Source organism: Rothia koreensis (assembly GCF_004136575.1).
GTDB classification, from domain to species: Bacteria; Actinomycetota; Actinomycetes; order Actinomycetales; family Micrococcaceae; genus Rothia; species Rothia koreensis.
On sequence record NZ_NOIQ01000004.1, the window covers coordinates 57,672 to 115,342 of the forward strand.

General features: G+C 64.5%; 50 protein-coding genes and 1 tRNA gene (2 of these 51 cut by a window edge). 25 read left to right on the forward strand and 26 right to left on the reverse strand.

Features of this window, described 5'->3' with window-relative positions; all coding sequences use genetic code 11:
• A protein-coding gene (locus EWU68_RS05710; RefSeq protein ID WP_129315158.1) for an FUSC family protein crosses the window boundary here: on the reverse strand, positions 1-916 show its 5' portion. The gene continues 155 nt to the left of window position 1, outside the view; only the first 916 of its 1,071 coding nucleotides appear in the window; the start codon lies at positions 914-916; its stop codon lies off the left edge, out of view.
• Positions 917-1,143: 227 nt separating this feature from the next.
• Between EWU68_RS05710 and EWU68_RS05715 the strand changes: the two genes are divergently transcribed.
• From EWU68_RS05715 to cls, 3 genes are all read left to right on the forward strand, one after another.
• Positions 1,144-3,630, forward strand: coding sequence for a hypothetical protein (locus tag EWU68_RS05715; protein WP_129315159.1), 2,487 nt, complete (start codon positions 1,144-1,146; stop codon positions 3,628-3,630).
• Positions 3,631-3,655: 25 nt separating this feature from the next.
• A complete protein-coding gene (locus tag EWU68_RS05720; RefSeq protein ID WP_129315160.1) occupies positions 3,656-4,639 on the forward strand; it encodes a hypothetical protein in 984 nt (327 codons plus the stop codon).
• A 65-nt stretch (positions 4,640-4,704) separates the two neighbouring features.
• Positions 4,705-6,111 (forward strand): cardiolipin synthase, encoded by a 1,407-nt coding sequence (cls, locus tag EWU68_RS05725; RefSeq protein ID WP_129315207.1) that lies wholly within the window; start codon positions 4,705-4,707, stop codon positions 6,109-6,111.
• Positions 6,112-6,147: 36 nt separating this feature from the next.
• Here cls and EWU68_RS05730 read toward each other — a convergent pair whose 3' ends face one another.
• Positions 6,148-6,849 carry a hypothetical protein gene (locus EWU68_RS05730; RefSeq protein WP_129315161.1) on the reverse strand — a complete coding sequence of 234 codons (702 nt, stop codon included), beginning with the start codon at positions 6,847-6,849 and terminating at the stop codon, positions 6,148-6,150.
• A gap of 218 nt (positions 6,850-7,067) precedes the next feature.
• On the opposite strand from EWU68_RS05730, the gene EWU68_RS05735 reads away from it, so the two are divergent.
• Positions 7,068-7,140 (forward strand) — tRNA-Lys (locus EWU68_RS05735).
• 411 nt (positions 7,141-7,551) lie between these two features.
• Here EWU68_RS05735 and EWU68_RS05740 read toward each other — a convergent pair.
• On the reverse strand, positions 7,552-8,127 hold the full coding sequence (locus EWU68_RS05740; RefSeq protein ID WP_129315162.1) for a TetR/AcrR family transcriptional regulator: 576 nt from the start codon (positions 8,125-8,127) through the stop codon (positions 7,552-7,554).
• A gap of 27 nt (positions 8,128-8,154) precedes the next feature.
• On the opposite strand from EWU68_RS05740, the gene EWU68_RS05745 reads away from it, so the two are divergent.
• Genes EWU68_RS05745 through EWU68_RS05760 form a run of 4 tightly spaced genes read left to right on the forward strand, consistent with a single transcriptional unit; the run spans position 8,155 to position 12,257 of the window.
• Positions 8,155-9,486, forward strand: coding sequence for an NAD(P)-binding domain-containing protein (locus tag EWU68_RS05745; RefSeq protein ID WP_129315163.1), 1,332 nt, complete (start codon positions 8,155-8,157; stop codon positions 9,484-9,486).
• A gap of 29 nt (positions 9,487-9,515) precedes the next feature.
• Entirely contained in the window at positions 9,516-10,466 is a 951-nt protein-coding gene (locus tag EWU68_RS05750) for an alpha/beta hydrolase (RefSeq protein WP_129315164.1), read from the forward strand.
• Between the two features lie 37 nt (positions 10,467-10,503).
• Positions 10,504-11,430: an alpha/beta hydrolase gene (locus EWU68_RS05755; protein WP_129315165.1), complete on the forward strand. Its 927-nt coding sequence runs from the start codon at positions 10,504-10,506 to the stop codon at positions 11,428-11,430.
• Positions 11,431-11,489: 59 nt separating this feature from the next.
• On the forward strand, positions 11,490-12,257 hold the full coding sequence (locus EWU68_RS05760; protein ID WP_129315166.1) for an SDR family NAD(P)-dependent oxidoreductase: 768 nt from the start codon (positions 11,490-11,492) through the stop codon (positions 12,255-12,257).
• 1,412 nt (positions 12,258-13,669) lie between these two features.
• Here the strand turns inward: EWU68_RS05760 and EWU68_RS05765 are convergent.
• A complete protein-coding gene (locus EWU68_RS05765) occupies positions 13,670-14,674 on the reverse strand; it encodes a CPBP family intramembrane glutamic endopeptidase (protein WP_162421374.1) in 1,005 nt (334 codons plus the stop codon).
• Positions 14,675-14,806: 132 nt separating this feature from the next.
• Here EWU68_RS05765 and EWU68_RS05770 point away from each other — a divergent pair, with 132 nt between their 5' ends.
• Both EWU68_RS05770 and EWU68_RS05775 read left to right on the forward strand, forming a co-directional pair.
• The gene (locus EWU68_RS05770) at positions 14,807-16,258 is read left to right on the forward strand and encodes a sensor histidine kinase (protein ID WP_129315168.1); all 1,452 of its coding nucleotides are present in this window, start codon (positions 14,807-14,809) and stop codon (positions 16,256-16,258) included.
• Positions 16,255-16,977: a response regulator gene (locus EWU68_RS05775; RefSeq protein ID WP_162421372.1), complete on the forward strand. Its 723-nt coding sequence runs from the start codon at positions 16,255-16,257 to the stop codon at positions 16,975-16,977. Before EWU68_RS05770 ends, EWU68_RS05775 begins: the two co-directional genes overlap by 4 nt.
• Before the next feature lie 26 nt (positions 16,978-17,003).
• Here EWU68_RS05775 and asnB read toward each other — a convergent pair whose 3' ends face one another.
• Positions 17,004-18,638, reverse strand: coding sequence for an asparagine synthase (glutamine-hydrolyzing) (gene asnB, locus EWU68_RS05780; protein ID WP_338049675.1), 1,635 nt, complete (start codon positions 18,636-18,638; stop codon positions 17,004-17,006).
• Here asnB and EWU68_RS05785 point away from each other — a divergent pair.
• The gene (locus EWU68_RS05785) at positions 18,637-19,413 is read left to right on the forward strand and encodes an IclR family transcriptional regulator (protein WP_129315170.1); all 777 of its coding nucleotides are present in this window, start codon (positions 18,637-18,639) and stop codon (positions 19,411-19,413) included. The genes asnB and EWU68_RS05785 overlap by 2 nt on opposite strands.
• A gap of 35 nt (positions 19,414-19,448) precedes the next feature.
• Here EWU68_RS05785 and EWU68_RS05790 read toward each other — a convergent pair whose 3' ends face one another.
• Together EWU68_RS05790 and EWU68_RS05795 are read right to left on the reverse strand one after the other, a co-directional pair.
• The gene (locus EWU68_RS05790) at positions 19,449-20,462 is read right to left on the reverse strand and encodes a zinc-dependent alcohol dehydrogenase (RefSeq protein ID WP_129315171.1); all 1,014 of its coding nucleotides are present in this window, start codon (positions 20,460-20,462) and stop codon (positions 19,449-19,451) included.
• Between the two features lie 71 nt (positions 20,463-20,533).
• Positions 20,534-21,550: a 2-keto-3-deoxygluconate permease gene (locus EWU68_RS05795; RefSeq protein ID WP_129315172.1), complete on the reverse strand. Its 1,017-nt coding sequence runs from the start codon at positions 21,548-21,550 to the stop codon at positions 20,534-20,536.
• A gap of 330 nt (positions 21,551-21,880) precedes the next feature.
• Between EWU68_RS05795 and otnK the strand changes: the two genes are divergently transcribed.
• The 5 genes from otnK to mgtE all read left to right on the forward strand — a co-directional run bounded on the left by otnK (position 21,881) and on the right by mgtE (position 27,013).
• Positions 21,881-23,203 carry a 3-oxo-tetronate kinase gene (otnK, locus tag EWU68_RS05800; protein ID WP_129315173.1) on the forward strand — a complete coding sequence of 441 codons (1,323 nt, stop codon included), beginning with the start codon at positions 21,881-21,883 and terminating at the stop codon, positions 23,201-23,203.
• Complete coding sequence (locus EWU68_RS05805; protein WP_129315174.1) at positions 23,190-23,987, forward strand: DeoR/GlpR family DNA-binding transcription regulator; 798 nt, start codon at positions 23,190-23,192, stop codon at positions 23,985-23,987. The genes otnK and EWU68_RS05805 overlap by 14 nt, the downstream gene beginning before the upstream one ends.
• Positions 23,988-24,051: 64 nt before the next feature.
• Complete coding sequence (otnC, locus tag EWU68_RS05810; RefSeq protein WP_129315175.1) at positions 24,052-24,672, forward strand: 3-oxo-tetronate 4-phosphate decarboxylase; 621 nt, start codon at positions 24,052-24,054, stop codon at positions 24,670-24,672.
• 85 nt (positions 24,673-24,757) lie between these two features.
• On the forward strand, positions 24,758-25,345 hold the full coding sequence (locus EWU68_RS05815; protein ID WP_129315176.1) for a PepSY domain-containing protein: 588 nt from the start codon (positions 24,758-24,760) through the stop codon (positions 25,343-25,345).
• 309 nt (positions 25,346-25,654) lie between these two features.
• Entirely contained in the window at positions 25,655-27,013 is a 1,359-nt protein-coding gene (gene mgtE / locus EWU68_RS05820) for a magnesium transporter (protein WP_129315177.1), read from the forward strand.
• A 245-nt stretch (positions 27,014-27,258) separates the two neighbouring features.
• On the opposite strand, the gene EWU68_RS05825 is transcribed toward mgtE, so the two are convergent.
• From EWU68_RS05825 to EWU68_RS13410, 3 genes are all read right to left on the reverse strand, one after another.
• The gene (locus EWU68_RS05825) at positions 27,259-28,800 is read right to left on the reverse strand and encodes a sulfatase-like hydrolase/transferase (RefSeq protein WP_129315178.1); all 1,542 of its coding nucleotides are present in this window, start codon (positions 28,798-28,800) and stop codon (positions 27,259-27,261) included.
• 235 nt (positions 28,801-29,035) lie between these two features.
• Positions 29,036-29,857, reverse strand: coding sequence for a Rossmann-fold NAD(P)-binding domain-containing protein (locus tag EWU68_RS05830; RefSeq protein WP_129315179.1), 822 nt, complete (start codon positions 29,855-29,857; stop codon positions 29,036-29,038).
• Positions 29,854-30,303 carry a MarR family winged helix-turn-helix transcriptional regulator gene (locus EWU68_RS13410; protein ID WP_274542738.1) on the reverse strand — a complete coding sequence of 150 codons (450 nt, stop codon included), beginning with the start codon at positions 30,301-30,303 and terminating at the stop codon, positions 29,854-29,856. Before EWU68_RS13410 ends, EWU68_RS05830 begins: the two co-directional genes overlap by 4 nt.
• 81 nt (positions 30,304-30,384) lie before the next feature.
• Here EWU68_RS13410 and EWU68_RS05840 point away from each other — a divergent pair, with 81 nt between their 5' ends.
• Entirely contained in the window at positions 30,385-30,804 is a 420-nt protein-coding gene (locus tag EWU68_RS05840; RefSeq protein WP_129315180.1) for an organic hydroperoxide resistance protein, read from the forward strand.
• Between the two features lie 22 nt (positions 30,805-30,826).
• Here EWU68_RS05840 and EWU68_RS05845 read toward each other — a convergent pair whose 3' ends face one another.
• Entirely contained in the window at positions 30,827-31,861 is a 1,035-nt protein-coding gene (locus EWU68_RS05845; protein WP_202976691.1) for an alpha/beta hydrolase family protein, read from the reverse strand.
• A gap of 439 nt (positions 31,862-32,300) precedes the next feature.
• On the opposite strand from EWU68_RS05845, the gene EWU68_RS05850 reads away from it, so the two are divergent.
• Entirely contained in the window at positions 32,301-35,510 is a 3,210-nt protein-coding gene (locus EWU68_RS05850) for an LPXTG cell wall anchor domain-containing protein (protein WP_162421370.1), read from the forward strand.
• A 153-nt stretch (positions 35,511-35,663) separates the two neighbouring features.
• Entirely contained in the window at positions 35,664-36,338 is a 675-nt protein-coding gene (locus EWU68_RS05855; protein ID WP_162421368.1) for a class F sortase, read from the forward strand.
• An 18-nt stretch (positions 36,339-36,356) separates the two neighbouring features.
• On the opposite strand, the gene EWU68_RS05860 is transcribed toward EWU68_RS05855, so the two are convergent.
• Complete coding sequence (locus tag EWU68_RS05860; RefSeq protein ID WP_129315183.1) at positions 36,357-37,805, reverse strand: APC family permease; 1,449 nt, start codon at positions 37,803-37,805, stop codon at positions 36,357-36,359.
• 260 nt (positions 37,806-38,065) lie between these two features.
• Between EWU68_RS05860 and EWU68_RS05865 the strand changes: the two genes are divergently transcribed.
• Both EWU68_RS05865 and EWU68_RS05870 read left to right on the forward strand, forming a co-directional pair.
• Positions 38,066-38,446, forward strand: coding sequence for a VOC family protein (locus tag EWU68_RS05865; protein WP_420852875.1), 381 nt, complete (start codon positions 38,066-38,068; stop codon positions 38,444-38,446).
• Between the two features lie 50 nt (positions 38,447-38,496).
• A complete protein-coding gene (locus tag EWU68_RS05870) occupies positions 38,497-39,042 on the forward strand; it encodes a CE1759 family FMN reductase (RefSeq protein WP_162421366.1) in 546 nt (181 codons plus the stop codon).
• A gap of 45 nt (positions 39,043-39,087) precedes the next feature.
• Here the strand turns inward: EWU68_RS05870 and EWU68_RS05875 are convergent, their stop codons facing one another.
• The 4 genes from EWU68_RS05875 to EWU68_RS05890 all read right to left on the reverse strand — a co-directional run bounded on the left by EWU68_RS05875 (position 39,088) and on the right by EWU68_RS05890 (position 43,719).
• Positions 39,088-40,251 (reverse strand): M20 metallopeptidase family protein, encoded by a 1,164-nt coding sequence (locus tag EWU68_RS05875; RefSeq protein WP_129315186.1) that lies wholly within the window; start codon positions 40,249-40,251, stop codon positions 39,088-39,090.
• The gene (locus tag EWU68_RS05880) at positions 40,248-41,384 is read right to left on the reverse strand and encodes an amidohydrolase family protein (protein ID WP_129315187.1); all 1,137 of its coding nucleotides are present in this window, start codon (positions 41,382-41,384) and stop codon (positions 40,248-40,250) included. Before EWU68_RS05880 ends, EWU68_RS05875 begins: the two co-directional genes overlap by 4 nt.
• A complete protein-coding gene (locus EWU68_RS05885) occupies positions 41,374-42,672 on the reverse strand; it encodes a type I glutamate--ammonia ligase (RefSeq protein WP_129315188.1) in 1,299 nt (432 codons plus the stop codon). Before EWU68_RS05885 ends, EWU68_RS05880 begins: the two co-directional genes overlap by 11 nt.
• Positions 42,673-42,810: 138 nt before the next feature.
• On the reverse strand, positions 42,811-43,719 hold the full coding sequence (locus EWU68_RS05890; protein ID WP_129315189.1) for a MurR/RpiR family transcriptional regulator: 909 nt from the start codon (positions 43,717-43,719) through the stop codon (positions 42,811-42,813).
• A gap of 156 nt (positions 43,720-43,875) precedes the next feature.
• Between EWU68_RS05890 and EWU68_RS05895 the strand changes: the two genes are divergently transcribed.
• The gene (locus EWU68_RS05895) at positions 43,876-45,303 is read left to right on the forward strand and encodes an APC family permease (RefSeq protein WP_129315190.1); all 1,428 of its coding nucleotides are present in this window, start codon (positions 43,876-43,878) and stop codon (positions 45,301-45,303) included.
• Positions 45,304-45,316: 13 nt separating this feature from the next.
• Here the strand turns inward: EWU68_RS05895 and EWU68_RS05900 are convergent, their stop codons facing one another.
• The 8 genes from EWU68_RS05900 to thiO all read right to left on the reverse strand — a co-directional run bounded on the left by EWU68_RS05900 (position 45,317) and on the right by thiO (position 52,976).
• A complete protein-coding gene (locus tag EWU68_RS05900) occupies positions 45,317-46,633 on the reverse strand; it encodes an Nramp family divalent metal transporter (RefSeq protein ID WP_129315191.1) in 1,317 nt (438 codons plus the stop codon).
• Between the two features lie 105 nt (positions 46,634-46,738).
• Positions 46,739-47,473 (reverse strand): HAD hydrolase family protein, encoded by a 735-nt coding sequence (locus EWU68_RS05905; RefSeq protein WP_129315192.1) that lies wholly within the window; start codon positions 47,471-47,473, stop codon positions 46,739-46,741.
• Between the two features lie 196 nt (positions 47,474-47,669).
• Positions 47,670-48,251, reverse strand: coding sequence for a hypothetical protein (locus EWU68_RS05910; protein ID WP_129315193.1), 582 nt, complete (start codon positions 48,249-48,251; stop codon positions 47,670-47,672).
• A gap of 36 nt (positions 48,252-48,287) precedes the next feature.
• A complete protein-coding gene (locus tag EWU68_RS05915) occupies positions 48,288-48,965 on the reverse strand; it encodes a hypothetical protein (protein ID WP_129315194.1) in 678 nt (225 codons plus the stop codon).
• A 536-nt stretch (positions 48,966-49,501) separates the two neighbouring features.
• Positions 49,502-50,653, reverse strand: coding sequence for a molybdopterin-synthase adenylyltransferase MoeB (gene moeB / locus EWU68_RS05920; RefSeq protein ID WP_129315195.1), 1,152 nt, complete (start codon positions 50,651-50,653; stop codon positions 49,502-49,504).
• Positions 50,650-51,429 (reverse strand): thiazole synthase, encoded by a 780-nt coding sequence (locus EWU68_RS05925; protein ID WP_202976694.1) that lies wholly within the window; start codon positions 51,427-51,429, stop codon positions 50,650-50,652. Before EWU68_RS05925 ends, moeB begins: the two co-directional genes overlap by 4 nt.
• 75 nt (positions 51,430-51,504) lie before the next feature.
• Positions 51,505-51,744 (reverse strand): sulfur carrier protein ThiS, encoded by a 240-nt coding sequence (thiS, locus tag EWU68_RS05930; RefSeq protein ID WP_129315196.1) that lies wholly within the window; start codon positions 51,742-51,744, stop codon positions 51,505-51,507.
• Positions 51,741-52,976: a glycine oxidase ThiO gene (gene thiO / locus EWU68_RS05935; protein ID WP_129315197.1), complete on the reverse strand. Its 1,236-nt coding sequence runs from the start codon at positions 52,974-52,976 to the stop codon at positions 51,741-51,743. Before thiO ends, thiS begins: the two co-directional genes overlap by 4 nt.
• Before the next feature lie 183 nt (positions 52,977-53,159).
• Here thiO and EWU68_RS05940 point away from each other — a divergent pair, with 183 nt between their 5' ends.
• Complete coding sequence (locus tag EWU68_RS05940) at positions 53,160-53,933, forward strand: thiamine phosphate synthase (RefSeq protein WP_397555703.1); 774 nt, start codon at positions 53,160-53,162, stop codon at positions 53,931-53,933.
• A 69-nt stretch (positions 53,934-54,002) separates the two neighbouring features.
• Entirely contained in the window at positions 54,003-55,388 is a 1,386-nt protein-coding gene (locus EWU68_RS05945) for an NAD-dependent succinate-semialdehyde dehydrogenase (protein ID WP_129315199.1), read from the forward strand.
• A gap of 170 nt (positions 55,389-55,558) precedes the next feature.
• On the opposite strand, the gene EWU68_RS05950 is transcribed toward EWU68_RS05945, so the two are convergent.
• Complete coding sequence (locus tag EWU68_RS05950; protein ID WP_129315200.1) at positions 55,559-56,803, reverse strand: ABC transporter permease; 1,245 nt, start codon at positions 56,801-56,803, stop codon at positions 55,559-55,561.
• A 66-nt stretch (positions 56,804-56,869) separates the two neighbouring features.
• Between EWU68_RS05950 and EWU68_RS05955 the strand changes: the two genes are divergently transcribed.
• On the forward strand, positions 56,870-57,484 hold the full coding sequence (locus tag EWU68_RS05955; protein WP_129315201.1) for a TetR/AcrR family transcriptional regulator: 615 nt from the start codon (positions 56,870-56,872) through the stop codon (positions 57,482-57,484).
• A 51-nt stretch (positions 57,485-57,535) separates the two neighbouring features.
• Here the strand turns inward: EWU68_RS05955 and metE are convergent, their stop codons facing one another.
• Positions 57,536-57,671, reverse strand: the 3' portion of a protein-coding gene (gene metE / locus EWU68_RS05960) for a 5-methyltetrahydropteroyltriglutamate--homocysteine S-methyltransferase (protein WP_165162110.1). The gene runs 3,215 nt beyond the window's last position; only the last 136 of its 3,351 coding nucleotides appear in the window; its start codon lies beyond the right edge, outside the window — the gene reads right to left on this strand; its stop codon occupies positions 57,536-57,538.

Genomic DNA, 57,671 nt, shown 5'->3' on the forward strand with positions numbered 1-57,671 from the left:
TGGGCGAGGCAGGATGTGCCAGTTGCACCATCATGAGTGCCAATGGTGTCACGAAGAACATCGCGAACCCGTAATTCCTCATCACGTAGGCCTCGGCCAGGAACTGGAGAATGACCACGTAAACGGCCATGTGCCACTCGTGCAGGCCGGTCGAGAAGAGGAACGCGGCAATCAGAATTCCTCCGAAGGTGCCGACGATGCGCTGGATGCATTTGTACAGCCGGGCGGTCACGTTCGGGGCGGCGATGGGTGCGACCGCGGCAACCATGGCCCAGTACGCATGGCTGAGCCCGGACAATTGACCCAGTACGCCAGCGATCGCCGCCGCGCCGAAGAACATCAGCCCGCGCTGCAGGATCTGTTTCCTGGTCTGGCCGTGGTGGGCCGGCACGGGGGCCACCGGTCCCCTGCGCCCCTCGCCCAGGAAGGATCCGGCCATGCCGGCCAGGATCGACCAGGCGGCGGCGCCCACCCCCGCGAGGAGGGCCAGGAGGACGGGCGGTGTTGTCGGCATCGAGCCGACCGCGCCCGAAGCGAAGATGAAGAACAGCCCTCCCGGCGGTCGCAGGGTCAGGATCAGGCCGATCATTGCGCCCACGCCGCCGACCAGCGCGCACACCAGAATTACGACCCAAGGTCCGGGCTGGAGGTATGCGAGCGCGAGACCGACGCCGATCGAGGCGATGAGCAGAGCGGCCGCTTGTGACTGGTGCCTGAGCCTGTCCCTGAGGGGTTCCTGGCGGGCGTAGATCGAGGTGAATGCGCCGAAGGACGCGTAGATCGAGAGATCCACCCGCCCCAGGAGGAGGAGCACCGCCAGCGGCACGGCCACACTCGCCGCGATCCGGATTGCCGGTATGTGGTCCGCTTTGGATGGGGCGAACGACACGATCTCGCGGATGTGGCCATTGGTCACTGTGGGATGGGCTCCTCAGGGGGTTGGACGACGGATCATTGGTACAACGTGCGGGCAACGGCGGATCGGGGGTCGAGATCCTTGGGTCCCGGGGACGGCGGCCCCGAGTCGGATTCCCTCGGCACGAGAGAAGAGCCGGTGCCCGTACGGTGGCTGACAAGCCACACCTTGCTTAATACTAAACCCCCTGACTCGGGCCACGATCCATGGCTTGTAACTTAGTTTGTATGACCGCGCGGACCCGTATTCACGATGACCCGATCGAGCTGTGGCGTTCCGTGGCCCAGCTCAGCCCCCGGGTTCTCCCCTCACCGGGCGCATCCAGCCGGTCTATCACGGTCAAGGACTACCTTTCGGGCCACCACATGCCGTGGGAACCCGGTACAGGTCATTCGAGCTCCGCGCGGGACCGTACGTGGCACCACACGGTGTTCGCCGGCCTGGTCAGGTATCGGCGGCTGCTCGAATATGCCGGCTTCGCCCCGGTGGAGACCAGGGGCCGCACCGACCTGACCGCGCTCTTTGCCGCGGCTGTTTCGGAAGACGGTCAACTCCTGCCGGACTCGCTCGAGCTCTCGAGAACCGCGTGGGCCGCCGCCGTCGCCGCGGGGGCAGAAGCAGGGACGGCGAATCTGCCCGAAACCTACGCCGAGGCCGCACGAGCCTGGCGAGACGGATTGATTCGGACCTGGACCGAACACGGGGTTCGGATGCGCGGAATCCGGGCGAACGGCCCTCACGAGGAGACGCCCCGGTCCGTTCCCGACGAGACCGGCCGACGTCGACCCGATCGTCCGCGCCGTCGTATGCTCGAACGCTCCGACCTCGTGACGGCCGTCAGATACACCAGAGACTTTCTGGGGCTCCCCGATGTGTTCCCCGACCGGGCCAAAAATCTACCGGTGCGCATTCGCAGCGTCCTGGGTCCCCCGCCGAGCGCGGCCGGGGACGTGTCCCAGCTCAATCACCCGGCGGCGAAGGATCTGGATCTCGCGACGGAGACGACCCGGTTCCGGCAGGCGGCCGCCGGACTGCTGGGGGTCGACGCCGCGGAACTCTTCGAACGCGTCCAGGACTCCAGAGAGGCCCTCTACTACGCGGTGGCCCCCCGGATGGTTCCGGAAGGGACCTTCCACCTCAGCCGTCCCTCGGTGTCCACGCAGTTCGCCATCAATGCCTCGCTCAACGAGCTCGGAGAGTCCGAAGGCCTGTGGACCTGTCCCCGCAGCACGGCGGCCGGGGCCCCGGAGCCCGAATGGACCGACGACGTCGTCGCGGGTCTCGTGACTCGGAGGGCGGTCGCTATGGCCCGGATCCCCGACCCGGCGGAGCTGTTCGATCCCGAAGCTCTGAGCTGGTCCTCGGGGCGGCACCTTTTCGCCCTTCATCCGGACTTGACCGGATTCGAATTCGTCCGGTCGTCGCCGTTGCGGGCCACGTCCGAATCCGAAGCAGGCTCCTCGGTGCATGTGCGCATCCTCCCCGGCATGACCGCTCAGAGCCCTTACCAAGGCTTCGCCGACGGACAGACCGTGGACGCCGTCCGGGCGATCGACATGGTGCTCAACACCTTGAACCACGCCTCCCCGACCATGGGTCCCGAGGACTACGAGACCTGGGACGAGACTGCCAGGACCGTCCTGCAGAACGTGGAAAGGGTCAAGTCCCTGCTCGCGGAGAGGCAAAGATTCCACGAGGTCGTCCCGATGCTCCTGCGCAACGAACACGTGGTGACGGACATTGCTGAGGCGCTCGCCGAGTCGACCTCCGGTATCGAGGAGAAAGAAGAAGAGTTGGCCGGGCTCAGCCGGTCCCACCAGGCCGCCCGGGCCAAGTCGATGGAGTACAGCGACGCGATAGCGGCCCATCTGAGGGACGAGCCTCGCATGATCGCGCGCCTGGCAACGTTCGGTCGAAACCGCATCCCTTGGCGCGAGAGGCTGGGGCAGTTGCGTCGGGATCAGAGCCTCGCCCAGGCGGACGAAGAATCGGCGCAGGCAAGGGTCGACCGGGTGCACCGAGAACTCCGACAGTTGCGGGCAGCCCACGAGGCGTTGCGCGACGACCTGCGGGACAACAAGGAATCGGTGCGTTCTCTTCGGGAGGAGCTCGCGAGTTACCCGTACCCCGACCACGCCATCGACCAGGAGTGGCTGGCCGGGGACTGGCAGGAAGAAGGGGCCCCCGCCCCGTGGCTGGACGGGCAGATCCAGAAGGCCCGCTACGACGCGTTCCAAGCCGCCCTGCGCATGCATTCGATGGCCATCCAGGGCCTGCCGGAGGAGTTCCGCACGGGGCTTCTGGCGGCCCGGGACCTTCTGAACGGCCGCCCGTGCCCGGATCCGTCCGCCGTCCTTTCCGCCTGGCAGGTGCTCGGCCTCGTGTTCCCACAAATAGGTGTCGCTTCCGAACATCTTCCCGGGGTCTGCCGCAGTTTGGGAGAGCACCGGCTGGGTTGGATCGTGTATGCCGACGCAGACCGTTTGCGACCGGGCGTTGCCTACGCCGGGTTGCTGCACGCACACCGAGCGATTCTGATGGCGGGGCATCAGGACCACGCCGAGGGATCGTTCGAAAACCCGCCTCCCTACACGGCGCCCCCTGAGGGCGTGCAGCTGTCTCTCGCGCGGGCCCACTCGTGTTCCGAAGGTTGGTCTCCGGCGCGCACGAGCGCGTACGGCCTAGCCGTGGCGACGTCACGGTATTCTGGCTGAACCGACCGCGACGCGAGGACTTTTCATGGACAAGAACGGCCAGCCGTATCTGCGGGCCCTCAGCGAGGACGCACCCCGACCGCTGAGGTCCGTGCTGAGCCATTTGCCGCTGTATTTCGCGGGCATGCTGGTGATCTGGACCCCGGGAATCCTGAACCGGTTCTCTGGCGCGCAGTCCGTGTCCGCCCCCTGGCTGCGATCCGTGACTCCGGAGATCGTCTTCGTGACGTGGACCGTTCTCCTGGTGTACACCGGATTCCTGATCCTGTCGGCCGTCCGGCCGGCTTCCTCCACCGCTGCCGTCGCGAGCCTGCCCAGACGCATATCACGCACCATTCCGCCCACCATCCAGACGTGCCTCGTCATGGGGCTCATCCAGGCGGGACAGGTGGTCATCGCATCCGTCCATCGGTCACACACGCCTCCGGCGGAGGAACTGACGTCGACGGTCTTGTTCTATGGGCTCGAAGCCGCGGTCGGAGTCGCAACGTTCTGCACGTTGTTGGCGACGATCGCGCTCGGGATGTCCCGTGTGCATCGGTGGTGGCTGTACGTTGTGGGGGCGTGGGCCGTTTACGTCGTCGTCGACAGAATCCAGAGGTACGCGACTTTCGTTCCCTTGCCGTGGATTCGTGGGACGGTTTTCCGCTCGGGCCTCGAGTTCGAGCGGCCGGAGGCCACCAATGTATTCGTCAATGGGTTTCCGGGCAATTACTTTCCGTCCGGAGAAAAAGCCGCCGGACAGAACCCTCCGTACGCGAACATTGACGTTCACAATATCTGGATCAATATCGGAATCCTCACAGCGTGTGTGGTCCTGCTTCTGGTGGTTGCGCCGACCTCCCTCTCCCGGCATCGCGGGGCATCGGCGGGATCCAGGGGATCCTCCCGGGCGAACGGACCGCGTCCGACCAGGCCGTCCGCCTCCGATGATGACCGGGAGGACGGCAGCCTGATCCCTTGGGACCGAGACGAGACCACCCCCTCCTCCCGTAGACTTGGCCCGTGACCTACTCGCTCCTGAACATCCCCGGTTTGCCAACGTGGGCGGATACGACGCTCGTCGTCATCGATATGTTGATTCGCGTCGTCGCCATTTGCTGGATTCCGTACAACCGGAAGCCGTCCGTGGCTCTGGGATGGCTCATGGCGATTTTCCTGATTCCGTATGTGGGAATCGTGGCTTTCTTGGTCATTGGTTCGACGTATTTGCCGCGCGGTCGTCGCGAGCGCCAGACGCACATGAACGAAATCATCCGGGAACAGATCGGTGATCAACCGATCCTGGGCGACGCGACCGGATTGCGGGAACCGGATATCGCGGCCGCCAAGCTGAACTACAAGCTCGGGTCGCTGCCCATGGCCGGCGGCAACCACCTGAAGTTCATTCGCGACAACCACGAGGCCATGAACCTCATGGCGGAGGAGGTCGACAAGGCCAAGGAGTACGTGCACTTCGAGTTCTACATCGTCGCGTACGACGCCACGAGCGCGCCCTTGCTGGATTCCCTGTTCCGCGCGCACCGACGGGGCGTCAAGGTCCACATCATGGTGGACCAGCTGGGGTCTGCCGGCTACCCGGGATACAGCCGGCTGGTCAAGATGTTGAACGATTCGGGGATCTCATGGCGGCGTTCCCTGCCCATCCGCCCCTGGCGCGGCGAATACCAGCGGCCCGACCTCCGAAACCACCGCAAGATTCTGGTGATCGACGGCGACGTCGCCTTCTCCGGTTCCCAGAACATCATCGACCGGTCCTACAACAAGCGCGCCAACCTCAGGAAGAACCTGGCGTGGAAAGACCTCATGCTCCGGGTCGAGGGGCCAATGGTCGACGAACTCAACGCCCTGTTCATCTCCGATTGGTATTCGGAGACCGGCGACCTCCTACTGGACGAGGTGGACCAGGACCTGCCCGCCGTCGATTCGGGGGTGCGCGCACAGGTGGTCCCCTCCGGGCCGGGGTTCGAGACGGAGAACAACCTTCGCCTGATCAACCACCTGATTTACAACGCCGAGCGACGGATCATCATTTGCAGCCCGTACTTCGTCCCGGACGATTCGCTGAAGATGGCCCTCACCACGGCCGCCCAGGCCGGAGTCGAGATCCACGTGATCGTGTGCGAGAAGGGCGACCAGTTCTTCCCGCACTTCGGGCAACGGTCCTATTACGAGGCCCTGTTGGAGAACGGGATCAACCTTCACCTCTACCCCGCGCCGACGGTCCTGCATTCGAAGTTCATGCTGATCGACGACGACGTCTCCTTCATCGGTTCTTCCAACATGGACCAGAGGTCCTTCGCCCTGAACCTCGAGGTGTCACTGTTGATCCTGGACAAGGAGATCACCGGCCAGCTCGAGGAGATCGCCGATGAATATCTCGAGACCAGTTTCGCCATCAACTACGACGAGTGGCGCCAGCGCCCCTTGCGCCTGAAGGCGCTCGAGAACGTCTGTCGCCTGACCTCGGGGCTGCTCTGACCCGGAGACCCCGTGGGCTTCGGCCGTGCGAGACGTTCAGTCGAGCTGGTTGTGCCTCCAGGCGCTGGCCGCGGCCTCAAGCTCTTCGGCGGTCGTGATGAGTCGACGCGCCGCCTTGGTCAGGTGGTTGCCCCGTGCGGTGGAGCCCGGAGTCGAGACGAATTCCCCGGCCCGCTGGTGGGCCTCCGCGCCAACAGCTTCGACGGCGACGTCGGCCCGGTCGGCCGCGACGGCCTGGCCCAGGGCGACGACGCGGCAGAACGCGGCGAAACGCTCGAGGGCGACGTCGAACTCTCCGGTGTAAGCACCGGTCAGAATGGCATCGATGGTACGGCACACCTCATCGGCCGCCGGCGGGTCGGCGACCCCGGCCACCACGCGAGACACCTGAGCGTTCTCTTGGCCCAAGTGGTAGTGATGGCTGATGGCCTCCGGGTTCTGGCGGACGGCGTCGCGCAGCGCGTAGATCCGCCAGAGGGCTCCGGGAAGGGAGACGCCGGGCGCTTCGGCCCACATCTCGGCGATGGCCTCGAGCCCGTAGTGGTCGGTGAATTCGACGAGCCGCGCGGTCACGGCCGGGTCGCTGTTGGCCCGCCCCTGGGTCAACAACGCCCACGCGGAGGAATGCGCCGCCTGGGAGACAACCTCAGGGTTCATGCCCCCGTCGATGTGTTCGAACATCCCCGGGGAAAACTTGACGGGACTGTGATGCCGTGACGGCTGGCTCGATGCTGGCATGCGCCCAGTCTAGGCTCAGGCCCCCGGCCCGGACCGTGCCATGTCTCACGGGTTCGCGGAGCGGAAACCCCCGGCTACCCCTTCCGCCGGTCGCGCCGCGCTCGTTGGCCCTGAGAGGACCGTTGCATCGTCTTCGAGTGGTTCGAAGCATACCGATGGGTGTTGTAGACTGGGTGAGCTTGAGTCGAGCGCGTGTTGACCGCGCCGGGCTCGGGTGGGCGCCTTTAGCTCAGTTGGTAGAGCATCGGACTTTTAATCCGTGGGTCGTGGGTTCGAGCCCCACAGGGCGCACCGTTTCGTGGGATCCCGTTCCGGCTTCGGCCGGGGCGGGTTTTTGCGTATCGTCCGCCGGATGGTGATGTGAGCTCTCGTCACGGGCCAAGCAGAATACAGCTGTCGCGCTAACGCCAGGGGACCGCAGGATGCCTGAAAGTGAGTTCTCCGCGTCCAACCACGACCCCATGGTGAGCAGAAACCAGACCCAATGAATAGCACCCAGGCCGCTGACCCGACCCCTTACAGGACACGAACTAGTCAAAAGAAGGTTCAGGCGTATGAAATGTCGGCGCTCTGTCTGTCCCAAGCACGTCCTCTGCGCCCATAAGTGACGGGTTCACCGTACTTGTAACTCGGCGCTATTTTCATCAGTAGCGCACGATCGGCCCGCGAGGAGGTGGGCCGGGTCAATTATGAGAGCAGGCATCATACGTCGATAAGTACCTGCAGGGCGTACCCGTAGATCCGGACGAGTCGCTCCACCCGCGCCTTGTCTTCACACGGTGGCTCCAGCACCCACAGCTTCATCAGAAGCCCGGCGATCTGGGCAGTCACAAGCTCGGCTCTAAGCTCGGGATCAGGCCCCTCGAGCCGCTGGCTCAAAGGCTGAGAGACATGCCTGTTGGCTGATTGTTCGAAATATGTTCGCACCTCAGCTCGATCGATCGCCCCCACGAGTGCACGGAAAACTCGCTGCTGCTCCTCACCGGAACGAAGGACGAGGCGCTCAAGGATCCTTTCGCCGAGCCCTTCGAGGGGCCCATCGGTAATGCCCCGTAGCCCCTCGTCGACCGAGACCGTCTCGAGAAACAGTCCTTCCTTCGAACCGAAGTGTCGGATCACTATCGAAGGATCGACTGCCGCTGCTGTGGCGATGTCGCGAATGGACGCCGCGGAGAAGCCGCGCTCTATGAAGATCCGTGTCGCAGCCTCTCGTATCGCGTTCTGCGCACGAGTCGACGACGGTCTTCCCCTGCGGCGAGGGCGGGACTGGTGCTCCATACCTGCATCATAGCAACCGGCCCATTTATGCCAATGGTGTTTACATTAATCGATTGCAAGCGAATAATCGGCATACAAGGCGTCATCGACGCAATGAGAGATCGCGAAGGAGAACTGATGCCCACCGGGATGAATGAGAAGAACGCAAAAACTCCTGTGCGGGCCGGCGTCATCGGCCTGGGAATGATCGGCGGCGGAGTCGCGGCGAATCTGGCCGCCAGCACTGTACCCGTGTCTGTCTACGACGTGCGCGCCGACGCCATCGAGGGTTTGGATGGGGTGGACACGATTGCCTCATCTCCGGCTGAGGTCGCGCGAGACAGCGACGTGATCATCGTGGCAGTGGTCAACGCGCAGCAGGCCCGTGACGTGCTGACTGGCGAAGAAGGCATCTTGACGGGCTCGTCCGAAGGAACGATCGTCGTCCTGGTTTCGACGGTGTCGGTCCCGGTTGTCGAAGACCTCGCGGCCGAGTGCGCTGATCATGGGGTCGGGTTCCTGGATGCCGGTGTCACGCAGGCAGGCGAAGGAAAATTAGTGGTTATGCTCGGTGGCGACGAGGACATAGTCGATCGGGCCCGTCCGGCGCTGGAGCCGTTCGCCCGCGAACTCGTCTACTGCGGCAAGCAAGGTACCGGCATGGTGACAAAACTGGCGCGGAATATGATCACCTATGGCAACTGGGCCGTAGTGCGCGAGGCAGTCTCCCTCGCGAAGGCCGGTGGAGTGGACCCCTCTACCATCCTGGGCGTCGTCGATGCCGCCGCGGCCAGCGGGTCGAGTCCGACATCTTTGCTACGCCGACAGATCGAGGCGCAATCCATTCCTGCAGAACAGGTTGTCTATGCCGACGCGCTGGCGCAGAAGGACTTGGGTGCGGCGCAGGACTTCGCCGGCCAAGCAGGCGTGCAGACCCCGATCGCCGACGTCGTTCGCCCGAAGATGGCAGAAGTCTACGGTGGAGTATTCGACGATGAGCTGCCCACGGATCCGTGGGAACGCGGAGTCGAGATGATGCAGCGGGTGTACGGACAACACGCCCCACAGGTCCCACGTGGCACAGGAGCACCGGCGGCGGACGACACCGTCGAGAATCTCTTCGCACGAGTCTGGGCACGCGGACACCTCACAACCCGCGACAGGCGACTGCTGGTTCTCGGCGCGACCACGATGCTCGGCCGACAGGACCTGCTTGAGACACAGCTACGTGGTGCCATCGACAACGGAGAGCTGACTGTGCCACAGCTGCGCGAGATGGAGTACTTCCTCAACTACTACACGGGCGTGCAAAACGGCGCCGGTTTGCTCACCGTCATCGAAAAACTCATCGCTGAGACCGCCGAAAAGAAGCACAGCTGAGGGCCGCGACCATGCGTGTGACAAAAGACATGATCGATCCACAGCTACGTCTGCCGGGCAGAATCGCTTCGCTTCTTAACGGCGGCAATCGAACCGAAGAGCAGATTCGTGCCAAGGACCCTTTCCTGCTGAAACTGTTCGCAGCAATCAAGCCACGAGGCGTCGACGTCCAACCGCGAGCCATTGCCCGTGACGACGGAACGCTGTTGCACTTCCTTGTCTGCACCCGCAAAGGCTCCACCGCGACCAACCGGCCGGGGATCCTCTTCATCCACGGCGGCGGATATTCCGGAGGCAGCGCTCGTGGCGAGCTCTTCGGAGTCAAAGCCCTGCTCGATGATGTCGATGCCGTGATCGTCACTCCTGACTATCGCCTCAGCGTTCAGGCTCCATATCCTGCGGCCCTCGATGACAGCTATCTCACATTGACTTGGCTGCAGGGGCACACAGGAGACCTGGGAGTGCGCAGTGACCAACTCATTGTGACGGGAGGCAGCGCGGGCGGCGGACTGACTGCCGCAACTACGCTGGCGGCTCGAGACCGCGGCGAGGTGGCAATCGCGTTCCAGATGGCGCTGTGTCCGATGATCGACGACCGCGAAACCGCGTCCTCGGCCGACAACAATGCACCGGTCTATGACGGTGTGACGAATCGAGCCAATTGGCGGACCTACCTGGGCGACCTCTACGACACTGACAATGTTCCTTCCACCGCAGCGCCGGCACGCGAGATTGACTACGCGGGACTGCCGCCGACGATCACCATGGTCGGTGGAGTTGACCCTTTCCGCGACGAAACTGTCTCCTATGCCCACAACTTGGCCGAGGCCGGAGTACCAGTGGCCTTCAGAGAATTCCCCGGCGCCTGGCACGGCTTCGAAGGAATCGCCGCTTGGACCCGTATCGCCAAACAGGCAACCGCATGGCGCAGCGCCAGATTCAGAGAATACATCGATACCTATTTCGCTCCTCAGAGCTGACTCCATCGCCATCGAACAGAAGACGGGAAAAACTGACATGAGCCACAAGAAACCCAGTTGGCAGCACAAAGCCCTCGTAGCGGTTTTCAGACTGATGAGAATCAATAAGGGCACTGCAGCCGACAAGCGTGAGTCAGTGCGCCGCCGTGATAAGAAATGGACTTTTCCTCACCCGCCGAAGAAGGTCGTCGAAACCTGCCAGGTGAACCGTACCTCAGTTGAGGGAGTGCCGGTCTGGACGCTGTCACCGCTGTCAGGGGAACCACATGGTGCAGTAGTGGCTGTCCATGGAGGCGGATACACAACAGAGCTGCTCGCACCTCACTGGTCGTTCTATGCCTCACTCGCGCGCGAGGGCGGGACAGAGGTCGTGATCCCGATCTACCCCCTTGCTCCTGGAGGAACCGCCGAAGCGGTCGTGCCGACCGTGGCGGACATCATCACCGAACAAGTCGACCGGTGGGAGCAACCGAACGTCGCGCTCGTCGGCGACTCAGCCGGTGCCGGCCTTGCCATGGCTGCGGTTCAGGAAATCGTCAGACGAGACGCGACCGTGCCTTCTCGCATGGTGCTGATCAGCCCGTGGTTGGACGTGACGATCAGTGATCCGCGCAGCGCATCGATCGTCGATCCGTTCGGCAGTGCCGAGGGGCTACGCGAGTCCGGTCGTATGTGGTCAGGCGATCTCGACCCGAACGATTCACGAGTCAGCCCCATCAACGGGCCTATTCGTGGACTGCCGCCGACATGGGTCTACGCAGGTTCGGCGGACGTCTTGTTTCCCGACTCTCTGAGACTGCGTGAGCGCGCGGCAGCTGAGCATGAACGGTTCTCATTCGACCTTCGGGAGGGTCTCGTCCACGGTTGGGCCGGCTTCACCTTCCTTCCAGAGGCACGAGAAGTCGCTCCCGCCATCATGGATCAACTCACGGATCCGGACGTCGAGCTGCCGTCTGCACTCTGACCCGCTACCTGTCTGACTCACAAGGCGTCTGCCCCCTCCCCCAAAAGGAGAACAACATAATGAACGGACTCGAAGACAAGACGTTCATCATCGCTGGAGGAGCAACCGGAATCGGCGCAGCAACAGCGGTCAAGCTCGGGCTCGAGGGCGCCAATGTCGTCATCGGCGATGTCAACATCGATGGCGCCAGGAAGACAGCAGCAGAACTGCCCGGCACCGGTGAAGCAGCGGCGGTAGAGTTCGACCTCGCCGACAACGACTCGGTGCAGAATCTGATCGATCACGCGATCGAGCGATTCGGGCCAGTGTCAGGACTCTACAACGTAGGAGCCGACCTCTCTCCACAGAATATGGGCACCGACACCGATATCCTCACCGTCGATCTGGAGGTATGGCGACGGACCCTTGATGTGAATCTTCTCGGATATGTGCGCACGACCAGAGCCGTGCTGCCGCACTTCCTCGAATCCGGAGGAGGAGCGATCGTCAACACATCCTCGGGGGCCGCTTTTGCCGGAGAAGACACTCGCGCCGCTTACGGCGCGTCCAAGGCAGCAGTGAACTCCCTGACTCGACACGTTGCCCGCACCTGGGGACACCAGGGTGTGCGGTGCAATGCAGTCACGCCGGGCATGGTCATGGGTGAGAGCCAGAAACAGCAGAACGACGTCGAGCTCCAAGCCACGCTCATGCGTATGGTGTCGCTTGGCCGTTTGGGAGAACCGTCCGACTTGGCCAACACTGTCGCCTTCCTACTCTCGACGGAGAGCGACTGGGTCTCCGGTCAGGTCTGGAACATCGACGGAGGCATGACCTTCCGAGACTGATCTTTCGCCAAATGAGGCCGCTGGGGTTCGAGCATCTTCAGCCCGCGTCGGGCATCGGTTCGTGCCCAAGTGTGGGAACTTGCCGTAGCTCAGATATCGGACCACGGTAGTGATGCTCAATCGCCGATTAATCATCGATATCGATGCCACCCTCGTCACTGCTTACAGTGAGAAGAGCAGGGGCACCGATGCACAAGGCGGGATTCGCGTCCGTCCATTGCTGGCGTTCGTCAACCACGGGGTCCGGCTATGGTGAGCTCACCGCCGGGCTACTGCGGCAGTCAAGCTGGATCGAGTACGGCCGCCGACCACATCGAGCTGGTCAAGAGTTTTTCGCTGGCCTGCGCGGCGGCAAGCCTCGTTCTGGTAAGTCCGTGCTCGTCCACACGGATACCGCTGGCGGCACTCATAACTTCTTGAACTTCCTCGTCGAGAGACGCCTGTCGTACGCGGTCGGGTTGCTGCTGTCGACGGCAATGCCTGTCCTCTATCCCAGCTCACCGAAACCAGGCGTGTGGGAACCCGGCTCTGACACCGACGGCGGACCTCGTGACGGTGCCGATGTCGCCGAACTAACCGGTGCCCTCCTTTGGACTATTGGCCGACATGGAAGCTGCGCATGCACATCTACACCGTGCCGGCCACGATCGCGAGAACAGCCCGCGGAGCCATGGTGTCTATGAAGAACACCGCCCGCTTCACTCAAGAGATTGTCGCCAGCTGGACCGGCTACGAGCCCTACCAGGACCCGACCCGGGGATTACCATTCTGGTGTCATTGTCCGATCGAGTCGCGGAAACCACTGGGGGTTGGATGCCCGCCGACCGTGGCGAGACACGGTTGCCGAGCCATACTCAAGTGGCAAAACCACAAACGAATGCGCTCCACAGCGCGAGAACCATGGGGCCGAGCCACCCCGCGAAGTATCGAGATTAGAGGATCCACAGTGGTTAAAACCGGATGGGGACTTGGGCGACGGAGTAACTGATTGAGGCGATTGCAGCGATGAAAGTGCAGGCCGTGAGCGCATGACTACGTGCTACGGGATCTTTCCCATGCCCGTGTTCGATTTCAATGATTTTCCTGCTTTGGCGATGGCTGTGCATTGCGTGAGCTCCTTGGACCCGGGCTGACGAGTAGTGGCGCTAGGCGCTCATAGCGATCGTCTCCTTACAGGTGTGCTGGAATCGTGGAATGCCGGCAGAGATGACGTCGCCCGCGGACGGTGCCAGCGGAGTGAGCGAGTATCCAAGGCGTAGCGGCTTTGATCCGTGGGTCGTGGGTTCGAGCCCCACAGGGCGCACCGTTTCACGTTGTCCCGGCCCGGCTTCGGCCTGGGCGGGACAACTTTTTTGGGGCCCGCTCGACGCCGCCCTCGTCCAAGGGACTGAGCGCTTCGGCCCCTCAGGAGATCACGCTGGAATCCCCACGACGGCGTCGTTGCGGTGGGACTTCGTGCTCGTCCCGGTGCAAGGGATCAACCTGCCCCTGCCTCGCACCGGCTCCAGAAGACGCAATCCGTCCCGGCGCGAGACCCACCAGAACAGGCCGAGCGTCGTCAGAACCACCGGCGGCAGGCTGAACAACAGCTCGAGAGGGCTGGTGTCCCCCTGTTGCATCGAGCTGGGGCTGAACGGCGCCAGGAGGAACAACGTCCCGTTGTTGGCGGCGTGAACCAGGATCGACAGCTCTACTCCACCGGTCTTCCACACGAGCAGTCCCGTGCACACGGCGAAGACGGCAATATCGATCTGACCGACCCAGGAGTACCCGTGGCCGACCATGAACAACGGAACGGGCAGCAGAATCCCCCAGACGGGCAAACGCAGCCATGTGCCCAGCACCTGCTGGGGCAGGGCTCGGAAAACATATTCCTCGGCCGCACACTGCAACGGCGTCAGCGCCACGATCACCACGTACACCAGCAACAGTGACAGGCCCCCGCGGGGAACGGAGAGATCGGGCGGGGGCAGGAGGAAGAACCCGCCCACATTCGCCACCCCGAAAACAGGGACCACGACCAGTGCGGCCCGGCCCATCAGTGACCAGCGGAAGCGGCCGACGACGCTGTGCAGGGTTCCGGTCGTCTCCCCTCGGCGTCCCCCGGCCCATCGAAAGGCCAAGGCGACAGCCGGTACCCCAATCGCCAGCATCCCCAGAGTCGCGAACATGTCCACCGGATTGCGGGGGTCTTCCATGTCAGCGGTCGGTTCGGGTATCCCGGGCACCATGCCGAAGAGAACCGTCACCACCAGAGCGACCGCAAAGAATGCGCCGATGAGGCCGGCCGCCAGAAGCAGGACGAGCAACGGTCGCCACCACTTGCGGGTTCGGGGCGTCAGCCGTGCCATCCGGTGATATGGCAACGGCTCGGGCGGATTGTCAGCGTGCGTGGAACGGGTCGAGGAAGCAATCATGATTCCATCCTCGAATCCCGGGGGCACCTCACACATCGAACGAAAGTATCGATTGCCCGCTGTCTCAGAACGTCCCGATCTCATGCTTTCGGCTGATGCCGTGGACCATGCGCTTTTCTACAATAAGTGGTGATGACAGAACCCCATGCCCCGAGCATCCCCCTGCGCACGGGCTCCCCGGACTCGCCTGCAGACGCACCGGACTCGGATGGGTATACCGGCACATCCGACTGGACGGCGCCGACCCGCGCCACGGACCACGAAGCCATCGACGAGCAAGCTCCCCGCCGGCGCCCGGCGCTCCGAGCACTCCGCGAGATTGCACGCATGGCTTTCTGCTCCGTGATCTGCCTGGCCGTCGGCGCCTTGATATTCGTGCTGTTCTTCGGCATGACCCTGGAGCAGCACGACAATCAGATCCCGGATCGAGCCGGCCTCGTTCTGGCACTGGACCTCGGTCTCGGCGCGCTCACCAACGCCGCCTCGGGTCCGTTGCGCCGAACCGGACTCTGGAACCTGGTGCTGGTCCTACCGTCTGCGATCAGTGGGTCCTCGGTTCCGGCGGCTGCCGTCGGGCTCTACCGCGTCGGGACCCGGCGCGACTGGCGCACCGATGCCTGCGGCGTCGTGCTCTGCACGAGTGCTGCGCTGGTCTACGGATTCGTCTACCACTGGGCCGACCCCAGCGAGCCGCCGACGCCGTGGGTCGACCTGGCGGCGGGCGCCATCGTCGCGACCGTGTCTCTCCTGATCGGACGGGTCAGGGGAACCCGCATGGCCCTCATCGAGTCCTTGCGCCGTCAGACCGTCAGCGTCCAGCGGGAACGCGCTGCGATCGAACGGAGCCACGAGGCGCTCGCACGCGAACACCGTGCACTGGTCGCGCAGGCGAAGGCCGAGCAGCGTTCCTCGATCGCCCGCGACATGCACGACAGCCTCTCCCACCACCTGTCCTTGATCGCGTTGCATGCCGGTGCGCTCGGCTACCGGGAGGACATGTCGCCGTCCCGGATGCGTGAGACGTCGGCGCTGATCCGGGACGCGGCGCGGTCCGCCAACGCCGAACTCCGCAATGTGCTGTCGGCGTTGAGGGAGGACGCCGCTCCCCTGCCCACCGCGGCGGACCTCGTCGCACAGGTGGCCGAGTCCCGGGCCGAAGGTCACGACATCTCGTTGACGTGGGAAGACGTGACACCCGCGGATCTTGACGCTGCGAGCTCGACGCTCGCGGTCGCCGTCGTACGAATATTCCGCGAGGTCCAGACCAACGCCCGCAAACACGCGCCCGGCCAGCCACTGGACCTGCGGGTCACCCGACGGACCTCGTCCGCCGGCGCGGATGAGCTCACGCTGACCGCATGCAATCCCATCAATTCCCCGGCGCACCGGCCTGAAGAAGAGGCACTGGGTACTGGCATGGGCCTGACCGGATTGCGCGAACGCGTACATCTTCTCGGAGGGACCTGCACCATCGGCCCGCGCTCGTGCGCCCCGGACGAGCATTCGGTTGCGGCGGCCGAAGCTCAGGCCTTCACCGTCGACGTGCATTTGCCCTGGCCCTCGAACGGAGGAAACCCCCGGTGACCCATGACCGCGCTGCGGATCCGTCACGGATCCGCGTCCTGGTGGCCGACGACGAGAAGCTCATGAGAGCCGGTCTGCGATTGATGATCGACGGCACGAACGGCGTGTCCGTGGTCGGCGAAGCCGCCGACGGTGCACAAGCGATCGACCAGGTCGAACGGCTGGACCCCGACGTCGTGCTCATGGACATCCGCATGCCGGGAACGGACGGAATCGAGGCGACGCGTCGTCTGAGGCAGGCAGACGTTCGTGCACACGTCGTCGTGCTGACAGCTTTCGAAACCGACACCTTCTTGCTGGATGCGCTGCGCGCCGGGGCCGTGTCCTTCCTCCTCAAGGACTCGCCGCCCGAACAGGTGGTCCAAGCCGTCCACGACGCCGCCCAAGGGGAGTCGCGCTTCTCCCCGACCGTGTTGCAACGCCTGGTCCGGCTGGCTGCGGAGGAAACGCCGGACCGTCCCGTACAGGAGCTCCCGGGCGGGCCACCCGGTCCCGCCGCAGCTGACTACTCGGCCTATGCCCCTGACGGGCTCACCACCCGTGAGTGGGAAGTGGCCCGACTCGTGGCCCAGGGACTGACCAACTCGGACATCGGGGACGCCTTGTTCCTGTCCCTGCCGACCGTGAAGACTCACGTGGCCCACTTGTTCGAGAAACTCCGGGTGACCAACCGAGTGCAGCTGGCTCTCAAGGTGTTGGAGATCGACGGCGCGAGCTGACACCCCGGACCCGGCGTGACGAAGGTTCAGGCGACGGCGAACCGGGTCAGTGCGGCGTCGGGCCGAACCTCGGGCAGAGCGGATCTGAACATGCGGTAGTAGACCAGTTCTTCCTTGCTGCGGATCTCGGGGGCACCGGGTGCCACGGTTTCCGCGGAGAACTCGGCGTCGTCGATGTCATGACCGACCCGGTCAAGGAACCCCTGGGCCCCACTGCCGGTCCCGAATTGTTCCTTGCGCCGAAAGAGCAGATGCTCCGGGAGCCACCCCCGAAATGCCCTCCGCAGGTGAACCTTTTCCATTCCGTCGCTCTCGAGCCCCTTGAGACGGGCGGGCAGGGACATGGCGTGCGAGATGACGTCGCGGTCGAGGAAGGGCACGCGGGCTTCCAGCCCATGGGCCATCGTGACCCGGTCGCACCTCTGAAGATTGAGCCCGTGCAGTCCCTCGATGGTGCGCCTCAACTCCTCGTCGAGTTCCACGGGCGAAGCGAACTGTTCATGGTAGTACCCGTACCCCGCGAACAGTTCGTCCGCACCCTCGCCCGTGAGAACGGCTTTGACGTGGTGGGACGTCATCTTCGAGAGGAACCAGTTGGGCACCGCGCTGCGAACCAGGCTCGCGTCGAAGGATTCGATGGACCCGACGACGTCGGGCAGGGCCTCCCGAGCGGCGTCTTCGTCCAAAAGTTCCTCGTGGTGGTCCGTCCCCAGGTATTCCGCGGTCTCCCGTGCCGCGAGCAGGTCGGGTGACGTCCGCGTTCCCACCGCAAAGGTTTTCAGCGTTCTGCCCTGACGAGCGCAGTGGTCGGCCGCGATCGCGGCAACCAGACCGGAATCGAGTCCGCCGGAGAGGAAGACCCCGACCTCGACGTCGGCCATGAGGTGCCTCCGCACCGAGTCCGCGACGGCGTCGAAGGTGGCCTGCTCGAGGGCTTCGTCCGAACCGTGCTGGCCGTCCCTCGACGTCCCGAGCTGGTCTTCGACCCGGTCGGGAATCGCCTCGGCAAAACGATGCAGCCCCTCGTGCGGAGTCCACCAGAACCCTGGAGGGAAGACCTCGACCAGTGGCTGCACCTCTGGGTCGAAGGCTTTGAGCTCGGAAGCGAAGACGGTGCCGTGCTCGGTGCGCGCCCAGTAGAGGGGCTTGATGCCGACGGCGTCCCTCGCCGCCACGAACTCCCCGTCCTCGGTCGCCGCGCAGAGGGCGAACATGCCGCGCAGGCTCTCCAGCGCGGCCGGCCCACCGGTTCGCAGGACCGCGAGCGCGGCCGCGGAGTCTGAACGCGAGTCGAAGGCCTCCGGCATCTCTTCGCGGAGGCCTTGGTGATTGTAGATTTCCCCGTTGCACACGAGGACCCAGTCGGAGGGACCGCGCGTTCCGCCCAGGGGCTGGTGTCCGCTGTCGACGTCGACGATCGAGAGCCGACGGTGGCCCAACCACGCCATGTCTCCGACGTGTCGGAGCCCGACGTCGTCCGGCCCTCGGTGAGCGATCATGTCGAGGGCGCGCTCCCCCATTGTGCCGTTGTCTGCCGTTGATTCCTTTGCGTCATGGAAGACGCCCACTATGCCGCACATGGTTTCGACCGTAGGACCTCGTTGCCATAACGAACAACGCTGGTTGCTGTATACGCACGCGTGGTGCGAGGATGTGCCCATGGTCGGCGACAATCTCTCCAGCGTGCATCGGGCACTCACTATCCTTCGGATACTCGGCGAAGGCCCCCTCGGAGTCCAGGAGGTGGCAACCGAGATGGGCAAGGAAAAGAGCCAGGTGTCCAGGACGCTGAAGGTTCTGGCGGAAGAAGGGTTCATCGAGCGCGACCCCCGGACACTGCGGTACGGCATCGGGTGGCAGGTCCTGGCCCTGGCAACGTCGGCCGGGGACGAGAGGCTGCACCGCGAGGCGCCCCGGGTGCTCAGGTCGTTGGCGCGCGGCGTCGGCGAGCCCGCCTACCTCACGGTATTGTCCGGCCGCGGCGCCATGACCCTGCTGACCGAGAGAACCTCGCGCGGCATCCAGGCCCACGAGTGGGTCGGGCGAACCTCTCCCCTGCCATGCACCTCCGCCGGGCGGGCGCTCATGGTCGACATGGATGAAGCGGACCTGCGCTCGATCCTTGGCGACGACGCCGACCCGCTCCCCGGAACCCGGTCGGCGCCGCAGGACATACCGGCCCTGGTCAGACGCCTGCGACGCGAGCGTGCCCGAGGCTTCGCGGTGGCCCGCGAAGAATCCGAGCCCGGGCTGGTCGCGATTGCGGCACCCGTCCGGAACCACCGCGGAGAGGTGGCCGCCGCCATCAACGTCTCGGCACCTGCTTTTCGCATGCCCCGAGCGACCATCGAGACTTCGGCCCCGTTGGTGGTCGCTGCGGCCGACGAGCTCTCGGCGGCCATCGGTTCGTCGACTGAGGCCTCGGCCGGCAGCTGAGTGCGGCGGGCTGATTCCGAGCACGGCTCCGTCGGTTACGGCTCCATGATGAGTTTGATCGTCGTTCCGGGGCCGTGCGATGCCATGCGAGTGATGGCCTCCGCCCCCTCGGCCAAGTCCATCCGGTCGGTGACCATGAGTTCCGCAATATCCGGCCGCTCGGCCAGGAGCTCCGCGGCCACGTCGAAATCTTCTCGGGTGTACATGGCCGTACCCACGAAAGCGATCTCCTGGACCTGGAGCTCACCAACGGGGACAGGGACTTCCGTATTGAACACGGCAACCTGGACCACCGTTCCGCCCGGGGCGCACCGACGGACCGCTTCGGCGACCAACGGAGCATGCCCGGCCGCCACGAAAACGGTATCGAAGAGCTCCCCGCGGTCCGAGACGGCGTCGGGCTGAAGCACGTCTGAGGCCCCCATGGCCTTGAGCATGTCGGAATTCTGCCCTCGCGGTTCACTGACCGTCACTCGGCCGGGAGAAACGTGCTGGAGAACGGCCGTGACCAGCGCGCCGATGGTTCCCCCGCCCATCACCAAGTGACTGGGCTGCCTCCCGTGCTCAGGCGTGGCTCGGACCTGACGCACGGCGTGGGCCGCGACCGCCAGGGGCTCCACGAGGGCCAGCGCGTAATCCGGAATTCGGCCGGAAACGGGCAACACGGTGTACGCCGGCACTCGGACGTATTCCGCGAAGGACCCGTCCCATTCGGCTATTCCGAGCATCTGCTTTTTGGGGCACAAGTTGTGTCGGCCTGTCGTGCAGTACTCGCAGGTTCGGCAGAAACGCTGGGGCTCGACGACGACGCGCTGTCCGACCACAGTATCGTCAACCTGCTCGCCGACTTCCGTGACGACTCCGCCCACCTCGTGCCCTGAGATGAGCGGAGGGAACCTGAACGGGTGCGTCCCGCGGAGCGCGGAAAGATCGGAACCGCACGAACCGGTCGACAGCACCTGGACCACCACGTCCTCGGGTCCCGGGCTGGGATAGGGGATGTCGACCACGGACGCTGTTCCCTCGAGATCGAATTCAATAGCGCGCATTTCTTCTCCTCATCATTTCTTCAAGCGGTCGGGGCGAAGGACCGGACTGGACCCAAGCGGGGCACGATGCTTCATTCCCCCACAGCCCCATTGAGAGCCGGATCTTCGTATTCGTGCGCGGGGTCGATCCCGCGCTTCATTTGCCAGCGGTAGAACAGGGCCGTCACGACGGGGGTGAGAAGTGCCGTGATGACCACGGATCCGGCGACCTGCACAGTTGCCGTCTCGACGATGGAGTTCATGGAGGGGTCGGCCGCGGCCACGACCGCCGGTGTTGCCACGGCGGCTCCGGCCGTGGAGGACTCGGCGACTCCCGAAATCAGATTGCGGCGTGGTCTGGGGCGCCGGGACAGCACCTGCACCAACCAGAGCAACAGAACGGCGAAGCCACCGGAGAGAAGCAGGGTGAAGAATCCGAGCAGAATTCCGGAGGGACCCGCAGACGCAATGTCCCGAAAATTGATGCCCGCGCCCAGGGGGAATGCGAAGAAGGGGATCAAGAGCTTTTCCCCACTCTTCAGGAACGTCCGGATGTCCGGGTCGAGGTTCCCGAGCACGAACCCCAGAAACACTGGAGCCAGTACGGCCACGAAGGACAACAGCGGGATATTGGCCATCCCCGCTGCTCCGAGGACGAGCAGTGTGAGAAATGGGCCGTCATTCAGGCAGATGACGGCAACGGCCCCTCGATCCGTCTTGTTCCCGAATTCCTGAGTCAGGGCCGCATAGAGGCCCGTATTCGAATTGCTCATGGCAGCGACGATCGCGAGCGGAGTCAGCGTCCATAGCGTGCCATCCGGCATGAAGACGCCGGCAACGATCCCGACCAGGATTGCAGCCAAGAGCTTGCCGATGAGAATCGCGAACCCCTTCTCCGCGACCGGCGCGGCCGCGCGGACGGGCAACTGCGCCCCCATGCACACCAGGAAGACGCCGATGACCGCCATCGCACCGTCCTTGAACAACGCCTCGGTGAACCCACCGATGTCCAGCGCGCCGGGGGCCAAGGTATTCAGCAGCGCTCCCAGGAGCAGGGGCACGATCATCAGCCCACCCGGTATCTTCTCGACTCTCGCGAGGATTTTCATAGCTCTCCTTTGAGTACCGACGGGCCGCACCGAATCACACGACACTGCGTTGATGATGATTCGTTCTGTTAGATGTCCGACAAGTATTCACATTTTCTAACATGTGGTCAAGGGCCGAAGCTGCCGATTTCACCTGCAGTTTCGCCTGGTTTACCGCCCGACGGCTCCGCAAAAGTGACACGACCCGCACGTCGGAGCGGGCAAATGTTAATTCTTGTGATAGCGTGGCACATGGTCGTCGGAACGTCGCCAAGGCACGAACGATCACGACGTCGTGGCGCACAGTCGACCAGCGAGCGCACAGTTCACATGCCCACGGGAGGTACACACATGAAGCTTCGCCTGGGAGTCATCGCGGACGATTTCACCGGCGCCACCGACATCGCCGGATTCTTGGTGTCTGCCGGGTTGCGTACCGTCCAGCTCAACCAGCCGTCCGCCGAAGAGGTCCTGAGGACCGCCGAAATCTCGGAAGCCGAAGCCATCGTCGTCGGCCTGAAGACACGTTCTGCGCCGTCCCGCCAGGCCGTGGACGCGAGTCTCGAAGCCGCCCGAGCGCTGCGCACTGCGGGCGCGAAACGGTTCGTGTTCAAGTATTGCTCGACCTTCGACAGCACGGCACAGGGGAACATCGGACCCGTCACGGACGCACTTCTCGATGATCTCGGCCTCGACTTCACTGTGGTGGTCCCCGCTCTGCCGGTCAACGGCCGAACGGTCTACCGTGGGCACCTCTTCGTGGGCGACGATCCGCTCGATGAATCCGGGATGCGTCATCATCCGGTAACACCCATGACGGATTCGAATCTCGTGAGGCTCATGAGCGCGCAGAGCAGAGGACACGCAATCGCTGTCCCGTACGACGTCGTCCGCCAAGGAGCAGAAGCCGTCCGGTCGTCTCTCGACGACGCACGCTCCGGCGGGGCCCGATATGCAGTCCTGGACACGCTCGAGGAGAGCCATCTCCAGACCATCGGCGAGGCCTGCAAGGACATGGTTTTGGTCACCGGCGGTTCAGGCGTCGGTGGCGCCGTAGGTCGTGTGCTCGCCTCCGACATGGACCGTTCCGCGGCGCGGCCGGCACCCACGGATTCTTGGATCGGTACCGCCGGCCCTGGCATCGTGCTTTCGGGCTCCGCGTCGGAGATGACCAACCGCCAGGTCGCCAGGTACCGAGAGCTTGCCCCTGCCCTGCCCCTGGACGTCGGCAGAATCATTGCGGACGGGCCCGCTTATCTCGAGGAAGTGCTCGCCTGGGTCGGAGGCAACGGCCCGAGCGTGACTCGGCTCGATCCCCTGGTGTACGCCACCGCAGGGGCCGAACGCGTGAGAAGCCTCCAGCGGGAGCACGGCGCCGAGAGGACGTCGGAGGCCATCGAAGAGTTCTTCGCGCAGATCGCCCACGGGGTGCTCGAGAACGGATACACGCGGTTCGTCGTCGCCGGAGGCGAGACCTCGGGAGCCGTGACGCAAGCATTGGGCGTCAGCGCATTCCGCGTCGGGCCCCAAATCGCCCCAGGGGTCCCCTGGACGAAGAGCACCGACGGACGGCTCGACCTGGCCCTCAAATCCGGGAACTTCGGCGACGAGGATTTTTTCTCGTCGGCGCAGAACACCATGCGGGAAGGACGCAACTTCCATGATCCCCGATGAAAGACGACGCCGCCTGCTCCACATCGTTGAGGAACGAGGATCGGTGAGCGTGGCAGACCTGACCGAGCATTTGGGCGTCTCCCACATGACCGTTCGTCGAGACATCAGGCTTCTGGAGGAATCCGGACGTCTGAGATCCGTCGCCGGCGGCGTCTCTCTGCCGTCTCGCCTGGAGCTGGATGCGCCCCACCACGCGAAGATCGGCATGCGACCGGACGAGAAGGACGCCATCGCCAGGGCCGCCGTTCGACTCGTCGCCCCCGCAGACCTGGTTTATCTCGACGCGGGAACCACTACCTTGGCGATCGCCCACCACCTGGCGCGCGAGGCGGCGCAGTCCGCGGATCGTTCCTTTGCGCCGTCCGTGGTCACCAACGATTTGGCCGTTGCTGGAGCCATTGCCGAGCACTCAAGCCTGCGTGTCCAACTTTTGGGCGGACAGGTCGACAACGCCAATCTGGCCACCCACGGAGCAACCACGGCCGAGGAGCTCAGGAGACTCAATATCGACTTGGCATTCGTGTCCACGTCGTCCTTCGACCTCCGAGGCATATCAGTACCCACCGAAGAAAAACTCGTGGTCAAAAGGGCCATCAGCGAAAGTTCCCGTCGACTCTATCTGACGACCGACAGCCGCAAATACGGCAAGGTCGCTGCCTTCAAGGCCATCCCCTTCGAGTCGTTCGACGGAATCATCACCGACTCGGATTTTCCGGAATCGGCCAGGGACCATGCGCGTCAACTGGGTGTGGAGGTCGATTGCCAGTCTGCGGCCGCCCCGTGACCCGCGTGCGCTGGCGACCGGTATCCTCCGCCTTCTCGACCATCGACTGAAAAGGACCTCACCTGTGGGAACGAACGACATCAAGGAAGAGATTGCGTCGCTCGGAGCAAGCCTGTTCCACCGAGGGTTCAGCGTGGGCAGCGCGGGGAACATCAGCGCGCGTGCGGACGGCGGATTCCTCATGACCCCCACGAACTCGTCATTGGGGCGCCTCTCGCCCTCGAGCCTGGCTGTCTTGGACTCTTCGTGGCGGCATACGGAAGGGCCTCGCCCGTCCAAGGAAGTTGTCATGCATCGAGCGATGTACGATGCTCGCCCCTCTGCACGCGCCGTGGTCCATTTGCACTCGACGTACGTGACCGCGCTGAGCTGCCTGGAGTCACCGGACGATACCATTCCCCCTCTCACCCCGTATTTCGTCATGCGGATAGGACAGGACGTTCCGACGGTTCCGTACTATCGCCCCGGCTCGTCGGAGATCTATGACGAGCTCCTGGACGCGGCCCGTACCGGACCCGCGGTCATCCTGAGGAACCACGGTTCCATGGTCGCCGGCGAATCGCTCGAGGAGGCCGTCAACGCGGCTGAGGAGCTGGAGGTTTCCGCCCAATTGGCGTATCTGCTGCTCGACAAGCCCAAACGGCCCCTGACCGAGCAGCAGGTACGCGAGCTCACGGGACGATAGCGGCGGCAGTTCTTGGGCACCAGCTCCTTGGCCCCTCCCTGATCCCCCGCAGTAGCCTGGAGGGGAGCCACGGAAGGAGACTGAGATGCGACGAACTCTGGTAGTGGGAGCCTCATTGGCGTTGGCCGCGGGCCTCGCCGGGTGCGGAGACGACGACACCGATCACAAGTCCTCGTCCTCGTCCAGCGCCAGCACCAGCGCCTCGGGCGCGTCCTCGGAGGATCTTTCGACGAAGAAGTTCCCCGTCACCTGGAATGACGCCCTGAAGACCGCCCAGGACAAGTTCGACGGCGACGTCAGCAAGATCGAACTGGAAAAGGGCGCCTCGGGCAAGTACGAGTACAAGATCGAGTTGCTCTCCGATCAGCAGAAGTACGCGATCCAGGTTGATGCGGATTCCGGGGACACCGTGAACGAGAAGACAGAGGACCTGGACAAGGACGAAGTGCAGTCCGAGCGGAAGTCCGACCGGATCGACATGTCCTCCGTGATCTCGCTCGACGAAGCGATGAAGAAGGCCAAGCAGGTCCAGGACGGCCCGATCAACAAGTGGAAGATCGAGGGCAAGGACCGCGGGCCCCAGTACGAATTCGATATCGACTCAACCAGCGGTTCCGAGGATCACGAAGTCCAGATCGATGCACACAGCGGCGACCACATCGAGGACAGCTAGCCCGAATCCCTCGTGACGGCGGGCCCGGGCGGACCGGGCCCGGTCCGCACGGCTCCCGTCGCTGGGTGCGGGAATTCATAGGGCACCGGCCCGACCAAACGTGCTACTTTACTCATTGGTTCACAAGCTATCGAACAGGAGGTGAGGCGCAATGGACAGTGAAAGTTCTGGCTATCCGTTACCCCACGCCCCCTCCGGCATCGCAACCAAGGACTGATCGGGTCCATCTGCTGGGGCGGGCACCATCATTGACAGCACCGCCTGGATGCACAGCATCCGTGCGTGCTCTTCCACGCCCAAGGATCCAGCATGAATACCCCTCAGACCACAGAAGTCGCAGACACCGTCGCGGACATCCAGCCCTACGTCCAGGCCAAAGACTTCGCGGCGATCGTCGACGCCATCTCACCACTCACGTCCGAGCAGGTCGCAGCCCTCCTGGAACGTCTCCCCGTCAATCACCTGGCCATCGTGTACCGGTTGTTGCCGAAGGAGAAGGCCCTGGAGGTCTTCGAACGCCTTTCGCCCAGAATGCAGGGCGATCTCATCGATGGGCTTCAGGATTCGGAAGTCACCGCACTCTTCGCCGATCTCGATCCCGACGATCGCGTGTGGCTTCTCGACGAACTCCCCGCGGCCCTCGCACCCCGGCTCCTTCACGGCCTGTCGGCCAAAGACCGGGAGCTGACCTCCGGAGTCCTGGGGTACCCCAAGGGCTCGGTCGGTCGACGCATGAGCCCGGAATACGTCTCCACCAGAATCGACCACACGGTCTCCGAAGCCCTCGACCGGGTCCAGCGACACATTGCCGATGCGGAGACCATCTACACCCTTCCGGTTCTGGACGGAAGCCGCCGCGTCGTCGGCGTCGTCAGCCTCCGCGACCTCATGGGTTCGGAGCCGGGCCAGACGATCTCCGAGCTCATGCAACCGGCCAAGACGACGTCGGCCTACCAATCCGCGGAGGAAGCCGCCCGCAGAAGCACCAATCTCGGTCTCCTGGCGTTGCCCATCGTCGACAAGGAAGGTCGCTTGGTCGGCATCCTGACCTTCGACGACGCCGTCCGAATCCTCGAGCACGAAGAGACCGAGGACTCCGCACGCCAGGGCGGCGTCGAGCCGTTGAGGCGCCCCTACCTCGCGACGCCCATCCGAACGCTCGTGAAGTCCCGTATCGTCTGGCTGTTCGTCCTGGCCATCGGAGCAACCCTGACGGTCCAGGTGCAGTCCCACTTCGAGCCGACGATCGAACAGGTGACGGCCCTCGCCCTCTTCGTCCCCCTCCTCATCGGAACGGGCGGCAACACCGGCAACCAGGCAGCCACGACCGTGACCCGGGCCATGGCTCTGGGCGACATCCAGCCACGCGACCTCCTCAAGGTGCTCCTCCGAGAGCTCGGCGTCGGTTCCTCCCTGGGTGCGGCCCTGGGAATCATCGGCGGCACGATCACGGCCCTGGTGTTCGAGCCGCGGATCGGTCTCGTCATCGGGCTGACGCTGCTGGCGGTCTGTTCCTTGGCCGCCACCGTGGGAGGCATCATGCCGATGGTCGCTCGTGCCCTGCGCGTCGACCCGGCGGTCTTCTCCAACCCGTTCATCAGCACGTTCGTGGATGCCACGGGCCTGATCGTCTACTTCCTGATCGCCCGGGCCGTGCTCCAGATCTAAGGCGAAGCCGGACGACGGGCTGCCGCGGCTCCCAGGAAGGTGGCCTTTGTCCAATTCGGCGGCGTTTGCCTCCGCCAGGTGGCGCTGTAACCCCCACCTGGCGGAGGCAAACGCCACTCACGAGGGCACCCCCACCCAACAGGACCCCGCACGGCGGCCCGACGTCGTCGCGATGCCCGAACCCAACGACGAAGGGCCGGGGCTGTCCGCCCCGACCCTTCGATCGTCATTCGCTACATCGTCGACTACTTCGACCAGGCTCTCGCGTAGAAGTCCTTGGACCGTGAGTCCAGGAGGTCGCGGTAGGCATCCGGATCGAGTGCCTGTGCGGAGTCATCAGGAACCTTGTCCGTGAAGGCCGAGACGCCCAGCCCCGCCTTGTGGTCCTTCAGCTCGAGGCCCGCGGCCTCGAGAATCGTGGGATACATGTTCAGCTGGTCGATGTTGGGCCGCATCTGGCGGTTCTTGTTCTCGCCCGGCACCCAGACCCTGTTGAAGATCGAGCGGTTCGGGTTGTTGTCCAGCTGCTCGTGGAAGGCATCGCCGGCGCTCATGTGCTTCAGGTGGTCACCCATGATCACCACTGCGGTGTCGTCCAGGTAGCCCTTTTCCTTCATATAGTCCACGTAGCCGGCAACCTGGTCCATCGAGCAGGCGTACACGGAGGTCACGTCACTGTCGGTGTCCTGCTTGCAGTAGTCGTACATGTGGACCGGCTCGTGCGTGTCCAGGGTCAGCATCGACAAGTTGAACGGCTGCCCGGTCTGCTCGGACTCCGCGTGGAGACGGTCGATCTCGTCCCGGGCATGGGCCATGAGGCGCTCGTCGCTCAAGCCCCAGTCGCTCCGGAAGTTCTTGGCATCCTCTCCCATGGAGCGCCAGGTGTTGAGGTCCTTCTCCTCCTCGAAACCGTGGCTGCTCAGGAACTTGTCCTTGGAGGCGAAGGAACCGTTGGCCCCGCCCAGGAACTCGCTCTTGTAGCCGTGGTCGGCCAGCACGTTGCCGGCACAGTTCAGGCCGCCGAGGTAGTTGCCCTGGGTTCCCTCGGACTGTCCGATCGAGCTGCCGCTGCCGATGATTCCGGGGCCCTTGAGCGGGACACCGCACTGGGTCGAGGTCAGACCGGCCATGGTCCATCCGCCGCCCTCGTACTGCTGGAGGTTGTCCACGCTCTTCCAGCCCTCCGACTCCTGGGTCGAGTTCTGGAGCGAGGCGAACGCGTTCTTCTCGAACAGGCTCTCGTCCGTCAGCGTTTCCTCGCCGGACTCGAGGTAGATGGTCACCACGTTGTTCTTCTTGGAGTCGTCGGTGACCTGCGGCTCGGCGTAGTAGTCATTCATGTCGTACTTCGAGCTGGCCGACTTGATGTAGTCGCTCATGCCGACGGTGGTGGCAAAGGCCGACCCTCCGCCGACCGTCAGGGCGACGACCAGCACGGTGGAGATCGACCGACGGATCCACGGCTTGCGCCGTTTCGTGTGCTCCAGGCCGTTCTTGCGAAGTTTGCGGAGCCGGAGGTGACGGAACACCGCGATGCCGATCGTGATCAGAACCGGAAGGACCCCGATGCCGAAGATGCCCATCCACACGATGGCGCCACCGCCCCCGTCCGTCTGCACGGACACGAGGTTGAGGAGCATTTGCCCCACCGAGATCTTGCCCCAGAAAAAGCGAATACCCAGCCCTGCGACGAGCAGGACCAGACTGAACCAGATCAAGATGTAGACCAGAATGCCGCCGATAATGGCGCCTGTACGTCGGCTTACTTCGACAAACCGACCGGACATGTTCTTACCTCGCGTTCGCTGACTGAGTGGCTCCCCCGGAATCATGGCCGCATATGGCAAAAGGGCTCATTAAGGATCCTGGCTACAGTACACTACCCGTTTACGCGTCATTAACCCACCGTCGGCGTGTTCTTTGGCACGTCAACGGCCTGAGTCCGGAAGGACTCCGCCCGCGGCACCCAGCCTCACGCGGCGCAAGACGGCGACCCGGAGCCCCGCTCCTTCATGGCCGACGTCACCCCAGAAGTGAAGCGTAGCCCTCTCGATACGAGGGGTATCGGAAGTCCGTCAGCGACCGCACCAGCGAGCCATCGATCGACTTGCCCCGGCCTCCCCCGCTCCCGGAGACATCGGGTGGAGCCGGAACACCCAGGAGTCCGGCGATGTGATCGGCAACGGCGCCCAGGGGCGCCGGGCTGTGGTCGACCGCGTGCACCAGCTCAGGCGGATTTTCGGTCCCAAGGACGGATTCGATGACCGAGACCAGATCGTCCCGGTGGATGCGATTGGTCATGCGATTCCGAGCCACGGGCTCGCCGCGAGCCACTCGGTCCGCCAATGAGGTTCGGCCGGGCCCATAGATCCCAGCGGGACGCACGATCACAAGGCGCGGGAAGAGGCCCATGGCCAGGAGCTCGGCAGCCCTCAGAATTTTTGCCGTCTCGCGACTCGGCGAGGGATCGGTCGCTTCGGTCACGATTTCGCCGTCGTTCTGTCCGAAGACTCCGGTGGAGGACACCAGGACGACGAGGGGTTCGGCCCCACCCTCGTCCCGAGGAAGCGCCCGCGCCAGACCGCGCAGCCCATTCACGTACGTTCTTTCATAGGCATTCGCGTCGGTGGAGTCCGCCGTCAGGGTGACGACCACGGCGTCGGCCCTCGGAAGGTCGCCTTCCCGCGCAGTCGTCAGGTCCAGGGCGAGACCCGAGACCTCTGCGGGAAGCAGGGCGGCTCGACGTCGAACGCCCGTTGCGCTCCACCCCTGGGCGATCATCCTCAAGCCGGTGGCGATTCCGACGTCGCCGCACCCGGCGAGAAGAACATGCTGGCTGGTCATTGGTGTCCGGCGCCGAAGGCTTCGGCAACACCGTTGAGCTGGTTCTTGAAATCGTTGTAACCGTCGAGATCGAGCGAGACCGTGGCCCAGATCTTTTCCGGAACGCCTTCGGCGTCGTGCCGCAGCTCGGCGCCCGTTTCGGTCAGAGCGATGAGGCGTCGACGCTCGTCCTCCGGGTCACGAAGCCGCTCGAGCAGTCCCCGCTGTTCCAGGCGACGAAGGACCGGAGTCAGCGTTCCACTGTCCAGCCCGAGAAGCTCACCGATCTGTCCGACGCTCTGCGCTTCCTCGGTTTGCCACAGGGTCAGCATGACCAGGTACTGCGGGTACGTCAGCCCCAAGCCCTCAAGGAGGGGCCTGTAGGCGCGCACCATCGCGTGACTCGCCCGGTAGAGGGAGAAGCACAGTTGGTTGTCCAGAGCCAATGGAGAGTTCGATGTCGACACGGCCTCATTCTAACAAACCCGTTGACACATTTATATTGTGCGCAATATAGTTGTGCCTTAAGCAAATGCGAGGAGTTGATCATGGAACCTCTGTACACGGCAGAAGCCCTGAGCACGGGAGACGGCCGTTCCGGCCACGTGCGTTCGAGCGACGACACCATCTCGGTCAACCTGGCCCCGCCCCAGGAAATGGGCGGAAGCGGACAGGGAAGCAATCCGGAGCAGCTCTTCGCGGCGGGATACGCCGCGTGCTTCCATTCGGCTCTCCAGATGGTGGCCAAGGCCGACCACAAGAAGCTGGGCGATTCCGCGGTGGGTGCACGCGTTTCCATCGGCAAGGAAGGCGAAGGATTCGGCCTCTCCGTTGTCCTGGAGGTCGTTGTTCCCGACCTGCCCGTTGAGGAATCGAGGGAGCTGGCCGAGAAGGCCCATCAGGTATGCCCCTACTCCAGGGCGACCCGCGGCAACATCGACGTGGAGCTGGAAGTCACCGACCAGTAGCACCCGGCCTCGGGGAGGCTCATCAGGTGTTCTGGGTCTCCCCGACGTCGCCGACGTCCGCGTCGGCCGTCTCGTCAATAATGTTGAGGATGTGCTGGAAGTGCGCCGAATCCGGCTCGATCAATGACCCGTGGGTGTCCCCGTCGGTCAGGTGAAGACTCCCCCGACCGCCGGCCTTCTTGACCGCATCGATATAGCGCCGCGAGTTCTCCGGCGACACGACCTCGTCGGCAGTCCCGTGCACCGCGACGACGGGCAGGGACGTATCGATGTTCTGAATCGGGTCAACCTCGGAGTACCGCTGAGCGAGCTGCTCCGGGGTGCCGCCCAGGGCATTGGTGATATTGACGTCGCCATGATCCGCCGCGTACTTCATGTCCAGAGGACCCGCCAAGGAGACCACGCGCGTCGGGACGAACTTCGGATGGGCACCGAGTTCGTGTTCCTCCTTCGAATCGCGCGTGCCCGCCCACATGGCCAGTTGCGCCCCGGCGCTGTGACCGACAACCAGTTCGTCGTCCGTCGTGAACTCGGGGTGCTGCTTGCTGAGTTCCGGGATGAAGTCCATGGCCGAGGCGACGTCGGTGAACGTCGTCGGCCAACCGCCTCCCGAACCCACGCGGCGGTATTCGATGTTGTACACGGCCATGCCACGATCCACGAGTGATTCCGCATAGGCCTCGAAGTCCTTGGCACCGATCGAGCTCTGCCAGGCCCCGCCGTGGACCAGAACCACCAACGGAACGGATTTGGCCTTGTGGTCGCCTGCCGGAAGATACAGGTCGCCCCAGTTCTGCGAAGGGTCCCCCTCGCCCTTGACCGGGTAATTCACCCTCTTGTACAGCGGCTCGTCCCGCTGCACCACCGTTTCCGCCTCCGCCTTGGGCGCCGATGACGACGCCGCGGACGCCGAGGGGCCCGAACTCGAGGCCTTCGCACCTTGTTCACCATCGGGATCCCCGGAAGAGCACGAGGCCAGGAGGAACGCGAAGATCACCCCCATCGCGGCTTTGCGCGCCCTCGGCAGCCACACCCGGTCGGAATTCGCAACGGTCATCGGGGGCTCTCTTCCTGATACGGATGCGGTAGTGTCCGGCCGCATCGTGATTCGGGGAATCTGTATTCACGTGCTATGGATCACTGTATCAGTGGCGCTGATTTTCCCGTCAACAGGCGGACGACCCACTTTCCGACGCGCTTTCCGTAGCTTTGTAATTTCCACAATTTCGGACATTCGCCCCTTCGAAACGGAGTCGAATCTAGACTTTCTGCCCAAAGACGCGCCGACTGGCCCGCCGGTCGGACTTCTTCAACCCATCCGCGGTCTTGCCAGGATTCGCTCGCCCACCTCGTGCGGCGCCGTCTCGGGACGGACCAGTCCGGGCCCCGACGGGATGGGAAATCGTCGAACCTTTGGGGGAAGGTGTTTCATGCATTCGAGTCGGGAACAGGGTTATTCGTGTCGTCACGGACGGAGCAGGACGCGGGCCCGATCCGTGCGCGTATCCACGCTCAGTGGCCTGCTGATAGCAGCCGCCGCGACGAGTCACTATGCGGAGGCCGCCACTCCGCAGCACGCCACGGCCGTCACCAACCGAGAAGCCTCGAATCATCGAGAACGTGTCCCCGTGGACAGCTCGGTCCTGGACAACGCCGTGGCCGCGGCAGAAGAGGCCGGAGTCCGGGTGGAGCGGAAGACGGCTTCGCCCGACGTCGTGGACCCGGACTCGGTTCGGGAACGCCAGGAATCGATCTCACGGTCCTACCGGGACCAGGCGAATGCTCTCGGCTCGGTCGCCGAGAAAGCCCGGAACGAGCGCGAGAGGCACACCAAGCAGGTGGCCGAATCCGAGGCGCGGTACCGGCAGGCCAGCGAAACCTACGAATCCGAGAAGAAGGCCTACGATGCCGCCAAGTCGGATTACGACGCTCGGAAGGCGGCCTACGACGCACATCTCAAGGAGCAGATCACTGACGCGAATCCCGACGTGGCTCTGACACCCGGGAAGCTCGTGCACGAACAGCCGTTCACGATCTCGGAAAACAGGAACAGTCTGTTCTCGGTCGAAGGCATCGAGAATCACCCAGGGCAAGCGAACCAGTTCGACCGCCACAATAATTACAACTCGGATTCGGTGACCCATATCAATCCCGTCGACGGTTCGAGCTTCACCATCACGTACAGGAACGTGGCCAAGGACAAGGCTTCCGGCCGTACTCTGGATGCCCGGATCCTGGTCTCGGACGTCGTCACATCGGCCACGAACGCCGGCGAACCGGCCATCGAGGTCTTTTCGAACTATTCGGACAATCTGGCGCTGTACAAGGTCACCGCACTCAAACAGACCATCACTTTCACCTACTCCGACACCGGCGAGGACTACGCCAACAACTACTACGTGTCCTTCGGCTCTCTGAACGGCCAAACAGGCGACGGGGCCTCCCGGTACGAGTTCGCCAGCGGAACGTACACCGCTGGCGGGGACGGGGTCATCGCCACGTTCCTCAATCCTGAGTCAGAGATCTCCCCGCGGTCCCAGCCGGTTCACTTGGCGTCCCGACGGGAGGTCCCTCGAGCTTTCATGCTTCCTCAGGGAAGCAACCAGTCCCGAAGCATTGAGGACACCGACCCAGAGATCATGCGGCGACTCGGCGTGACCTTCCTGGCGCACAATGGGTCGTCCTTCTGGGTGGGGACCTCGGGCGGCTCCGATGGGCGGGATCCCGACGACGTCGGCGGCATCACCGCGACGTACAACCACGTGATGCTCTCTGCCGACACCGTCGCACCGACCGAGTCGATGCCCGCGCCGCCGACCCCGCCGAAGCCTCCCGTACGGGAGGTGGTCCCCGAGCTGGACCCGATCGTCGCCACGGTGGAGTACCACGAGCTCTATGCCCGCGGTTCCGGGACGGTGAAAACCGCTCCTGGCGAGGGAAAGTTCGTTCTACCCGGTCAGCTGACCCATCAGACCGTGACCAAGCGGACCGGTTTCGAACCACTCCGGCAGTTCGTGGTGGGAGACAACATCTTCGCAACCGAGGACGGTCGGATCCCGGTGTCCGTCGACATGTCATCGGTCCGTGTCACTTCGGGGTCGCGGGACGCTTCGGACTCCTTCCGCCTCTCGCAGGAGGAAACGGAATTCCTGGGGAAGAAGGTCCTGCAGGTACGTGCGGAGGCCATCGACCCTGCATCCTTGCCGATCAACACCGAGTTCACCCTGCACATTGCGCCCATGGCATTGGCCGATGGGAAGGCCGACGACCTGGTGGATGCGGGCTTCGGCATCGTCAACGGCAGGCTCGACTACACCGAGCCTCACACCTACCACGAGCCCTCGATTGAGCCGCACAAACATGGTCTGGTTCCGGGGACGAGCACGATGGTCGATGGCCGAACCGTCACCGTGGGAGACACCATCGAATACAGGCTGCTCCTGGACACTTCCCAACTGGTTGACGTCGCCGAGCCCATCACTCGGTTCGGGATGCTGGATGACTACGACGAACGACACGGCCACATCTCCACAGCGGCGGTCCGTGTTCTCAAGCTCCCGGCCGATTCGGACATTGCACCGACAGCGCCTTGGGACGATCTCACCCGACACGGCGCGGAGGACGTCACGGACACGTTCGACGTGACGGATGCGGGAGCCCAAGGCATCTCGATCATGGCGAAGGTCGTGGATGGTGCACCGCTTCCCCCACTCGGATTCAAATACGCCATTTCGCTGCCGTACACGGTCTCGGCGAATGCCGATGGTGAGATCCGGAATTCCGCGTGGGAGATCGTCAACGACCACAAGGTCCAGACGGAGACCGTGGTCAATGGCATGAAGGGCATCAGGCCGCACAAGGACATCGTGGTTTCCGCCAAGGACCAGTCGTCGTTGGACGGGAAGGAAATACACCGTGGGCAAACCTTCGAATACAGACTGGATTCCTCGGTTCGTCCGTCGCACTATGCGGGACGCACTGTCGAATGGTCCGTATTCGACGACTACGACGAATCCCACGACCGGTACGACGGGGACTTCACCGTCCTCTCCCGGAGCGACTTTGTTCTGGACGACGGAACCGCCGTTTCTGCCGGGCAGGACATCACTCGCTTCTTCGCCCAGAAAATCGACGCCCGTTCGGGGGCCGTGACCTTCGCGGCCACGGAAGACTTGTTGAAGGTCCTCAACCTCGACAAGAATCTCGAGAAGGAACAGTCCTGGTCGGTGTACGCCCGAATGACACGGATCGCGGCCGGCGACGTCGAGAACACCTTTACCGAGTCCTACAACGGTACGTGGTCGGACTCCAACACGGTGCGGACTCGAACTCCCGAACCTCCCGCGCCTCAACCACGTCCGAAGAACCCGGAGCAACCTCCGGCACCGGCGTCCGAGCTTTCCCCCACCCCCGAGCCTCCGGCGCCACCGGTTCGGCCGCCCGCCGGGCATCCCGACGTGCCTGAGGCATCAGGGCCCGCGGAACCCTCGAGACCATCGCCGGGCGAACCGTCCGTCGGCCCTCGCTCTCCCGGACCTGCAGCATCGACTGTCGCGTACGATCCTGCGGGCAAAGGTCCAACAGCACGCACGGGCAATACCGGAGAGGACAGCCACGATCCCGTCCTCGCGGGAGGTGCGGCCCTCGGGGGAACTCTGCTGGGGTACGGCATCTACCGCGCACGCCACCGAAGGATGGAGGAATAAATGCTTCACCCGCGGGCGGCATCGTGGCCGAGTCATTCTCCCAGAAGCACCGCTGCGCGGCCGGGTGCGGGACGCGGCCCTCGCCGCGGACGGGCAATGATCTGCGCCGGGCTCCTGATTCTGCTCCTCACGGCCCTGGCACAGTGCGAAAGCATGCGAAACGTTCCGCTCCCCCTGCGGAACCCGGAGCTCATGTTCCGTCCTGTCTCGGCCTCGCCCGAGGGGCACCGACTCGTGGACCGCGGTCCCGACCGGACTGCTCTGGACGCGGACACCGGCGGTCAATACGCCCCGCGACCTCACCGCGCATTCCGTCATGCGTCCTGCCAGGCCACCACGGACCCGGATCCGGGGCCTCCGATCCGAGCGAACAGCTGGCGTGCGTCGTCGTTGGCGGCGCAGGCGAGCTTTGCCCCGGTCAGAGCCACCGAATCCGGCGAAGTTCCCTTGCCGGACGCCCCCGGTGGCTCCTGGGACGACCGGTCCGCCCCGGCCGGTTCTACCACCGGCTCCACGTTCGTGGCCGGGCATGTCAACCATTCCTCTGGCCGGCTGTCCCCGTGGGGGCGATTGCACGACCTGGAACCGTGTGCGCCCATCGAGGTCGCCGATTCGAACGGTGGCATCCACACCTACCGCGTCACCGACCTCTACGTCGTTCCCCAGGAACGACTCAAAGACCTCACTGCTCTGGTAGCAAAGACGGGCCCCCCGAGGCTCCACCTCGTGACCTGCTCCGGTCCAGAGGTCTCAGAGGTCGCGGACGGCCGGTTCGATTACCAGGACAATCTGGTGGTCCGGGCCGAATTGGTCCAAGAACCGGCGTGATGACCGTTCGGAGGGGCCTTAGTCCTCGAGGTGCTCGATGTCGTCGAATGCCTCGGTCCTGACGCCCTTGCGGTGCACGAAGAACCAGTTGATCAGCCCCAGCACGATACCGATGACCAACAATGCACCGGCAATTTCGTACTGAATCCACGCCGACCGGTCCCGAACCCAGGGCCCGGCCAAGTAGATACAAGTAATCACACCGAGGATGGGAACGATCGTTGGGGCCCTGAATGCACCTGAAGGAGTGGGATCGCGCCTGAGCACGAGGAGCGCGACATTGACGACGGCGAAGACGCACAGCAACAACAGCGCGGTCGTTCCTCCGAGGGCTCCGACGATGCTCTCCTGCCCACTGAGATTCACATACAGAATCAACCCGATAGCGAGAATCGTGGTGAAGATGATCGAGACCCATGGCGAGCGACGCTTCGGCAGCACACCCGCGAACGGTTTGGGCAGAACGTGCTGCTTGGCGAGCCCATAGAGAAGACGGCTTGCCATCAGCATGTTGATCAGGGCGGTGTTGACCACAGCGAAGATCGTCAGGAACGGGAAGATCACGTCAACCGGGATACCCGGGGCACCCACGCGCACCACGTCGAGAAGAACGCCGGCATCCGGGTTCTTCGGGTTTGCGATGTCCCCCGGTGGAATCACGATCGTCACCGTGACCGCAACGAGGATATAGATGATCACGCAGACACCGAGCCCGGTCAGCATCATCCGTGGCATGTCCCTCTTCGGGTTCTTGCATTCCTCGACCAAGTTGACTGAATCCTCGAAGCCGACCATGGCAAAGAAAGCAACAGAGGTTGCCATGGTGACGGCTGCGAACATGTTCCGGTCGCTGTGGTTCTCGAAGACGACAATGCGTCCGAGCTCGCCCTGGCCACCGATGATGGCCGCGAAACCGATCGCGATGACGATTCCCATCGCCAGCAAGGTCACACACGTGAGGATCACATTGAACTTCACACTCTCACCGATACCGCGAAGGTTCACCAGACCCAGCACCACGATGATGGCGACGGCCGAGAGCATGGAGGCCGTGGGACCGTTGGGGATGCCTGGGATGAACTCGCCGATACCGATCAGCAGGTTCTTGCCCACCAAAGTCGATGAGGTTGCGGCGCTGGTGATACCCGAACACGCGACCGCGAAGGCCACGATGAAGGTCACGAAGTGGATGCCGAAGGCCTTGTGTATATACAGCGCCGCACCGGCAGCCTGTGGGTACTTGGTCACCAGCTCCAAGTAGGAGAAAGCAGTGAACGTGGCAACCACGAAAGCCACGAGGAACGGCAACCAGGCCACGCCGCCCACTTCTTTGGACACGGGCCCCGTGATGGCGAAGACGCCCGCTCCGATCACGTCCCCAATGATCAGGAGGACAAGTAGCTTCGGGCCGATGACTTTTTTGAGCTCTCTCGGTTCGGTGCTCGTCTCAGCTGCTTCGGTACTCACGGGAGAACCCCTCTATCAGTCGATGCGCGTGTCTTGCACGTCACTCTACGGTGTGATTCGGCGTGCAGGGGCACAATTCAATCACGGATTCACCGACATTGGCCCCTCCCCTGACAAGCGACGACGCCCGACTGCCTGTTCACAACCCGGAAATCACGCGAGACCTACCGCATTGCCGACGAGGAGCGCAGTATGGGAGTACGAGAACAGAGACATGCATCACTGTCGCACCCGGGAAGAGGACTGAACAGATGAAGACCGTGAGCTCAACCGTAGTCTTCGACACGAACGACATCGAGACGGAGACGGCCTTCTGGGCCGCGCTGATCGGGGGCGAGGTCGATGAGGAGGACCGCGACGACCCGCACTGGCGAGACATCCTGGTGGGCGGTGAATTGCGCGTCTCCGTTCAATACGCCGAGGACCACATTCCGCCGACGTGGCCGCCCGAGGAAGGAGATCAGCACCAGCAGGTGCACGTGGATTTCCACGTCGAGCCGGAAGACTTCGAGGATGCGTGCCGCGAGGCGCTCTCGCTGGGAGCGACGTCGATCAGAGAGCCCCGCGACAAGAACGCCTCCCACGGTTTCCACGTCTTCGCCGACCCATCAGGCCACCCCTTCTGCATCTGCTGGGTGTGACGGCACGGCTCCGTGCGATGCTGGGACGAGGCATCAATCCCTGGAGGGCCATGAACACCACGAGCATCACGATTGTTACCGGAGGGCTTGCCCTCCACTCCTCGTCCGCGCAGCTGGCCGACCGGTTCAAGGACGCCGTCAAGGAAGAAATCTCCGGTCGCGGACTCGAACCGAGAATCCGCACCCACCACCTGAGCCAGTTCTGCTACGAGATCGCCGACTTCATCACGAACGGATACCCCGAGGGCGAGTTGGAGAGTCTCCTCAACGAGGTAACCTCCGCCGACGGCGTCATCACCGTCTCCCCGACGTTCCAGGGCAGTTATTCCGGGCTCTTCAAATCCTTCTGGGATCTGATGTCGGCCGAGGACTTCGAGGGCAAACCCCTCCTTCTGGGAGCCACGGGCGGCTCGCCGCGACAGTCCATGGTCCTCGAATACTCGATGCGACCGCTGTTCACGTTCCTCCATGCCGACGTCGTCCCGACCGGCGTCTACGCAACCTCGACCGAGCTGTCCTCAGAACACACGCTGGAGGACCGCATCGGACGAGCGGCACGGGAGTTCGCGCAGAAGGTCGTCCCGGAGACCGAGTAAGCCGCCCCCGGAGTCCACGACGGCGGGCAAGGCTCCCGCAGAGAATCACGCGGAGAGGATCCCGCCGGCTCCGATATATCCGGCCATCATGGCCCTGGCGACGTTGCGAAGATCGTCGTCGTCCGGGAGGAACGTCGAGGAATGCAGGCTCTCCGACGTCCCGGTGCCGACGAACAGCATGAGGGACGGAAGCGATTCGGCGTAGAACGCGAAGTCGTCGGCCCCCAGCGATCTCATGTCTTCGACGACCGAGAAGCCGCGGTTCACCAGAACCTCGTGAGCGGATTCGGTCACGGCGGGGTCATTGAACAAGACCGGCTCTCCCGCGGTGATGCGAACGTCCGCCGTGCAACCATGCACCTCGGCGATCCCGTTCGCGATGTCGCAGACCTTCTGGCGCAGCTGCTGCCGCGTCCGCTCGTCCAATGACCGCAACGTACCGGAAACCGTAGCTTCGCCCGGGACCACGTTGGCCGCCTCACCCGCGGCAAACGAAGAAACACCCAGCACGGCGGGACTCATCGGGTCCACCAACCGGCTCACCACGCTCTGGAGCCCGACCACAACCTGCGACGCGGCGAACAACGAATCGTTGGTCAGGTGAGGGTAGGCGGCGTGGCCAGGGGTTCCCCGAATCGTCATATGAAACTCGTCGGCGGCGGCGTTGACCCCGCCGGGAGTGCAGGACACATGGCCTGCGTCCAAGGTCGACTGCACGTGGGTTCCGATCATGGCGCCGCACTGCTGGTCCGTCAGAACCCCCGAATCCGCGATGTCCTCGGCCCCCGAGGGATACGTTTCCTCGCGCGGCTGGAGCACGGCCAGAGCCGGCCAGGGGGCTCCCGCGTCGCGCACCGCCGACATGACGGCGACCAAGGCTGCCATGTGGACATCGTGTCCGCACGCATGCATGGCACCCAGGTTCTCCGACCGCCACGAGGCCTCGGTTTCTTCGACGACCGGCAAGGCATCCAGCTCCGCCCGCAGTCCGACGGCCGGTCCGGACCCTCCGACTCGACACACCGCACCCGTGCCGGCGAGATGCATCACCGACTCCGGGTCGACCACCCCGTCCAAGTGTTTGAGGACTGTGTCCCGGGTCCCCGCCTCCTTGCCGGAGACCTCCGGGACGCGATGCAGAGTTCTTCGAAGCTCACGGGCCGCGGGCATGTGAGCGTCCAGGGCTTCCCACAATCGGTTCTCGTTCATGCATCCAATCCATAGACACATCGTGCATTGTCTCTGGCCACCATCTCGGCAACGCGACATGCGTCCGAGGCCGACCACTCGCCGTCCTGAACCCATTGCCGAAGGACTGCTGCCGTACCCCGTCGCCACAGCACGGACCCCAGGTAATGGAGCTCGGGCGGACCCCACGCGTCCGAGGAATAGAGCAGCTTGCCGAACGGTGCCAGCTCCATACTTTCGGCGATGACCCTGGACGAAGCGGCGCCCGTGTAGTTGATGCCGAGCCCCACGTCCATGTACACGTGCGGAAACACGTGGGCGAGGTATCCCGCCATCCGGTGGTACGGGTAGCAGTGCAGCAGCATCACGCGCACGCCGGTCGGCTCCACGGTCCGCAGCCACTCGGTCAGCAGAGCGGGATTGCACCGGTGCATGTCCAAGTCCGGGTCCCCGAACCCCACGTGCAATTGCAACGGCATCCCGGTGTCGCAGGCCGCGAAGAGCAGAAACCGCAGAAGGACCGGGTCTTCGACGCGCGGACGCGTTCCGGACTCGAACGTCGTCATCCAGGCCCGTGCCGCGGCCTTCACCTCGGCACTCGTCGGACGGGTTGGCTCGAAGTCGAAGCCGTACCTGTACGCCACGATGGATTTCCAGCCGACCGCGGTTCGCGCCGCTTCGTCCAGGGCCTCCCGGAATCGCTGTTCCAGTTCCTCCGGTTCACAGGTCAGGGCAACGTCCTCGAGCGTGGATTCCAGCCGGACGATCTCTCGAGACCGCCCGTCCAGCTCGGCTTCCATGCGCTCCACGTCCCAGATGTCGTCCGCCGAGAAACCGGTGTCGACCACCCAGTCCCCGACACCGGCCGCGCCCAGGAACAGCCTCGCCAGTTCCCCGGGCGACCAGGTCGCTCTGGCGTCCCAATAGTCGTCGGCGGCAACGCGTTCCGGAAGCCCCAGCAGAGGGGCGCAATGCCTTCGCACGGCAAAGCCCAGCTGGGAATCGAAGGCGGTGAGCCCGGGCGGCTGGGGCCGGTCGGACTCGGAAATCAGCGATTCGAAGCCATCGCGGTCGACCTCCAGAGCCAGGGGCCCGTGAACGTGGTGGTCGACGAGTCGAACCGTCGCCAGGGTTTCGTCGAGATCAGTAGGCATGAGCCACCTTTCGGCAGACCTCGAGCGGGTCGAGCCCATCGACCGCCGCGAGGTCCGCCTTCTTGACGTCCACATAGGTCCGAAGGAGTTTCGGGTCGAACCAGGAGGTGGCGATGTCGTCCGAGGTCAGTGCAGTCAGAGCGTCGTTGACGTCGGTCGGCAATTTCGGTGTCCGGGCGAGATCTTCCGTCGGGGCGTCCTCCTGCCAGATCCTCTCCCTGCGGTAGTTCCTCCGGATGCCTTCCATTCCCGCACGGACGATGGCGCCGACGGCCAACCACGGATTGCTCGTCGCATCCGCGGCACGGTACTCGAGGTTGAACTGGTGCTGGGGGCGGCCACCACCCAACGTGCTCGTCGGGCAGATTCGCACCAGAGCCTCCCGGTGGTACTCGCCGAGGAAGACACCGCCAACGCTCCACCGATGCGGGCTCAGTCGCAGGTACGACGACGGGCTGCACGCCGTCAGCGCCGACAGCGCCCGGGCGTGCTTGATGATTCCGGCCGCGAATTGGGCGCCGACCTCGGCCAGGTCGGAAGGTTGTTCGGGGTCGTGCAGAACAGGGGCACCGGTGGTGCCGTCCCGGAGGGAGAAATGGATGTGGACACCGTTTCCCGATCCTTCGGGGTCCAGAAGGGGCGCGAAGGATGCGGTTCGACCACGTCGTCGCGCGAGATCCCTGACCAGGTCCCGGAGGACGACGGCGCGGTCGGCCGCTTCCAGGGCACCGGTGGGCCGGAGGGTGATCTCGAACTGATCCCGGCCGTACTCGGGCAACCACGTCTCCGGCTCCAGCCCCACGTGGTTGAGAAGATCCACCAGGTCGGTCCCGAACGGCTCCGCCGCCCGGAACCGTTCGAAGGAGAACGGGGCGGTTTCCTCGGCACCGGTCATGCTGAACTCGTGCTCGAAGGAGGCCACGACCTCCAGACCGGTCAGCTCCTTGAATTCGTCGAGAGCATTGCGTGCGAACGTCCGCGGGCAGCACTCCCACGGGGAACCATCCGGAAGGGTCTGGTCCGCAAGGTAGAAGTTCAGGCCAGGAGCTTCCCCGTCGGCAGGCACGGTCACCACGGAACCGGCGTCGGGAATCAGGCGAAGATCACCTGTCGCCCCGAAAACATTGTCCTCCGCGATGCTTCCGAAAGCCCCGATGGCCAGGTTCGCCGGAACCCATCCGACGCCTTTGGTCAGCACCGAAGGCGTTTCCTTCCCGGGAACCGAACGTCCTCGGGTCTGTGCCGAGATGTCGTTGGTTGCGATGAAAGTCAGGGGTGATGTTGGCATAATTTTCCGCTCGTTTTCGAAGGAAAGATGCAATTCTGGATCTTGCGTTTCACGAACCGCATTTTGTCGTTCTACAGTAACGCACATTACACGCCCAGGGAGACGCGGACCACACCGGAGACCCCGAGAGCCGGCCCATCAGCCCTCGCCCAACAGCTCCTCGAAAGCGACAACTCTCTGCTTCCCCGCATCCCCGAGTCGCTCGGTGACCGCGCCGACCAAGGCCTCCGTGAGCGCCGTGGCGGCGGTCAGCGAATCGAAGGGCGAGGCAGATTCGACCTCGCTCGAAAGAACCGTCCGGGCCACATCGGAGACAGGCGACAACCGGTGATCGGTCATCAGACACACCGAGGCACCACGCCCGTGAGCCAATTCGGCCAAGCGAGCGGAATCGGAGGAGTACCGCCGGTAGTCGAACAGAACCAGCACGGACGCGTCGTCCATGTCCAAGATCCCGCTGCGCCAGGAATTCTCGTCGTGCGCCAGAACGGTCACTCCGCGCCGTAGCATCGCGAGGTGGTCCGCGAAGTATCCCGCCAGGTAGTGACTGAACCGGCCCCCGGTGACGACGATGCGGCGCTTCGGATCGGACAGCAGATCCACCGTCGCGGAGAACTCCGACTCCGGAACCTGCTCGAACGTGGTCGAGAGCATGTGCGAGAAGGACTCGAGAGACCGCTCGAGCACCCCCTCCCCTCCAACGCCTGACTTGCGCCGATACTGCGCCACTGGGGATCCTTGAGCGTTGATCTCGGCCACGAGGCGGCGTTGGACGTCCGGCCACCCGGTGAACCCAATCCTCGAGGCAAAACGCAGAACCGTCGGCGCACTCACCCCGGACATGGTCGCAACTTCGGCCACCGTCGTGAGACCGGCACTCGGGTAACGCGCCAGCAGCACCCGGGCCACTTTCCGCTCCCCCTTGGTCATGCAATCCATCCGTTGGCGCACCAGCTCACGCACTTCCGTGCGCTCGTCGCCATCGACCTCCGAGGCCTCCCCCTCTGTGCGTTCCCTCAAGGACTCACCACCAGAACCTATGCGCATCTCTTTTCCTCGTCTACCGGAACCATCCCCAGTGTCGCACCACGCCGCAGGGCTTCGCGAAATATTTTTTACACTCTTGCCCTGGACGAGCCAACCTGTAATGTGTATAACTCGACCTATCCGACTGTGATCCGCACCATACCGTAGGTGAGTAGCATGCCCGATTCCTCGACCACGCGCCCTCCACGCAAGATCTCTTCCATCGAGGCGGCCGCGCTCTCCGTCGGATTCATGGGCCCGGTCATGGCCATGGCCCTCAACGGCATTGGCGTGGCAGACCTCGTGGGCACCAAGGTGCCCTTCACTTTTCTCGTAGCGGCGATCGGCGTCGTGGTGGTGGCCTACGCCTTCTTCCGCCTGACCGGCAAATATGCGCACTCCGGCTCGGTCTACGCCCTCACGGGGGTGACCATCGGCCCGCGAGCCGGATTCTTCTCCGGCTTCGCCCTGCTCGGGACCTATCTCTTCTTCGTGACCTGCATCTTCGGCGCGTGCGGAGTCTTCTTCAACGCATTCCTGGCGACTCTCGGACTCGATTCGTCGCTGCCATGGCCGCTCCTGCTGCTGATCATTGGGGCCCTGGTCTGGGCGATCGGCTCACGGGAAGCCCCGCTGGTCACCCGCATCCTGCTCCTCATCGGCGGATTCGGTCTGGCATTGATGGTCGCTCTGACCGTGGTGGTCCTGGTGACGGTCGGGGCCGGCAACGGTTCGTACCCCGGAGCCGAGCATTCGGGGCTCGACTTGGGCCCCCTCCTCCCCCATGGCGCCTCCGGATCGGCCGTCATGACGGCCTCCGTCTTCGCGTTCATCTCCTGGGCGGGTTTCGAATCGTGCACTTCATTGGCCGAGGAGACGAGGAACCCCAAACGAGCCATCCCCATCGCCCTCATGGGGTCCGTGATCCTGTGCGGAGTCATCTACGTTCTGGTCATGTACGCGCAAACGATCGGGTTCGGGGCGACGGACGCGGGCGCGAAGGCCTTCGCCGCGTCGGAGTCGTCTCTCATCGACATCGCCCTTCAGTACACCAATCCGTTCTTCGCCCAGCTTCTGGCCTTCTCCGCATTCGCGGTAGCCTTCGGATCGGCGCTGAGTTCGACGTCGGCCGGCGCCCGTCTCCTGTTCGCGCTCGCCAGAGACGGGTTCGGCCCCAAGATTCTGGCCAAAACCCGGGCCGACCAACGTACCCCTCGCCATTGTGTGACGGCCGTGGTGGTCATCGCCTTGCTCCTGTCCCTCATTCTGCTGGTGGTCCGGGCGGGACCGTTCGAAACGTACTACTGGTACGCCACCATTGCCGTGCTCTGCCTGCTGGTCGCCTACGCCATGACCTCCCTCGGAGCCCTCTCCGCAATCCTGCGTCGGACCACGGACATCCCACGGTGGGAAATGATCTTCCCGGTGGTCGCGCTGATTTACCTCGGGTACGTCTACTTCGTTCAGGCCTGGGGCCAAGAGGCCCCGTACAGCTACTTCCCATGGATCGCCGGCCTGTGGTGCGCCGTCGGACTCGGGATGGCACTGCTTCGACCGGATATGGCCAGGAGCATCGGGGACGAGCTGATCCAGTCGGACGACTAGGGCTCTCCGACCGCTATGCCTCTCCCATCACCGTCAGCACCACCAACAGGACATTGAGCACCACGATCGCCACCGCCACGACGAGGGCAAGAACCCGGACCACCCACGGATTGGTCCAACGTCCCATCAGTCCGCGGTCGGCCGTGTACCGGGCGAGCGGGATGATCGCGAAAGGAATGCCCAGCGACAGGACGACTTGGCTGATGACAAGGCTCCACGTGGGGTCCCACCCGATCCCCAGGACCAGGAGCGCGGGTATCAGGGTGACCGCGCGACGCACCAGCAAGGGAACTCGGATGTGCAGGAGGCCCCTCATGATGGCCGAACCGGCATAGCAGCCGACCGACGTCGAGGCGAGCCCGGATGCGAGCAGTCCCACCGCGAACACGAGCCCGACCGCGGGTCCAAGATGTTCCGAGATGGCCGCGGCGGCCCCCTCGATGCTGTCGGTTCCCTCGACACCGGGCAGGGAAGCCGCCGCCATGAGCAACATCCCGATGTTGACGGACCCGGCAATGATCAGCCCGAGGACCACGTCCCACCGAGTCGCCGACAACAAGCGCGACGTCGTCGTTTCGGAGCGTGACTCGGGGCGCCCGTGTCGATCCCGGACCAGCGCGGAGTGCAGGTAGATGGCGTGCGGCATCACGGTGGCTCCGAGCATACTGGCGGCAAGGAGCACGGATTGGGAATCCTGGAATCGAGGAATCAACCCTTCGGAGGCCGCACCCCAGTCCACGGGGCTCACGACCAGCCCGGACATGAAACCGATGGTGATCACGACCAGCAGCCCCACCACCAGCGCCTCGAAACGCCGTGGATTCCTGCCGTTCTGCACGGCCAGCAACACCATCGAGACGACGCCGACCAGCACACCGCCCCAGAGCATCGGCATACCGAACAGGATGTGCAGGGCAATGGCACCACCGACCACCTCGGCGAGGTCGGTGGCCGCCGCGACGACCTCGGCCTGGGCCCAGAACAACAATCGCGGACCCCGACGCATGCGAGCCCCGAGGAGATCGGGGAGGCTCTCACCCGTCACGACGGCGAGCTTGGCCGACAGGTACTGAACCAGAACCGCCATGAGGTTGGCCAGAACCAGCACCCAGACCAGGAGATATCCGTACTCCGCCCCGGCCGAGAGGTTCGAGGCGACGTTGCCAGGATCCACGTAGGCAATCGAGGCAACGAACGCCGGACCCAGCAGGGCGATCCATCGTCGACGCGGAACACGCGGCCGTGAGGCGGAGGAATTCGAGGACCGCGGCGCACCGCTCGGTTCGGCTCCGGAGCCGACGTGCACCGATTCGGCGTGCCTCTCGCTCATCGGATTCCAGCCTCCTCAGATGGTTTTACGCCATGCCTGACAAGAAGACTACGCCTGAGCGAAGTTGATCGCCACTCGATGGAGTCGCCGCGGGGGCGACCGCGCTCAGCCCCGAGCGAGCCCGAGGATCGCCGGAGCGACGTCGTCCGGCTCCAGGTGATGGTCCGCGAAAGAGAGGAGTTCGTGCTGGCCCACGCAGAAGCTGGCATCCGCATGGCGCAGGAGCTCGACGTCGTTCGCGTCGTTGCCGAATGCCGTATACCCGTCGCCGCAAAGTTGTAATTTCACGAGCGCCGCGTGCTTGGAGATGCCCGACGGGGCGATGTCGATGAGGCCCTCGGCCGGGTGATGCGTCACGGTCAGGCCGGCCGAACGAAGGCGTTCCCGCACGGCCTCGTCCTCGGTGAACAGCACCACTTTGGAGTAGGTGCCCAACTCGGCCCGAGACACCGTGGACGCCAGAGCTCCGGCGTCGAGCTGCCGGTAGATGCGGTGATCCGCTTCGCCCGTGTAGGAGTAGTTCCACTCGCCATCGATCAGATAGGCGCACCCGGTGGCCTCGATCAGCGCGTCCACCAGGTCCCGCTCGGACGGGGCGAATCCAACGACGTCGATGCCCCCGCCCCTGCGCTGCAGAAAGGCCCCGTTGCCGCCGATCAGCGCCTCTTTGCGAAGATCCTCCGGCAGAACCGGGTAGAGATCACGGATCGGCCGGGCCGAAGCGAAGACCAGCGGCCGAACGGACCGCAGCGCACGGAGGGCCTCGAGAATGTCCGTGGAGACAGTGCGCCCGTCGAAGCACAGGGTGCCGTCCACGTCGAAGACTGCGGGTTCATTCATCACCTCACACCTTATAAGCAGGAATACCGCTCACGAGTCCCCGCGCCCGGCGAACACGGATGCGGCCGGAAGAAGGTACTCCCGGCCGCACCCACGTCCGCGCTTGGTCGTTGCGCAAGTACCGTTGTGCAATCGCCTTTGCGCCGTGGTCACCCGCAGCGTCCACACGCAGTGGCCTCGCCCAACAGCCGCTGTCCTAGAACACGCCGTCGTGGGCGTTGCCGAAGTCGGTGGTCGTGTTCTGGCGCGAGTCGACGTTCTGGTCGTTGTCCGTGGTCTTGTCGTCGTCCAGGCGGCCGACCTGCGTCACGGTCACGTAATTCTCCAGGCGACCTTCCTTCGTCAGGCCGTCACCGAAGTCCAGATTGGCGATCAGCTGATCCTGCCCCGCCTCCACCGGGTTGGCCAGGGTGACCATGAAGGAGCGGGTCGATGTCTTCTCGTCGAAGCCGAGATCCTGGGTGTAGGCCCCGTTGAACCAACCCGGTGTGATGACTCGATCGACGCCCTGGGGCCCCTTGTCGGTCTTCACATCGATGCGGAAGCTGATGGCCGGGAACTCCGAGTAGTAGCGTTCCGATCCGACGTTCTTGGCATGAACGGCAACCAGGCCGGCATACCCCTTGGCCTTGATGCCAGAGACGGTGTACCCGACGCTGAGATCGTGGGCGGGCGTCGCGGTCTCGTCCGCCTGCGCCGCACCCGCGCCGAACGTGGTGATTCCGATGGCGAGAGCTGCTGCGGCCGCCGTCGTGCGGCCGATGAGCTTGTTCTTCATGATTCTTCAGTCTCCGTTCCGTGGGTCAGCGGTGGTCTAGGAATCAGCCGGGTTGTTGTACAGCTTGACGTCGACCTCGTTCTTGACCGGAACGAAGGCATTCCAGGCCGTCGGGTTGGTCCAGGTGCCGTCGGCGCCGCAAATCTGCTGTGTTCCGGACATGGTCACCGTGCGGAAGCCGTACGTGGCCTCACCGGTGTATCCCGGGGGAACGTCGTAGGGGCCGACCGTCTGGCCAACGTTCCAGGACAGCTCGTACGCGGCCTCGAAACCGATCTTCTTCGAAATTTCGGTAGCGATGCCGAAGGTCCCGCCGTCCTTGGAACCACTCGCATTGATCGTCGTGCTGTTGCCCTGCTCGCCGTTGACCTTGATGTTGATCGTCTGGGACTCGGAGGTTTCCTGCGTCAGCGGAATGTTCTTGTCCGTGTTGTTGGTCGTGGAGATGGTTCCGACCGGCGAGAAGTTGTCCTTGACCTCGTACACCACGGTGCGACGGTCTTCGAGCGCATTGCAGACCGGGTGCGGGTTGAGGACGTTCGGTTTGATGTGGTCCGATCCGTGATACGTGTTCACGATCGGCAGGGTCGGGTTCAACTTGGGCGTTTCGGGGTAGTGGTTCTCGATGGTCGTGGCATTCGCGGGCATCGCGGCGAGACCGACCAGCAGCGCGCTGCCGCCCAGAATTCCGGCCATCTTTCCTGTCAGCTTCATAGGTGCTCCTCGTTTGGACCTTGATCTGCGGATCCCGGCAACAGGCACCGCACGCTGTGCGATGCACGAGCCCCATCCGCCAAGAGTGAGGTCCTCTGGCCGGCATCTGACCGGAACGATACATAGCCAGGCGGCCTTTTTGTACTCCCTAGTACACCTCCGCTTTTCGGTCGCATCGCAACCGCCGGAGGCGACATCGTGGGGATCCACACAAGATCCCACGCAAATGCACGCATTCCGCACCGTCTCCACGAACCCCAGCCCCGCGAGCAAGGACTCGAGCAAGGTCACCGCAATATCCGACGAAGCCGAAAATGATTCGTACCGAGCGGTACACAACAGCGGACAGAAGGTGCATCGATTCAAGATTTAACGTATGGGTTTGGTTTGCCTTACCCAGAGGCCACCGGCGCCTCGGGAACACGGTCAGACCAGGGCGACCACCCGATATTACGTTTTGTGAAGCGGCGTGCTCCCGGGCCGCGAAGGGTCCGGATGCGGATCACCTTCGGGCGCGACCGCCTCGAAGTTCCCGATCACGCCCCAGATGAAGCCCACCGGTCGTATCCGCCGGACAGGCTCCGAATATCGACGTCGGGCCTGGCCGCCGAGAGCACTTCCATGGCCTTGCGCGAGCGCGCGCCGGACTTGCAGTAGAGAACGGCCGGAGTCTCGGGGTCGAGCCGGGATCCGACCTCGGCTCCGGAATCACGCTCAATATCCCCCAACGGAATGTTCTCGGCTCCCGCGATGGCTCCGAGTCGGTTCTCCCAGACTTCCCGCACGTCCACGAGTGTCACGCCCCTCCCCTCGGCCAGAAGCGTCCGGAGACGGTCGGGCGTGATCTCGTCCTCCGGAACCGTCGACTCGGGCTCCTCCGCCGCGGCGCACGCGGGGCCCGCCGCGGGGTCGACCAGGTCGGCAGCCACGGTCGTAACCCGAGGGCGGTCCGGATCGGGTGCGAGCCGCAACTCCTGGAAGGTCGCCGCGAGCGCGTCGTACACGAGCACGCGGCCCAGCAACGGCTCGCCGACACCCGCGATGACCTTGATCGCTTCGGTGGCCATCAGAGTCCCGATCACTCCGGGAAGGACGCCGATCACGCCGGCCTCGGCACAGGAAGGCACCTCCCCGGGCCCAGGGGCCTCCGGGAAGAGGTCCCGGTAGGTCGGCCCGTGCCCCGACCAGAAAACCCCGACCTGTCCCTCGAACCTCAGGATCGCCCCGTAGACCACGGGCTTGCCCACCATCTCGGCCGCGTCGGAGACCACGTACCGGGTCAGAAAATTGTCCGATCCGTCGATGACCAGATCGACCGGTCGCACCAGGTCCAACGCGTTCTCCGACGAGATGCGCACGCGATGCTCGACGACGTCGGCCTCCGGGTTCAGCCCCCGGACCACGCGCGCCGCGGATTCCGTCTTGTACCGTCCGATATTGGCCTCGGAATGGATCACCTGCCGGTGCAGGTTCGAACGGTCCACGACGTCGTCGTCCACGATCTCGATGTGTCCGACACCCGCAGCTCCCAGATACTGGAGGATCGGAGAACCGAGACCGCCGGCACCGACCACCAGAACCCGCGCGTCGAGGAGCTTCTGCTGGGCCTCGGGCCCGAAACCGGCCAGACCGAGATGCCTCTGGAAACGTTCGAGCTGGGCGTCGCTCAGATCTTCGAGGCCGCTCATATCCTGTCCTCCGCACGGACCCTGCCTTGACTCGGGGACGAGGCGAGCGCCTCCGTCCGGCGCGGAATCCTGCCTGCCGCACGAGCCAGGTACCCCGCCTCGACGCCGCGACGCATGGCAAGACCCATCGAGCGCGGATCGCGGGCCCTGGTCACGGCGGAAGCCACGAGCACGGCGTCGCACCCGAGCTCCATGGCCTGCGCGGCCTCGGAGGCCGTGCCGATACCGGCGTCGACCACCACCGGGACCGTCGCGCGGTTCGCGATCAATTCGATGTTGTACGGATTCAGGATTCCCAGCCCCGTCCCGATGGGCGAGCCCAGGGGCATGACGGCCGCGGCGCCGGCGTTCTCCAGCCGGATCGCGACGCCGGGGTCGTCGGTCGTGTAGACCATGGGCGTGAACCCCTGGTCCGCGAGCGTCTCGGTCACGCGCAGTGTCTCGACCACGTCCGGCAGCAACGTGTCTTCGTCGGCGACGACCTCGACCTTGACCAGATTCGTTTCGAGGGCCTCCCTCGCCAGGTTCGCGGTGAGCACGGCGTCGCGCGCGGTGAAACACCCGGCGGTGTTGGGCAGAACATCGATGCCGAGCCTCTCGAGGAGCGCGAAAACGCTGGTACTGGTCGAGGGGTCGTAACGGCGCACGGCCACCGTGGTCAGGGTCGTGCCCGAAGCGACCAGCGCCTTCTCGAGGGACGCGAGGTCGGTCGCGCCGCCGGTACCCATGATGAGTCGGCTCGTGAGCTCGTAATCACCCACCCGGATCGGGGACATCTCCGCGGCGGCCCCCGTCGCGCTCCCGTGATCCGGTGCCATGGTCTGTGTTGACTGTTCCATACGAATTCTTCCTTATCCTCCCTGGACGGCGGTGACCAGGTCGATCTCCGTTCCGTCGTCGACCACGCGTTCCTGCCACGCGGTGCGGGGCACGACCTGGCCGTCGATGGACACCGCGACACCGAGGCGTCCGCCGTCGGTCGGACGACCGTCCGGCTCCAGGTCGCGATCCAGAACCTTGCCGACCACGTCCACCAGCGTTGCCCGGTCGTGCACGCTGACCTGCTGTTCGTTGACTTTCACGGTTTTCACGCGGGTATTCCTCCTGCAAGGCGCTCGCGCGCCGGTCCTGCCCCCGCGCCGAAGCGAGTGGGGTCCATGGTCTCGAGAAGCCGGGCGTCGTCGTCGCCCAATGGTTCGTGGGTCAGGAGGGCCGCTCCCAGACGGGCGCCGAGGGGCGAGAGCAGTATTCCGTGGCGCGAATACCCGGTCGAGACCACGACGCCGGGGGCGTCCGGGACGTAGCCCAGGTACGGGATGTCGTCGGGTGTGCCGGGGCGAGCTCGTGCCATGGTCTCCACGAGCTCCATGTCCCTCACCCCCGGAGCCACGGTCACGGCATCCTCCAGCAGCTCCTGCACGCACCCCGCGTTGACCCCGGACAGACCGTCCTCCCGAACGCTGGCGCCGACCACCAGACCGCCGTCCGCACGGGGCACGAGGTACACCTGGCGGCCGAGGACCGTGGCCCGAACGGTCGCAGTGACCACGTGCCTCTCCCCCGGGGCAAGGTATCCCTCCCGAAGCCGGAGCCTGAGGACATCGCCATGGACCGCCCTCAGGTCCAGCGGAAATCCCTCCGTCACACCCCCGAGGCTCCGGTATCCCAGACCGCAGGCGACCAGAACCCGGTCGACCCGGTGTACCCGGCCCTCCGCCGTCGTGACATCCTGCGTCGCCCCGTCCCCGCCGGACTCGTCGATCCGGACAACGGTCTCCTCCCGGGAAACCGCGGCAGGACCGACGCCAGGGAAGTCGCCCGGGTCCAGCTCCGCGGACAGCGCATCCTGAAGCGCCCCCACGAGGAGACGAGGGTCGATCTGGTGATCGGTCGGGACTTCGTAGCCGCCCGCCAGCCGGGGGTTGAGGCCGGGTTCCGCCTCGCGCAACCGCTGCTGCGAGATCGGTCTCGTGTGCATCCCGTGCTCCGCGTGGACCCGCGCGTGGTCGGCCACCCGGGTCAGATCAGCCCGGTCCCCGGCCACCAGGAGCGTTCCGTTCTCGAGGTAACCGTGCGGTCGATCCGTGGCCCGAGCAAGACGAGCAATGTGCTCCGGGTACTCGCGGAGCGCGGCGAGCATGAGGGGGTACAGCTTGTCCTGTCCGAATTGGACTTCGCTGATGGGTGCGAGCATTCCCGCGGCGGCACGCGTTGCCCCATGACCGGGTTTCGGGTCGAAAATCGTCACGCGATGCCCGCGCAACCGCAGTTGCCATGCGGTCTGCAGGCCGACGACGCCGGCACCCACGACACCGATATGCATCGGTTGATCCTCCTCACGGCGGCATGATCCGCATCGAGTCCTGATGGTCGGCGGTATTGCCCTCTCAGTCCGGCCTTCCCGGACTCCCATGTCCCTCAAGTCTAGGCCCACACGGCCCGGGGCGCACACGGCCGGTCGTGCGAGTCTCGGACCATGGTCCCGGGGTGGGTTAATGTGGCATCCGTGACGACCTCTAAGAATTCGCCCCGCCGGGGCCAACTGCCGCCGGCGGAATCCCCGTCCGTGTCCGCGACCCGGGCCGCCCGCCTCGAACGACTCCGCAGCGCCCGCCTCTACCTCTGCTGCGATCTGCAGAGGTTCCTGGCCACCGATCCCCGGCAGGATACCGTCGAGCAACTGGACACCGACCGGCTCGAACTCTTCTTCCGGTCCGCATTCCGCGGCGGCGTCGACATCATCCAAGTCAGGGACAAGAAAGTCTCGGTCCGCACCGAGCTGGAGGCCCTTCGCCTGCTGGTTCGAGTCGCGGAGCAGGAGGGCGGACTCTCCGCGGCCAACGACCGCGCGGATGCGGCCCTTCTCTCGCGGGTCGATGTCTTCCACGTGGGCCAGACCGACCTGACCACGCAGCAGGCTCGGACAGTGCTCGGGGACGATGTCCTCCTGGGCCGCTCCTGCCACACCCGCTCGCAGGTCGTGGCGGCCTCGGAGGACCCGGGAACGGACTACTACTGCACGGGCCCGGTGTGGGAGACACCGACCAAACCGGGCCGACCCGCCGTCGGACTGGACCTCCCCGCATTCGCCGCGGACCTCGATCCCGTCTGCGGCACGTCCTCGACGCCGTTCTTCGCGATCGGCGGCATTGACGAAGAAACCGTCTCCCAGGTCACGGCCGCGGGGGCTGGAAGGATCGTCGTCGTACGCGCCATAGCCGATGCCGCGAACCCGGAGAATGCCGCTCGTCGGCTCGCGGACGCGCTCGGCGGGGAGTAAAACCCCGAAACATTCCGCCGATGTCGAAAACGCCTGGACGCGCCGCGGCACATTGGTTTTGCTGTATGCATGAGTACTTTTGCTGTGACCAATCCGAACACCGGCGAAGTCGAGCAGACTTTCGACTCCCTCACCACCGAGGAGATCGCCGGAGTCATCGATACCGCCGACCGCGCCTTCCAGGACTGGAAGGAAACCCCCGTCAGCAAGCGCGGCGAGGTACTGAAGGCCTTCGCCGATCTGGTCGAGGGCAGGGCGAGCGAGCTCGCCGATCTCATCGGCAAGGAAATGGGCAAGCCCAAGAAGCAGGGCGAGGCCGAGGTCAAGAAGGTGGCCTTCACGGCCCGCTGGTTCGCCGACAATTCGGAGAAGTTCCTGGAGGACACCCAGCTTCCCGATGCACAGGGCGCCGACCAGACCTACGTCAAGCACGATCCGCTGGGCGTACTGCTCGGGATCATGCCCTGGAACTTCCCCTACAACCAGATCGCCCGTTTCGCGCTGCCGAACATCATGGTCGGCAACGCGATTCTCATGAAGCAGGCCGCGATCTGCCCGACCTCGTCCCAGGCCTTCCAGGATCTGCTCGAGGAAGCCGGGTTGCCGAAGGGCGTCTACACCAACGTGTACCTCAACAGCAGCGATGCCGAAGAGGTCCTGAAGGATTTCCGGGTCAAGGGCTTCTCCCTGACGGGCTCGGAAGAGGCAGGCGCGTCGGTCGCCAAGATCGCCGCGAAGTACTTCAAGCGGTCGGTTCTGGAGCTCGGCGGCAATGATCCGTTCGTGGTCCTGGACACCGACGACGTCAAGGGACTCGCCCAGAAGGCCGTGACCCTCCGGACGGCGAACGCCGGTCAGGTCTGCACCTCCCCCAAGCGCATGATCGTCGTCGAGGAGTACTACGACGACTTCGTCGCCGCGGCCAAGGAAGCCGTGGAGAACGTGACCGTGGGTGCCTACGACGACCCCGCGACCGACATGGGACCGCTTTCTTCCGAGGGCGCTCGTGACGAGGTCGTGGAGCGGATCCAGAAGGCCTCCGAGGAGGGAGCCACCCTGCACACGGGTGGCGAGAAGTTGGACCGCCCCGGCTGGTTCATGTCGCCGGCGCTGCTGACCGACATCGACCCGAAGTCGGATCTCGGGTGCAACGAGCTCTTCGGGCCGGCCGTCATGATCTACAAGGCCAAGGATGAGGAGGACGCTCTTCGGATCGCGAACGACACGCAGTACGGCCTGATGGCATCGGTGTGGACCACCGACGCGGAGAAGGGCCGGAAGTTCGCCGAGCGGATCAACGCGGGCATGACCTTCGTGAACACTCACATGGACTCCAGCCCCGAGTTCCCCTTCGGCGGGATCAACCGTTCGGGCTACGGTCGCGAGAACGCCCAGTGGGCGCTCCAGCAGTTCACCAATGAGCGGACCGTCCGTGTGAACAACCAGCAGCTCTAGTCTGCATTCTCGGATCGGAGACGCCACGGTTCGACGGGTCCGCCCAACAGGCCCGCTCACCACAGTCCGCCTCCGACGGAAAGCGAGGGGTCGGGCACCGATACCGGGGAGTTCCCGGTCGGCGCCCGACCCCTCGTTGCGTGCGGTGATGTGGAACCGTCACCGGTGCATCAGTCGGCGGCCACCTCGGAGCCACCGCGGCGATGCCGCGGCGCAGGGTGGTTCCCGGCGTCGCCCGCGGACTCGCCACCGAGCTGACGCCCATCGGCGTCATGACTCTCTTCGGGCTCATCGTTGATGCGGTTGTGGCGGAAGTGCCCGAAGGCGGTCAGTGCCACCCCGACCGCGACCCACACGACGAGGGTCCACCACTGCTGGGCCATCGGGGCGTCGGGGAAGTAGCTCAGGGACCTCAGCAGCGTGTTGGACGCGCCGGGCACCATGTACTGTCCGATCCTCCCCCAGGGCTCGACCATGAATTGCCACGGGACCTGCGCCCCGGACAGCGGATTGCCCAGGAGCATGGTCACGACGGCGCCGATACCTATTCCGGGTGCCCCGAGAATCGCCGTACACCCCAGAATGAAGGTGGCCGTCGCCATGGCCGAGAGCCCGAAGGCCAACCACACGAGCCCGAAATTGCCCTGCACGAAACCGAACCACGTGTGGAGGATCAGGGTCAGGCTGAGGCCGGCGGCCGCGCCGTAGGCCACGGCCGCGATCAGCCGCCGCCACACTCCCTTGACCAAGAACGTGATCATTACGCCGCCCAGCATGCCGCCGAGCACCAGCGGGAAGGCCGCCACGGCCAGACCGGACCCGTTGGAGTCGTCGTCCGAAAGGGGCACGACCTCGGTCTCGGCCACCTTGGTGTCCGCGGCCTTCTCCTGCATCGCCAGTGCCTTCTGCGCCTGCTCGGGTTTCAGCTGACCGCCCGAGGCGGCCTTCATCTGCTCGACCTGGCCGGTGATCTGGCCCTTGATCTGCTGCGTGAGCTGGTCGGCGATGCCGCTCATAACCTGCGTGGCGGTCGAATTCGACGCCGGTGCGGTCAGGACCTCCGGGGTCCCCGGCTGCTCGGCCAAGATCACGGCGCCGTAGGTTTCGCGGTGCTTGATCTGGTCGACGGCGTCATCGCGGCTGTCGGCGGACACGAAGTCGAAGGTGTCCCCCGACTTCTCGTTGATCTTGTCCTCGAACTGGTCCACGGCCTTCTTCGGGCCAGCGACGCTGACCGGCATGTTGTGCGCCTCAGAGGTCTTGGTTGGCCAGGTGAAGGCCAGGACGAAGACCGTCACGATCAGCGCGGCGAGCACCGAAACCCCGAATACCTTGCCGAGGTGGCTTCCCACATGCTCATTCGCGGTGGTGGTTGCGGATTCGGCGTCCGCGCGCCGGGAATCCTGAACGCTCATAGCGGCTCCTAAACAGAATAATCCTTCTAGTTGCGTTCAGAATAACAGAACGGATATTCTATTTCCATGCCCAGGTTGTCAGAATCCTCGAAGATCGAGCGGCGTGAGCGAATCATCGCCGCGGCGCGCCGTTGCTTCCTGGAGAAGGGGTTCTCCAACACCTCCATGGCAGACATCGTCGCCGAGTCCGGCATGTCTCCCGGATCGATCTATTCCCACTTCGATGGCAAAGCCTCCATCATGCGCGGCACGGCGGAGCACATTTTCGGCGCGACCCTCAAGGATCTGACCGATATGGAGACTGCCACGGGAAGCTCGCTGGCCCCCTCGGACGTCGCTCGGTTGCTGATCGAGACCTTGTTCTCGATCGATTTCGGTCCACTGCTCATCCAGTTCGTCGCGGAATCCACCGTGAATCCTGAGGTCCACGAGGTTGCCCAGGAAAACATCAACCTCGCCCGCACCCGCCTTGCCGAGGTGCTCAGGCCCTGGTCGGAAATGCAGGTCAGTCAGGGGGCCGACCCGGACGACGTCGTCGGCGACCCCTCCCGGCTGGCCAATGTCCTCATGCTCCTGTTCCACGGCCTTCTGATTCGCACGGCCGTGGACACCCACGCGGATCGGGACCAGCTCGTCGAGGACGCACTGACATTGATCCCGCAGGGCCGTTTCGGACGGTAAGGCCCGGACGGTCCGCATCGAAGCGGACCGTCCGGGCCCGTGGGACAACCGTCAGACCGCCACGGCCGCACGCAGACGACGCGCAGACTCGACGAGTCGAGCCAGGGCCGCGGTGGTCTCCTCGTATCCGCGGGTCTTGAGACCGCAGTCCGGATTCGCCCAGAGACGGTCCCGAGGTATCGCTCGG

Coding starts and splice junctions, on each gene's coding strand:
- EWU68_RS05870 (WP_162421366.1), top strand. CDS start 38,497: ATGAACACCACGAGCATCACGATTGTTACCGGAGGGCTTGCCCTCCAC.
- otnK (WP_129315173.1), top strand. CDS start 21,881: ATGAAGCTTCGCCTGGGAGTCATCGCGGACGATTTCACCGGCGCCACC.
- EWU68_RS05895 (WP_129315190.1), top strand. CDS start 43,876: ATGCCCGATTCCTCGACCACGCGCCCTCCACGCAAGATCTCTTCCATC.
- EWU68_RS05730 (WP_129315161.1), bottom strand. CDS start 6,849: ATGCCAGCATCGAGCCAGCCGTCACGGCATCACAGTCCCGTCAAGTTT.
- EWU68_RS05750 (WP_129315164.1), top strand. CDS start 9,516: ATGATCGATCCACAGCTACGTCTGCCGGGCAGAATCGCTTCGCTTCTT.
- EWU68_RS05890 (WP_129315189.1), bottom strand. CDS start 43,719: ATGCGCATAGGTTCTGGTGGTGAGTCCTTGAGGGAACGCACAGAGGGG.
- EWU68_RS05805 (WP_129315174.1), top strand. CDS start 23,190: ATGATCCCCGATGAAAGACGACGCCGCCTGCTCCACATCGTTGAGGAA.
- EWU68_RS05760 (WP_129315166.1), top strand. CDS start 11,490: ATGAACGGACTCGAAGACAAGACGTTCATCATCGCTGGAGGAGCAACC.
- EWU68_RS05875 (WP_129315186.1), bottom strand. CDS start 40,251: ATGAACGAGAACCGATTGTGGGAAGCCCTGGACGCTCACATGCCCGCG.
- EWU68_RS05790 (WP_129315171.1), bottom strand. CDS start 20,462: ATGCGCGCTATTGAATTCGATCTCGAGGGAACAGCGTCCGTGGTCGAC.
- EWU68_RS05955 (WP_129315201.1), top strand. CDS start 56,870: ATGCCCAGGTTGTCAGAATCCTCGAAGATCGAGCGGCGTGAGCGAATC.
- EWU68_RS05715 (WP_129315159.1), top strand. CDS start 1,144: ATGACCGCGCGGACCCGTATTCACGATGACCCGATCGAGCTGTGGCGT.
- EWU68_RS05880 (WP_129315187.1), bottom strand. CDS start 41,384: ATGCCTACTGATCTCGACGAAACCCTGGCGACGGTTCGACTCGTCGAC.
- EWU68_RS05795 (WP_129315172.1), bottom strand. CDS start 21,550: ATGAAAATCCTCGCGAGAGTCGAGAAGATACCGGGTGGGCTGATGATC.
- cls (WP_129315207.1), top strand. CDS start 4,705: ATGTTGATTCGCGTCGTCGCCATTTGCTGGATTCCGTACAACCGGAAG.
- EWU68_RS05900 (WP_129315191.1), bottom strand. CDS start 46,633: ATGAGCGAGAGGCACGCCGAATCGGTGCACGTCGGCTCCGGAGCCGAA.
- moeB (WP_129315195.1), bottom strand. CDS start 50,653: ATGAGCGGCCTCGAAGATCTGAGCGACGCCCAGCTCGAACGTTTCCAG.
- EWU68_RS05830 (WP_129315179.1), bottom strand. CDS start 29,857: ATGACCAGCCAGCATGTTCTTCTCGCCGGGTGCGGCGACGTCGGAATC.
- EWU68_RS05825 (WP_129315178.1), bottom strand. CDS start 28,800: ATGTCCGGTCGGTTTGTCGAAGTAAGCCGACGTACAGGCGCCATTATC.
- EWU68_RS05845 (WP_202976691.1), bottom strand. CDS start 31,861: ATGACCGTTGCGAATTCCGACCGGGTGTGGCTGCCGAGGGCGCGCAAA.
- EWU68_RS05950 (WP_129315200.1), bottom strand. CDS start 56,803: ATGAGCGTTCAGGATTCCCGGCGCGCGGACGCCGAATCCGCAACCACC.
- EWU68_RS05815 (WP_129315176.1), top strand. CDS start 24,758: ATGCGACGAACTCTGGTAGTGGGAGCCTCATTGGCGTTGGCCGCGGGC.
- EWU68_RS05915 (WP_129315194.1), bottom strand. CDS start 48,965: ATGAAGCTGACAGGAAAGATGGCCGGAATTCTGGGCGGCAGCGCGCTG.
- thiO (WP_129315197.1), bottom strand. CDS start 52,976: ATGCATATCGGTGTCGTGGGTGCCGGCGTCGTCGGCCTGCAGACCGCA.
- EWU68_RS05885 (WP_129315188.1), bottom strand. CDS start 42,672: ATGCCAACATCACCCCTGACTTTCATCGCAACCAACGACATCTCGGCA.
- EWU68_RS05755 (WP_129315165.1), top strand. CDS start 10,504: ATGAGCCACAAGAAACCCAGTTGGCAGCACAAAGCCCTCGTAGCGGTT.
- asnB (WP_338049675.1), bottom strand. CDS start 18,638: ATGGGCACATCCTCGCACCACGCGTGCGTATACAGCAACCAGCGTTGT.
- EWU68_RS05855 (WP_162421368.1), top strand. CDS start 35,664: ATGCGAAACGTTCCGCTCCCCCTGCGGAACCCGGAGCTCATGTTCCGT.
- EWU68_RS05925 (WP_202976694.1), bottom strand. CDS start 51,429: ATGTCCCCGATCCGGGTGGGTGATTACGAGCTCACGAGCCGACTCATC.
- EWU68_RS05785 (WP_129315170.1), top strand. CDS start 18,637: ATGGTCGGCGACAATCTCTCCAGCGTGCATCGGGCACTCACTATCCTT.
- EWU68_RS05910 (WP_129315193.1), bottom strand. CDS start 48,251: ATGAAGAACAAGCTCATCGGCCGCACGACGGCGGCCGCAGCAGCTCTC.
- EWU68_RS05745 (WP_129315163.1), top strand. CDS start 8,155: ATGCCAATGGTGTTTACATTAATCGATTGCAAGCGAATAATCGGCATA.
- EWU68_RS05765 (WP_162421374.1), bottom strand. CDS start 14,674: ATGATTGCTTCCTCGACCCGTTCCACGCACGCTGACAATCCGCCCGAG.
- EWU68_RS05720 (WP_129315160.1), top strand. CDS start 3,656: ATGGACAAGAACGGCCAGCCGTATCTGCGGGCCCTCAGCGAGGACGCA.
- EWU68_RS05945 (WP_129315199.1), top strand. CDS start 54,003: ATGAGTACTTTTGCTGTGACCAATCCGAACACCGGCGAAGTCGAGCAG.
- mgtE (WP_129315177.1), top strand. CDS start 25,655: ATGAATACCCCTCAGACCACAGAAGTCGCAGACACCGTCGCGGACATC.
- EWU68_RS05905 (WP_129315192.1), bottom strand. CDS start 47,473: ATGAATGAACCCGCAGTCTTCGACGTGGACGGCACCCTGTGCTTCGAC.
- EWU68_RS05740 (WP_129315162.1), bottom strand. CDS start 8,127: ATGGAGCACCAGTCCCGCCCTCGCCGCAGGGGAAGACCGTCGTCGACT.
- EWU68_RS05840 (WP_129315180.1), top strand. CDS start 30,385: ATGGAACCTCTGTACACGGCAGAAGCCCTGAGCACGGGAGACGGCCGT.
- EWU68_RS05770 (WP_129315168.1), top strand. CDS start 14,807: ATGACAGAACCCCATGCCCCGAGCATCCCCCTGCGCACGGGCTCCCCG.